General features: G+C 57.0%; 51 protein-coding genes (2 of these 51 cut by a window edge). 19 read left to right on the top strand and 32 right to left on the bottom strand.

Annotated elements, in window-relative coordinates:
* The 5 genes in view from xylB to IEV00_RS09995 are tightly spaced (at most 45 nt apart) and all read right to left on the bottom strand, a layout consistent with a single transcriptional unit that may run on beyond the window.
* On the bottom strand, positions 1-1365 hold the 5' portion of the coding sequence (xylB, locus tag IEV00_RS09975) for a xylulokinase (RefSeq protein ID WP_188360217.1). The gene continues 24 nt to the left of window position 1, outside the view; only the first 1365 of its 1389 coding nucleotides appear in the window; the start codon lies at positions 1363-1365; the stop codon falls past the left edge of the window.
* Between the two features lies 1 nt (position 1366).
* Entirely contained in the window at positions 1367-2869 is a 1503-nt protein-coding gene (locus tag IEV00_RS09980; protein WP_188360218.1) for a mannitol dehydrogenase family protein, read from the bottom strand.
* A 45-nt stretch (positions 2870-2914) separates the two neighbouring features.
* Complete coding sequence (locus IEV00_RS09985; protein ID WP_188360219.1) at positions 2915-3376, bottom strand: ribose-5-phosphate isomerase; 462 nt, start codon at positions 3374-3376, stop codon at positions 2915-2917.
* A 29-nt stretch (positions 3377-3405) separates the two neighbouring features.
* A complete protein-coding gene (locus IEV00_RS09990; RefSeq protein ID WP_188360220.1) occupies positions 3406-5100 on the bottom strand; it encodes a dihydroxyacetone kinase family protein in 1695 nt (564 codons plus the stop codon).
* Positions 5101-5135: 35 nt separating this feature from the next.
* Positions 5136-6272 (bottom strand): zinc-binding dehydrogenase, encoded by a 1137-nt coding sequence (locus IEV00_RS09995; RefSeq protein ID WP_188360221.1) that lies wholly within the window; start codon positions 6270-6272, stop codon positions 5136-5138.
* Positions 6273-6416: 144 nt separating this feature from the next.
* Between IEV00_RS09995 and IEV00_RS10000 the strand changes: the two genes are divergently transcribed.
* On the top strand, positions 6417-7373 hold the full coding sequence (locus IEV00_RS10000) for a sugar-binding transcriptional regulator (protein ID WP_188360222.1): 957 nt from the start codon (positions 6417-6419) through the stop codon (positions 7371-7373).
* A gap of 84 nt (positions 7374-7457) precedes the next feature.
* Here IEV00_RS10000 and IEV00_RS10005 read toward each other — a convergent pair whose 3' ends face one another.
* A complete protein-coding gene (locus tag IEV00_RS10005; RefSeq protein ID WP_188360223.1) occupies positions 7458-8858 on the bottom strand; it encodes an RbtT/DalT/CsbX family MFS transporter in 1401 nt (466 codons plus the stop codon).
* A 260-nt stretch (positions 8859-9118) separates the two neighbouring features.
* On the opposite strand from IEV00_RS10005, the gene IEV00_RS10010 reads away from it, so the two are divergent.
* Positions 9119-9592: a GyrI-like domain-containing protein gene (locus IEV00_RS10010; RefSeq protein WP_188360224.1), complete on the top strand. Its 474-nt coding sequence runs from the start codon at positions 9119-9121 to the stop codon at positions 9590-9592.
* A 75-nt stretch (positions 9593-9667) separates the two neighbouring features.
* On the opposite strand, the gene IEV00_RS10015 is transcribed toward IEV00_RS10010, so the two are convergent.
* The 4 genes from IEV00_RS10015 to IEV00_RS10030 form a co-directional block, all read right to left on the bottom strand.
* Positions 9668-14563 (bottom strand): NAD-glutamate dehydrogenase, encoded by a 4896-nt coding sequence (locus IEV00_RS10015; protein ID WP_188360225.1) that lies wholly within the window; start codon positions 14561-14563, stop codon positions 9668-9670.
* 177 nt (positions 14564-14740) lie between these two features.
* Positions 14741-16069: an MFS transporter gene (locus tag IEV00_RS10020; protein ID WP_188360226.1), complete on the bottom strand. Its 1329-nt coding sequence runs from the start codon at positions 16067-16069 to the stop codon at positions 14741-14743.
* Positions 16070-16193: 124 nt separating this feature from the next.
* Positions 16194-17174: a glycosyltransferase family 2 protein gene (locus tag IEV00_RS10025; protein ID WP_188360227.1), complete on the bottom strand. Its 981-nt coding sequence runs from the start codon at positions 17172-17174 to the stop codon at positions 16194-16196.
* 22 nt (positions 17175-17196) lie between these two features.
* Complete coding sequence (locus IEV00_RS10030; RefSeq protein ID WP_188360228.1) at positions 17197-18180, bottom strand: Abi family protein; 984 nt, start codon at positions 18178-18180, stop codon at positions 17197-17199.
* Positions 18181-18312: 132 nt separating this feature from the next.
* Between IEV00_RS10030 and IEV00_RS10035 the strand changes: the two genes are divergently transcribed.
* Positions 18313-19302 (top strand): glycosyltransferase family 2 protein, encoded by a 990-nt coding sequence (locus tag IEV00_RS10035; RefSeq protein ID WP_188360229.1) that lies wholly within the window; start codon positions 18313-18315, stop codon positions 19300-19302.
* On the opposite strand, the gene IEV00_RS10040 is transcribed toward IEV00_RS10035, so the two are convergent.
* The 5 genes from IEV00_RS10040 to IEV00_RS10060 all read right to left on the bottom strand — a co-directional run bounded on the left by IEV00_RS10040 (position 19299) and on the right by IEV00_RS10060 (position 24761).
* Positions 19299-20609: a hypothetical protein gene (locus IEV00_RS10040; RefSeq protein ID WP_188360230.1), complete on the bottom strand. Its 1311-nt coding sequence runs from the start codon at positions 20607-20609 to the stop codon at positions 19299-19301. The genes IEV00_RS10035 and IEV00_RS10040 overlap by 4 nt on opposite strands.
* A gap of 2 nt (positions 20610-20611) precedes the next feature.
* Positions 20612-21487: a glycosyltransferase family 2 protein gene (locus IEV00_RS10045; protein WP_188360231.1), complete on the bottom strand. Its 876-nt coding sequence runs from the start codon at positions 21485-21487 to the stop codon at positions 20612-20614.
* A complete protein-coding gene (locus IEV00_RS10050) occupies positions 21477-21902 on the bottom strand; it encodes a DUF2304 domain-containing protein (RefSeq protein ID WP_188360232.1) in 426 nt (141 codons plus the stop codon). Before IEV00_RS10050 ends, IEV00_RS10045 begins: the two co-directional genes overlap by 11 nt.
* Positions 21902-22642: a glycosyltransferase family 2 protein gene (locus tag IEV00_RS10055; RefSeq protein ID WP_188360233.1), complete on the bottom strand. Its 741-nt coding sequence runs from the start codon at positions 22640-22642 to the stop codon at positions 21902-21904. Before IEV00_RS10055 ends, IEV00_RS10050 begins: the two co-directional genes overlap by 1 nt.
* Positions 22643-22736: 94 nt before the next feature.
* The gene (locus tag IEV00_RS10060) at positions 22737-24761 is read right to left on the bottom strand and encodes a DUF6541 family protein (protein WP_188360234.1); all 2025 of its coding nucleotides are present in this window, start codon (positions 24759-24761) and stop codon (positions 22737-22739) included.
* 237 nt (positions 24762-24998) lie between these two features.
* Between IEV00_RS10060 and IEV00_RS10065 the strand changes: the two genes are divergently transcribed.
* The gene (locus tag IEV00_RS10065; protein WP_188360235.1) at positions 24999-25532 is read left to right on the top strand and encodes a flavin reductase family protein; all 534 of its coding nucleotides are present in this window, start codon (positions 24999-25001) and stop codon (positions 25530-25532) included.
* Between the two features lie 84 nt (positions 25533-25616).
* Positions 25617-26846 (top strand): acetylornithine deacetylase, encoded by a 1230-nt coding sequence (argE, locus tag IEV00_RS10070; protein ID WP_188360236.1) that lies wholly within the window; start codon positions 25617-25619, stop codon positions 26844-26846.
* A 388-nt stretch (positions 26847-27234) separates the two neighbouring features.
* Here the strand turns inward: argE and IEV00_RS10075 are convergent, their stop codons facing one another.
* Genes IEV00_RS10075 through IEV00_RS10085 form a run of 3 tightly spaced genes read right to left on the bottom strand, consistent with a single transcriptional unit; the run spans position 27235 to position 29078 of the window.
* On the bottom strand, positions 27235-27849 hold the full coding sequence (locus tag IEV00_RS10075) for a VanZ family protein (protein ID WP_188360237.1): 615 nt from the start codon (positions 27847-27849) through the stop codon (positions 27235-27237).
* Positions 27850-27909: 60 nt separating this feature from the next.
* Complete coding sequence (locus IEV00_RS10080; protein ID WP_188360238.1) at positions 27910-28716, bottom strand: hypothetical protein; 807 nt, start codon at positions 28714-28716, stop codon at positions 27910-27912.
* Between the two features lie 2 nt (positions 28717-28718).
* Positions 28719-29078, bottom strand: a complete 360-nt coding sequence (locus IEV00_RS10085) for a hypothetical protein (protein ID WP_188360239.1) — start codon at positions 29076-29078, stop codon at positions 28719-28721.
* 15 nt (positions 29079-29093) lie between these two features.
* Here IEV00_RS10085 and IEV00_RS10090 point away from each other — a divergent pair, with 15 nt between their 5' ends.
* The gene (locus IEV00_RS10090; RefSeq protein ID WP_188360240.1) at positions 29094-29501 is read left to right on the top strand and encodes a hypothetical protein; all 408 of its coding nucleotides are present in this window, start codon (positions 29094-29096) and stop codon (positions 29499-29501) included.
* 180 nt (positions 29502-29681) lie between these two features.
* The gene (gene alsS, locus IEV00_RS10095) at positions 29682-31358 is read left to right on the top strand and encodes an acetolactate synthase AlsS (RefSeq protein WP_188360241.1); all 1677 of its coding nucleotides are present in this window, start codon (positions 29682-29684) and stop codon (positions 31356-31358) included.
* Between the two features lie 95 nt (positions 31359-31453).
* On the opposite strand, the gene IEV00_RS10100 is transcribed toward alsS, so the two are convergent.
* Both IEV00_RS10100 and ocd read right to left on the bottom strand, forming a co-directional pair.
* Positions 31454-31852, bottom strand: coding sequence for an arsenate-mycothiol transferase ArsC (locus tag IEV00_RS10100; protein WP_188360242.1), 399 nt, complete (start codon positions 31850-31852; stop codon positions 31454-31456).
* 277 nt (positions 31853-32129) lie between these two features.
* A complete protein-coding gene (ocd, locus tag IEV00_RS10105; protein ID WP_188360243.1) occupies positions 32130-33155 on the bottom strand; it encodes an ornithine cyclodeaminase in 1026 nt (341 codons plus the stop codon).
* Between the two features lie 143 nt (positions 33156-33298).
* Between ocd and IEV00_RS10110 the strand changes: the two genes are divergently transcribed.
* Positions 33299-33730 carry an Lrp/AsnC family transcriptional regulator gene (locus IEV00_RS10110; RefSeq protein ID WP_188360244.1) on the top strand — a complete coding sequence of 144 codons (432 nt, stop codon included), beginning with the start codon at positions 33299-33301 and terminating at the stop codon, positions 33728-33730.
* Between the two features lie 114 nt (positions 33731-33844).
* Here IEV00_RS10110 and IEV00_RS10115 read toward each other — a convergent pair whose 3' ends face one another.
* From IEV00_RS10115 to IEV00_RS10135, 5 genes are all read right to left on the bottom strand, one after another.
* The gene (locus tag IEV00_RS10115; RefSeq protein ID WP_188360245.1) at positions 33845-35362 is read right to left on the bottom strand and encodes an amino acid permease; all 1518 of its coding nucleotides are present in this window, start codon (positions 35360-35362) and stop codon (positions 33845-33847) included.
* A gap of 210 nt (positions 35363-35572) precedes the next feature.
* Positions 35573-35947, bottom strand: coding sequence for a hypothetical protein (locus tag IEV00_RS10120; protein WP_188360246.1), 375 nt, complete (start codon positions 35945-35947; stop codon positions 35573-35575).
* Between the two features lie 25 nt (positions 35948-35972).
* A complete protein-coding gene (gene arcA, locus IEV00_RS10125; RefSeq protein ID WP_229723189.1) occupies positions 35973-37226 on the bottom strand; it encodes an arginine deiminase in 1254 nt (417 codons plus the stop codon).
* Between the two features lie 113 nt (positions 37227-37339).
* Positions 37340-37774: a fluoride efflux transporter FluC gene (locus tag IEV00_RS10130; RefSeq protein WP_188360248.1), complete on the bottom strand. Its 435-nt coding sequence runs from the start codon at positions 37772-37774 to the stop codon at positions 37340-37342.
* Entirely contained in the window at positions 37771-38220 is a 450-nt protein-coding gene (locus tag IEV00_RS10135) for a fluoride efflux transporter FluC (RefSeq protein WP_229723190.1), read from the bottom strand. Before IEV00_RS10135 ends, IEV00_RS10130 begins: the two co-directional genes overlap by 4 nt.
* 158 nt (positions 38221-38378) lie before the next feature.
* Between IEV00_RS10135 and IEV00_RS10140 the strand changes: the two genes are divergently transcribed.
* On the top strand, positions 38379-39359 hold the full coding sequence (locus IEV00_RS10140) for a sugar-binding transcriptional regulator (RefSeq protein WP_188360250.1): 981 nt from the start codon (positions 38379-38381) through the stop codon (positions 39357-39359).
* A gap of 118 nt (positions 39360-39477) precedes the next feature.
* Here IEV00_RS10140 and IEV00_RS11180 read toward each other — a convergent pair whose 3' ends face one another.
* The 4 genes from IEV00_RS11180 to IEV00_RS10160 all read right to left on the bottom strand — a co-directional run bounded on the left by IEV00_RS11180 (position 39478) and on the right by IEV00_RS10160 (position 43919).
* Positions 39478-40122 carry a hypothetical protein gene (locus tag IEV00_RS11180; protein ID WP_229723191.1) on the bottom strand — a complete coding sequence of 215 codons (645 nt, stop codon included), beginning with the start codon at positions 40120-40122 and terminating at the stop codon, positions 39478-39480.
* 224 nt (positions 40123-40346) lie between these two features.
* Positions 40347-41669 (bottom strand): carboxylesterase family protein, encoded by a 1323-nt coding sequence (locus IEV00_RS10150; RefSeq protein WP_188360251.1) that lies wholly within the window; start codon positions 41667-41669, stop codon positions 40347-40349.
* A gap of 25 nt (positions 41670-41694) precedes the next feature.
* The gene (locus tag IEV00_RS10155; protein WP_188360252.1) at positions 41695-43176 is read right to left on the bottom strand and encodes a sensor histidine kinase; all 1482 of its coding nucleotides are present in this window, start codon (positions 43174-43176) and stop codon (positions 41695-41697) included.
* Positions 43173-43919 (bottom strand): response regulator transcription factor, encoded by a 747-nt coding sequence (locus IEV00_RS10160; RefSeq protein ID WP_188360253.1) that lies wholly within the window; start codon positions 43917-43919, stop codon positions 43173-43175. The genes IEV00_RS10155 and IEV00_RS10160 overlap by 4 nt, the downstream gene beginning before the upstream one ends.
* 1485 nt (positions 43920-45404) lie before the next feature.
* Here IEV00_RS10160 and IEV00_RS10165 point away from each other — a divergent pair.
* From IEV00_RS10165 to IEV00_RS10175, 3 genes are all read left to right on the top strand, one after another.
* Positions 45405-45959 carry a Pathogenicity island protein gene (locus IEV00_RS10165; RefSeq protein WP_188360254.1) on the top strand — a complete coding sequence of 185 codons (555 nt, stop codon included), beginning with the start codon at positions 45405-45407 and terminating at the stop codon, positions 45957-45959.
* A gap of 536 nt (positions 45960-46495) precedes the next feature.
* The gene (locus IEV00_RS10170; protein WP_188360255.1) at positions 46496-46870 is read left to right on the top strand and encodes a YidH family protein; all 375 of its coding nucleotides are present in this window, start codon (positions 46496-46498) and stop codon (positions 46868-46870) included.
* Position 46871: 1 nt separating this feature from the next.
* Entirely contained in the window at positions 46872-47255 is a 384-nt protein-coding gene (locus tag IEV00_RS10175) for a DUF202 domain-containing protein (RefSeq protein WP_188360256.1), read from the top strand.
* 163 nt (positions 47256-47418) lie between these two features.
* Here the strand turns inward: IEV00_RS10175 and IEV00_RS10180 are convergent, their stop codons facing one another.
* Positions 47419-48891, bottom strand: a complete 1473-nt coding sequence (locus IEV00_RS10180; RefSeq protein WP_188360257.1) for a GntP family permease — start codon at positions 48889-48891, stop codon at positions 47419-47421.
* 318 nt (positions 48892-49209) lie between these two features.
* Positions 49210-49719, bottom strand: a complete 510-nt coding sequence (locus IEV00_RS10185; protein WP_188360258.1) for a MarR family winged helix-turn-helix transcriptional regulator — start codon at positions 49717-49719, stop codon at positions 49210-49212.
* A gap of 59 nt (positions 49720-49778) precedes the next feature.
* Between IEV00_RS10185 and IEV00_RS10190 the strand changes: the two genes are divergently transcribed.
* The 6 genes from IEV00_RS10190 (at position 49779) to IEV00_RS10215 (ending at position 55777) form a co-directional block, all read left to right on the top strand.
* Complete coding sequence (locus IEV00_RS10190) at positions 49779-50990, top strand: homogentisate 1,2-dioxygenase (protein WP_188360259.1); 1212 nt, start codon at positions 49779-49781, stop codon at positions 50988-50990.
* On the top strand, positions 50990-51832 hold the full coding sequence (locus IEV00_RS10195; RefSeq protein ID WP_188360260.1) for a hypothetical protein: 843 nt from the start codon (positions 50990-50992) through the stop codon (positions 51830-51832). Before IEV00_RS10190 ends, IEV00_RS10195 begins: the two co-directional genes overlap by 1 nt.
* Before the next feature lie 7 nt (positions 51833-51839).
* A complete protein-coding gene (fahA, locus tag IEV00_RS10200; RefSeq protein WP_188360261.1) occupies positions 51840-53063 on the top strand; it encodes a fumarylacetoacetase in 1224 nt (407 codons plus the stop codon).
* A 126-nt stretch (positions 53064-53189) separates the two neighbouring features.
* Complete coding sequence (locus IEV00_RS10205; RefSeq protein ID WP_188360262.1) at positions 53190-53906, top strand: CoA transferase subunit A; 717 nt, start codon at positions 53190-53192, stop codon at positions 53904-53906.
* Between the two features lie 30 nt (positions 53907-53936).
* Complete coding sequence (locus IEV00_RS10210; protein ID WP_188360263.1) at positions 53937-54584, top strand: 3-oxoacid CoA-transferase subunit B; 648 nt, start codon at positions 53937-53939, stop codon at positions 54582-54584.
* Positions 54581-55777, top strand: a complete 1197-nt coding sequence (locus tag IEV00_RS10215; protein ID WP_188360264.1) for an acetyl-CoA C-acyltransferase — start codon at positions 54581-54583, stop codon at positions 55775-55777. Before IEV00_RS10210 ends, IEV00_RS10215 begins: the two co-directional genes overlap by 4 nt.
* A 52-nt stretch (positions 55778-55829) precedes the next feature.
* Here the strand turns inward: IEV00_RS10215 and IEV00_RS10220 are convergent, their stop codons facing one another.
* Complete coding sequence (locus IEV00_RS10220; protein ID WP_188360265.1) at positions 55830-56750, bottom strand: LysR family transcriptional regulator; 921 nt, start codon at positions 56748-56750, stop codon at positions 55830-55832.
* A gap of 97 nt (positions 56751-56847) precedes the next feature.
* On the opposite strand from IEV00_RS10220, the gene IEV00_RS10225 reads away from it, so the two are divergent.
* Positions 56848-57269: the 5' end (the start) of an MBL fold metallo-hydrolase gene (locus IEV00_RS10225; RefSeq protein ID WP_188360266.1), read on the top strand. Its footprint extends 583 nt past the window's final position; only the first 422 of its 1005 coding nucleotides appear in the window; the start codon lies at positions 56848-56850; its stop codon lies off the right edge, out of view.

A 57269-nucleotide genomic window follows, 5' to 3' on the forward strand; every position in this document is an offset into this window, starting at 1 on the left:
GTTACGGTAATTAATGTAATTACGATAAATTGAAGGCCGCTTTTCAGCAGAAACCTTAATCATTTCGGGTTGTTTCCATACCGGAGGTGTAACCTCGCCGGAAAGCGCCCAGGCTGCTTGACGGGCCGCACCAATAGCCACGAACTCTGCGGGTTCCGGCACGTAAATATCGATACCGAGTACCTGCGCCAGCACCTCACGGAATGCCTTGGACTTAGCACCGCCCCCAATCAGAATAATGCGATCAGGCTCAGCACCGCGCTGGGCAACAATGTTTTCTAGACCTTCACGCACAGAGCATGCCAGCCCCTCAACCATGGCACGCGCCAGGTCTTTACGCTCAAAACCAGCACCTATATTGCCCAGGTGAGCCTTAGCGTGGGGCAGGTTAGGGGTACGCTCCCCCGCTAGGTAGGGAAGGAACACTGCCCCCTTGGCGCCGGGCTCTGCAGAGAGAACCATCTCCGCCAGCTCATCGTGGTCAACGCCCAGAGTAGCTGCGGCGAAATCCATGACGGGCGCACCGTTGAGGGTACAGGCCAGGGGCAGGTACTTGCCAGTGGCATCGGCAAAACCAGAAACATTGTTCTTGTAGTCGGCCGCAGCAACGTCGGAAAGCATCATCGCAACAGCGGAGGTACCCATGGAAACTACCGCATCGCCGTCCTGCAAATCGAGACCGAGAGCGGCACCCATGTTATCACCGGTACCGGGAGCAATCAGCGCACCGGATTCGGTCTTGCCAACCACTTCGTTGGGCTCAGCCAACTTTGGCAGCTCAATCTTGTGGCCGATTGCCCACGCAGCAATGGAGGTTTCCCACTGACGCTTGGCGGTGTTGTAGTAGGAGGTGCCCGATGCTTCACCGTGGTCGGTGTAGAGCTCGTCTGAAGCGTTGAGCTGCATGGTCAGGTAATCGTGGGGGAGGGCAACCTTGGCCGCCCGCGCCGCATTCTGAGGCTCGTTCTTGCGAACCCACAGCATCTTGGTGGCGGTGTAGGCGGCAAGGGGCACGCTGCCCACATGCTCAGCGGCTCGCTGAGGACCGCCGAGAAAGGCGGTCAGCTCGTCAGCTTCAGGAGCTGAACGGGTGTCATTCCACAGCAGAGCATCACGAACTACTTCGTTGTTTTCATCGAGCAGAACCATGCCGTGCTGCTGGCCGGCAATCGCCACAGCGTCTGCCTTCTCTAGCAGTCCCTCGGTAACCTCATTGAGAGCCTTGACCCAGTGGGCAGGGTCAACCTCGGTGCCACCGGGATGGGAGGCACGCTTTTCCTCAACGATTTCGCCGGTTTCAGCGTTAACCAGCAGGGCTTTACACGACTGGGTGGAGGAATCGATACCCAGAACAAACTGTGCCATTTTACTTACCCAGAATCTTCTCGAGGGTCTTGATGCTACCTATTTCGTGCAGGGAGCGCAGTACCTCAAGGTAGGGGGTGGTGAAGCGTTCGTCATTGACGACGTCGCCAAAGAAGTCCTTATCGCGCAGGAAGGCGAGTTCGTCGTCACCAAGCTGAGCCTGGGCTGCGGCACGAACCTTTTTTTCTGTATTATCGACGATGTTGATAGGCTCACCCTTTTCGTCGGTGCCCTCCGCGTAGCGTGCCCAGGAGGCAACAATCGCTGCAGAGAGCTCTACCTTGCCGCCGTCTTTGAGGTTGTCGAAGACAACGGGCATGAGCCACTTGGGGATGCGGTCTGATGACTCTGCACAGAGGCGGGGCACGGTGTCCTTGATAGCTTCGTTGGTGAAGCGCTCGATTAGGGTCTTGGCGTAGGCGTCTACGTCAGTGTCTGGTAGAGCATCGAGGGTGGGCATTGCTTCTTCACGCATGTAGCGTAGCAGCAGTTCTTCGATGAGGGGGTTGTTTACGGCGTCATCTACGTAGTGGTAGCCTGCCAAGTGGCCGAAGTAGCACAGGCCCTGGTGGGAGGAGTTGAGCATACGCAGCTTAAGCTTTTCGTAAGGCTCAACGTCGGAAACTACCTGCACGCCAACCTTTTCGTAGGCGGGGCGTACACCATCTACGAAGTTGTCTTCCAAAACCCACTGAATGAAGTCTTCGGTAACCACGGGCCAACCGTCCTCGTAGCCGAACTTTTCAGCAACGTAGGCACGGTCATCATCGGTGGTTGCCGGGGTAATGCGGTCAACCATGGAATTGGGGAAGGGAACGTTCTCTTCAATCCAGCTTGCAAGTTCGGGGTCAAGCGCACGGGCATGGGCGGTGAACATCTTTGAGGCCAGGTGGCCGTTTGCCTGAATGTTGTCACAGCTCATCACGGTGAAGGGCTTGATGCCGCGATCACGACGCAGTTTCAGTGCGGCAACCACCAGGCCGAAGGTGGTGCGGGGGTTCTCAGGATCCTTGAGATCCTCAGCAACGGCGGGGGTGGACAGGTCGTATTCGTGGGTGACCTGATTGAAGTTGTAGCCGCCTTCGGTTACGGTCAGGGAAACAATCTTGATGTTTTCCTGGGCTAGGTATTCCACGGCGCCTGCGGGATCTTCGGGGGTCCATACGTAGTCCACAATAGAGCCGATAACTCGCACGTCCTCATTGCCCTGGGGGTCGCGGGCGGTGAGGGTGTAGAGGTAGTCCTGTTCTTTCAGGATGTCGCGCATACGCTGATCGCCTGGTAGCACACCCATACCCGCGATAGCGAAGTCGGTTTCGCCCTTGTTTAGCAGTTCATCCAGGTACATGGCCTGGTGAGCGCGGTGGAAGCCACCCACACCAAAGTGCACGATGGAGGGCTTGAGGTTGGAGCGATCGTAGGTCGGAATAGAGAAGGTGGAGCCTTCGGGAAGCTTGACCGAAGCCTTGATGTCCTCAAGGTTTACCTGGCTGAGCTTAGTCATGGTGGGTTCCTTTCAGGAAAAAATTTCGTGAGAAATAGAGTGTGCTTAGCAGCCTTCGTAGTCGGTCAGAACTTTGACCTTGTCTGCTGAAGCGCTGGCTTCGTCGAAGGTGTAGCCAATCCATTCCTTGGCCAGGCGCAGTGCAAGGTGCTTGCCAATCACACGTTCACCCATACAGAGAATCTGGGCGTTGTTGGAGAGAACGGAACGCTCTACGGAGAAGGAATCGTGGGCGGTCACAGCGCGGATTCCCTTGACCTTGTTGGCGGAGATTGCCACACCCAGGCCGGTGCCACAGATGAGGATGGCGCGGTCTGCCTCGCCTGCCGCAATCTTCTCAGCGGCCGCGATAGCAACCGAGGGGTAGGGAGTATGCTCTTCTGCACCAACACCTACATCAAGTACCGATGCCACGCGCTCGTCAGCTTCAAGCTGTTCCTTGATAGCGGTCTTGTAAGTCAGGCCGGCATCGTCACAGCCAACAATCAAACGAAGTCCTTCTGCCACGGTGAATCCTTTCGTGAATTTTCTAAAACTTAGGAAAAGTAGGTGCCCAGCTGGGTCAGAATCATGCCCATGGAGGTTGCACCAGGGTCGGGGTGGCCCACTGACTTCTCAGCGAGCGGGCGAGCACGACCCTTCTTGGGGCTCAGCACCGCGGTATCTTCTGCCTTTTGGACGGCAATCTGTGCGGCTTCCTGCCAAGCAGTGGGGAGATTAGAGTTTGAGTTGCCCAGGGCTTCAGTGAAGGGAAGCAGAGAGTCAAGCAGAGTCTTGTCACCGATTTGAGCTCCGCCCAGGGTCACCATGGAGTCAGCGAACGCCGCCACAGCCTCAGCCGCCTTTTCGGGAGCAAAGCTCTCAGCGGCGTCGTCTAGAGTATTAGCCGCCGTTTCGAGAGAAGCGCCCCAGAGCACGCCAGAGGTACCACCTGCCATCATGGCCCAGGCGCGTCCACCGAGCTTGAGCAGCTGGGAGGGACCGGCGGTTTCGGGAGCATTATCAATGGCTTCCTGCGCTGCCTCTGTACCGCGCACCATGCCGCGGCCATGGTCGCCATCACCAGCAAAGGCATCGATCTCGCCCAGGTACTGCTCTTTCTCACGCATGAGCTCAGCAATATCTGCAGCAGCCTTGCGTACCTGAGTAGCAAGCGCTGTTGCGGCGGCAGATGCCTCAACCTGGTCATCTTCAGAAATGGTTGCAACCTTAGCGGTGTAGGTCTTTTCGATGGAGTCTAAAGGCTTGGGATCCTTGCGGTAGGCGCAAGCGTAAGCGGGAGCTGTCCAGGCTTCTTCGAGCTCGTCGTCCAGCCAGAGAACGGTCAGCGAAACGCCGCCCATGTCCAGGGATGTCACCAGCTCGCCCACCTCGGGGTCTACGATTTCGTAACCGGCCTCGCGTAGCTTGGGAGCAATGGTTCGATAAAGCAAGAAGAGTTCTTCGTATTTGGTGGTACCCAAACCGTTCACAATCACACCAATACGGGAGCCAGGGTTCTCGGGAACATCGGCCAGCACTGCTTTGGTCAGCATGGTGCCCAGCTCTTCTGCTGAAGTGCGTTTCTCATCGCGGATACCGGGCTCACCGTGGATACCCAGGCCTACACCCATCTGACCTTCAGCCACGGTAAACAGTGGCACGTCAGCACCGGGCATGGTACAACCGGAGAAAGCCACACCTAGAGTGCGGGTGCGCTCGTTGGCCAGGTTACCGATGCGCTCTACCTCGTCAATGGACTTACCAGCAGCAGCCGCTGCACCCATTGCCTTGAACACAGTGAAGTCACCGGCAATACCGCGGCGCTTCTCAAACTCGGGAGCTGAGGCAATATCGTCTTTGACCACCACAATGCGGGTATCAATACCCTCATTGTTGAGCATCTTGGCCGCGATACCAAAGTTGATGATGTCACCCTGGTAGTTACCAAAAGTCAGAATTACGCCCTTACCCTGGTCTGCCGCCTTAGCTACCGAGTACACGTGGGCAGCAGAGGGTGAGGTAAAGATATTGCCCACCACAGCACCGGCTGCAAAACCGGGGCCCACCAGGCCGGCGAAAGCCGGGTAGTGGCCAGAACCGCCACCCACAATCACAGCAACCTGAGGCTCCTTAGGCGGCAGTGAAATAACGCCGCCGGGCACACCCACCAATCGATCCGAATAGAGATCCAAGAAACCTTCCAGCTGGTCATCTGAAAATTCTGCCGGATCGTTGAAAATCTTAGTCATGGTGGATGTGCCCTTTCTGCGGTGGTTTTCTTTGACTATTTAGCCAGCTGGTTGACTGCCTCGGTCAGTCCGGGAACAATGCTGCACTTGATGGAATCGCCCTGGGAGTCAGCCACGGTATCCAGGCCATTCTGGAACTGATCCAGCGGGAACTGGTGGGTGCAGATTTCGTCCAGAGGCAGAATGCCAGACTCAATAATCTTGACGGCGGTGGGCCAGGTGTGGGGGCCCAGGTGAGCACCGAAAACGTTCAGTTCTTTATCGTCAGAGATTATCGACCAGTCAACGGTTACATCGGAGCCAAAGACAGAGTACTCAACGTAGGTGCCGAGCTTACGCAGCAGGTTCAAGCCCTGGGGAACCGCCGAGGGGTGGCCGGTGCACTCAATGTAAACATCTGCGCCGTAGCCATCGGTCATATCCTTGATCTTCTGAACTGCATCTTCGCTCTTGATGTTGATAACCTCATCGGCGCCCAGCTTCTTAGCCAGAGCCAGCTTGTCATCAGACATATCCAAGGTAATAACCTTCAGGGGGTTCTTCTGGCGAACACCAATCAGCGCGGAGAGGCCGATGGGGCCGGCACCCGCGATCACCACGACGTCCTCAAACTTAATGTTGGCGCGCTCAACAGCGTGCAGTGCGCAGGAAAGGGGCTCTGCGAATGCGGCGTGCTGGGGAGCAACATCCTTAGAAATTTTGTGCACTCGAGCCAGAGAGGGAACCAGCATGTACTCTGCCATGCCGCCATCCCAAGCCTTAAAGCCGAACATATCGTGGGGGCCGCACATCCAGTACTCACCGCGAATGCAGTAACGGCACTTACCGCAGGGAGCAATCTGCTCAATCACAATGCGATCGCCAACAGCCAGCTGGTAGGGCTTGCCCTCGCTGTGAGCGGCCAGAGTCTCATCACTTGCAGTCACAATGGTGCCCGCAATTTCGTGACCGGCAATGCGATCATTCTCAGCCCACTGGGGGCGGTTCTCATCGCCCCAGAACTTAGGAGCACCGTGGTAGCACTTCAGGTCAGAAGCACAGATGCCCACAGCATCAATCTTGATAATCATGTCAGTCTCGCCGGGAGTGGGAACAGGCACGGTTTCAAGAACATAGTTCTCGGGACCCTTCACAACAACGGCTTTCATTTCAGTGGGCAATGAGGTAGTCATGGACACTCCTATGTATCAATGTCTGATGTCCCTATAATTCTCAGCCACCTTAGAACATATGTCAAGCACAAATGTTCACATATGATTTTCCGGATAGGATTATCCTTAAATAAAAGACTCATACGCTAGAAAAGTATTTACTCAATGCCCTCAACGAAAGACCTCTACGATCCCGAGTATCTCTATGCCGCCGCTCGTCTCTACTACGAGGAAAATCAGGGTCAGTCCGAAATAGCCACCCAGCTCAAAGTTTCCCGCCCCACCGTCTCACGAATGCTCTCACAGGCTCGTGAAGCCGGAATTGTGCAGATTAAAGTTATTCATCCCAGCGCAGGCGCCTCAAGCAAACTAGCTTCCCGACTTGCCGAGGCCCTGGGGCTAGATCGATGCTATATCGCCCCAGGCCTTCAAACCGCCAACAGCGATGGCAAGCTCGGAGCAGGACTTGAACCCGTAGTATCTCAAGCTATTACCGACATGAATCTCGAAGTCGGTGATGGGCTTGTCATTTCTTCTGGTCTTGCCATGTATAACGTTTCTCGTATGAAGCTCCCCCAGCTACGCGGCGTAGTAGTTTCTCCTGCCGTAGGCGGTCTTGCCGAACCCGAAGCCTGGTTCCAGACCTCCGAAATCGCCAGGGCTTTGGCACAAAATACCGGAAGCACCTACGTTCCCCTATTTGCCGGCGTAATGCCCTCAGGACCTCTCTTTGATGCGCTACAGGACGACATCTCCTACCAACAAATCAAACACCTCTGGGCTACCGCTACCGGCATACTTGTAGGAATTGGCTCTCGAACCTCCGGGCGAACTTCCATTGCCTCGGCAATTCCCAAACAGTCTCTACACAGCGCAGAGTGCGATATCTGTCTGCATTTCTTTAATGAGGACGGCTCAGAGATTAGCTTCCCAGGTGATGATCGCACCATCCGCATCCCCATGGAATATCTACATCAGGCTCCACACGTTATTGCTGTTGCCGTAGGTAATGAGAAAGTGAAACCAATCATCACCGCAGCCAAAACCGGTGTACTCAACGGACTCGTTACCGACGAACGCACCGCTACTGCAGTTTTGGCTCGGTTAGAGAATCAGCTCTAAGAGCTGAGGGTCCACTTTCAACCGTTTTTACCTCAAGCGGTTGAAAGTGAACCCTCAGCATAGAGAGAAGTTACAGACTTTAGATTACTGTTCCTTGATATTTACTCGACGCTCATTTGCAGCCTGGATAGCCAGAGCAGCAGTATCAGCATCGCGAACCTGCTGACGTTTAACCGGGTCATCCTGATCGGTACGCAAATTACCCACCATTACAAACGCACAACCGTAGAGAGCCACGAAGGTCCAGATCACTGCAGACTTCTGGGCGAAAGGCTCCCAGCCCATAGCACCGGTAATGGAAAGAACAATAGACACTACCGAAGTACCCAGGAAGGCGGCACCACCAGCAGCAGTGGTGTACATAGCCATTGCCGCGCCGCGATGGTCAGGAGCATTAGCCGGCATAATCGCCCCCATCGGCACGAACCCTGCCAGACAAATACCGAAGGTAACACCTGCAATAACAGAGACAATATAGCCCCAGGTGGAGCCAGCAGGAACCATATGGGGAACATACCACCACAGCAGCAGACCACAAGCCGAAGCAAAAACACCGAACCAGCGAACGGTGTTGACCCAACCAATGCGGTCGCCCACGTTCCCGAAGAAAGCATTGAAGAGAATGTTGCCCGCGAAGATAAAGGTGGTCATCAGCAACCAGCGGGACTGACCCCAACCCAGCTCATCAGCAATAACAACAGGCAGAATCACGAACATACCGAACTGAGGCGCAGTGTTAATCAGGCGAATCAAGAAGCCCTGCATTACTTTGCGGTTTGAGAAAAGTAGACGAACACCAGAGAAAAGAACCTGAGAGGTTGACTCATGGGCAGGAGCAATACGCTTAGTACCATTCTCAGCATGGCAACCAAGGAACACCATTAGCGCACCAACAATAACCAAAGCCAGGGCAACCCACATGGCACCGTGCTCACCGGCAGTTCCACCACCAAAAGCACCAATCGATGCAATAGCAACTAGTGAACCGATAGTAGGCAAACCACCGGTGAACATAACGTAGAACCAGCCTACAGAGGTACCCTGCATAGACTTCAGAGCAGTGATATTAACCCATACCAGGAAAGAGAAGGAGAAAAGTGGGTAAGCAAAACCACGCAAGAAGTAGGTAACACCCACCAACCAGAAGTTACCCGTACCCAGCGAAAGCAAGAAGGCAAGCTGGAAAATAACCCAAAGGGCAAAGCCAATCATCATGACTTTTTTGGGGCCCATCAAATCAGAGAGAACACCAGAAAGGTAGCTGGCAATCAGTGCTGCGAGCGAGTAAGAAGTGATGATGAAGGAAACAGATGCTTCAGTACTTCCCAAGACCTCTACCAGATGCGGGGTAATGAAGTTTGCTTCAACACCCAGGCCAATCTGAAAAATAAGAAGCCCCAAGAAGCCCCACTTAAGGACTCCGGGAATACCAATACGGTCGAGGAACTTGCCCTCGATTTTAGGCTGAGACGCTGAATTGCTCATTGCGCGCTCCTTTGACTGTGCGTGGCCCACCCTGCAACGACGGGCTAAGAATATAAGGGGCACTCAGCTTCACCGTTGAGGTAGATTTGCCCCTAAGTTCATACATTAGAATAAAAGGAAATTATGTTCTGCACAAGTGTTCTGAGCATTTGTTTATGAACATCGGTTCATCAATCTCTTCAAGGTGTACTTTTCGGCCAATAAAACCGCTCCCCCTATTGCCCCAAGCGCACCTCACCCCGCCAGGTAGAGTTAACCCCATGTCTGAATCTGAAGAAATTGCCCGCATAGAGCACCAGCCCGCGCTGGTGGTGGCTGGGCTTCGCGAGACCGTTGATTCTGCCGCCGGAACCTCTGAGCTGTGGAAGAAGGTGGTTGATTCCATCAAGCTCGCCGGTGCTAGCCCCGAGCACGCCCAGCAGATAGCGATTGTTTTTGGCGCTAACGCTGAAAACAAGTTCGATTTTATGGCCGGCGTGGTGGTCGATTCCCGCGAGAGCGCTGAGAAGCTCAGCCTCAATGCGGCTGAGGTACCCGCGGGAGAGTACGCCATTGTGGACGTCGCCGGCCCTGCTCCTCTAGCTGCGGCAACCGGCATGGACTATCTGCTGGGTACCTTCTTGCCCCAGCGCGGACTACGCGCCGCCGGCCCCACCCTAGAGGTCTTTGGCCCCGGGAACACCAATGCTGAGGACTACATGATGCAGGTGTGGATTCCGGTGCGTTCTCTTTAAAGGCCGAACGGTGGATTTTAGGCTTAAAATCGCCAGATTTAAGCCTAAAATCCACCGTTCGACGCCGTATAGAACCTAGCTCACCGCTCCGCGCAGAGCGCGCAGGGCTACCGAGAGCACGGCCAGGCGGGGGCGGCCGTCTGCGCCGGGGGCGGCGTCCTCAATATCCGCCAGGGTGGTATCAACCCGGTTCACGCGCACCGGGTGCTCCTGAACCCAGGAGCGCAGAATGCTATCTGCTTCTTCTCCCGATGCCGGTACTTCGCTCACCGACTCGTCTCGGATTACCGCCCAGGTAAGCGCTGCGGCTACCTCGTAGAGGTCATCGCGCAGGGCTGAGCGGGCCAGGGTCTCCCAGCGGTCGGTGCGAGGCAGGTGAGATACCTGGGTGAGCAGCGTATTAATGCCGAAGCGGTCATAGACCGAGAAGTAGATATGGGCCAGAACCGGCACATCTACCTCGTGGGCCCGGGCAGTGCGCACCACGTCCATCAGCGCAAAGGCTTCAAAGCTACGAATCCAGGCCACCAGCAGATCTTCGGGTAGACCCCATGCTTCGGCGCGGTCGCGCTGGGCACGCACACGGGCCCGGGATCCCTCGGAGAGGTACTGGGGCAGGTTGGCCCGCAGTTCACGCACCTGAATGTAGCGGTTGATATTCTCCTCGATGGGGGTTCCCACCACCACCTGGCGCTCGGCAATAAACCAGCGCACCAGACGGTCGAGCACGCGCTGCCAGTCGCGAATAACCGCCTGCCAGCCCTCCAGCGGAATGGAGGCGGGCAGGTTGCGGTGAGCTTCGGCTGACTTATCAATCTCGAAGAGGTCGCGGGAGACCATGAAGGCGCGGGCAATCGCGTCTACCGAGGCACCGGTTTCTTCCTGAACCCGGAAGACGTGGGTGATACCGGCGGTATCGACAATCTGGTTAGCCACCCTGGTGCAGATGATTTCCTTGCGCAGCGGGTGGGAGTCCAGGTATTCCCCGAATCGCTCCACCAGCGCCGGCGGGAAGTAGTCGCGCAGCACCTGGCCCAGGTAGGGGTCATCGGCAAAGTCGGTCTTTTCCAGCTCCTCGGTCAGGTGAATCTTCACGTAGGCAGCCAGAACGGAGAGCTCGGGCCCGGTGAGGGTAATGCCGTGCTTCTCAAAGCGCTCCTGAATCTGCTCGTCGGTGGGAATGAACTCCACCTCTCGCACCAGGCCCGCGTTTTCTTCCAGGTCGCGAATCAGGCGGGTGTAGGCAGAGACGCCGGGAATTACACCGTGGCGCTCGGCCTGCAAGAGCACGTTCTGTTCGCGGTTGGTTTCCAGCACCTGCTGGCCCACATCTTCGCGGTGGGACTCGATGAAGGAGGCACGTTCCTCCGCGGAGAGCAGCCCCCGGGCCACCAGGCGGTCCACCAGAATCTTGATGTTCACCTCGCGGTCAGAGGTCTCCACGCCCGCCGAGTTGTCGATGGCGTCGGTATTGAGAATGACGCCCGCTTCGGCGGCTTCAATACGGCCCAGCTGGGTCATGCCCAGGTTGCCGCCCTCGCCGATAATGCGGGCGCGCACGTCGCGACCGTCGATACGCAGGGAGTCATTTGCCTTGTCGCCCACCGCCGCGTGGGTTTCGGTCGATGCCTTGATGTAGGTACCGATACCACCGTTGTAAATCAGGTCAACGGGGGCCTTCAGAATGGCGGAGAGCAGCTCCGAGGGCGCCAGGGAGGTCACGGCGTCGTCCAGCCCCAGCACCTCGCGCACCTGCTCGGTGATGTCAATCGACTTGGCGCCACGCGAGTAGACGCCGCCGCCCTCGGAAATCAGCGAGCGGTCGTAATCCTGCCAGGAGGAGCGCGGTAGGTTGTAGAGGCGCACGCGTTCATCGAAGGACGCCGCGGGGTCAGGGTTGGGGTCGAGGAAGATATCGCGGTGGTCGAAGGCCGCCACGAGCTTGGCGGTGCGGGTGCGCATGAGGCCGTTGCCGAAGACGTCGCCGCTCATGTCGCCGATACCCACTACGGTGAATTCTTCGCTCTGGCAGTCGCGGCCCAGTTCGGCAAAGTGGCGCTTGACTGATTCCCAGGCGCCGCGGGCGGTAATGCCCATTGCCTTGTGGTCGTAGCCCACCGAGCCGCCGGAGGCAAAGGCGTCGCCCAGCCAGAAGCCCAGTTCCTCAGAAATCGCGTTGGCGGTGTCGGAGAAAGCCGCGGTTCCCTTATCGGCGGCTACCACCAGGTAGTAGTCATCGGAATCGCGGGCAATAATGCCCTCGCGGCGGATTACGGTTTCTTCTCCCTCGGGAGAGACCGAGAGGTTATCGGTAACAGAGAGCAGGGAGCGGATAAAGATCTTGTAGGCTTCGCGACCCTCGGTCAGCCAGGCATCGCGGTCTACCGCGGGGTCGGGCAGCTGCTTGGGGAAGAAACCGCCCTTAGCACCGGTAGGAATAATCACGGCGTTCTTGACCATCTGCGCTTTGACCAGGCCCAGCACCTCGGTGCGGAAATCCTCACGGCGGTCAGACCAGCGCAGGCCGCCGCGGGCCACTGAGCCAAAGCGCAGGTGCACGCCCTCTACCCGGGGAGAGTAGACAAAAATCTCGAACTTGGGGCGCGGCAGGGGCGCGAAATCGATCTTTTCCGGTGCCACCTTCAGCGCCAGACCATAGTCGGGTAGGAAAGCGTTGGTGCGCAGGGTTGCCGCCATAACGGTTGCCATGGAGCGCATAAAGCGGTCGGCATCCAGGGTGGGAATCTCCCCCAGCCCCTCCTCGATCTTAGCGGCGATATCGGCGCGCGCTACCTCACGGGCGGCGTCGTCGGCGAAACCTGCCGCCGGATCAAAGCTCACGCGGAAGAACTCGGTGAGCAGGGCGGTGAGCTCCGGGTAGGCCAGCAGAGTATCAGACATGAACTCGGGGGTGAATCCGCGGCCCAGCTGACCCAGGTAGTGGGTGAAGGCGCGCAACACCGCTACGTTCTTCCAGCTCAGGTTGTGCGCCAGAATCAGCCGGTCCAGTGAGTCAGACTCGCGGCGGCCCTGCAGGTAAGAAGAAATTGCCTCCTCATAGACACCCGCTACAGACTCGGGGTCAATTCCCTCGGGGAAACGCACGCCGAAGTCATAGAGCAGGAAGGAGCGACCGTCTGCCGGGCGAATCTCGTAGGGGCGCTGGTCAATCACGGTCAGACCCATGTTCTGCATCACCGGCAGCAACTCGGTGAGCGTGTGGGGCTGGGCCAGGTAGGTCTTTACGCGGGTCTGGCCGGCATCTACCTTCACGCGGATAGCCGCCGGGGCGTCGTCCACCGACAGGGACTCGAAAATGTCGATGTCCTCAACCGCCTCTTCGACCGAGTAGTCTGCGCGGTAGGTGAAGGGGACTGCCTCTGCCCAGATGGAGGACGTCGCGCGGCCGGCGTCTCCGGGCTGGGCCGCCTCAATCGCGCTGGAGGTCGCCTCTCCCCAGGAGCGCACTGCCTGCTGTAGCTTCTTCTCCACAGCGGGGGTATCAACCTGGGGAATCTCGTTAGGGTTCGCCAGGCGCAGGCGGAAGAAGATGCGCGCCAGGGATGAGGTAGACAGGCGCACCTCAAAGTCAAGATCCTTCAGCTCAAACTCGCTGTAGAAAACATTCTCAATACGGTGGCGCACCGCGGTGTTATAGCGGTCGCGGGGCAGGTAGACCACGGCGGAAACAAAACGGCCAAAGTCATCGGGGCGCAGGAAGAGGCGGGTGGTACGGCGCTCTTCCAGACCCATGATGCCGCGGAAAATCTCGGTCAGGGTGTCGACGTCGGTGTGCAGCAGCTCAGAACGGGGGTAGCCCTCAATCACACCGGCCAGGGTCTTATCGGAGTGGCTGCCGGGCTGGAAGCCCAGGCGGCGGCGCACAATCGCCACGCGTTCGCGCACCAGCGGGGTCTCACTGGCGGGCAGAGAGTAGGCCTGCATAGAGAAGAGGCCCAGAATCACGTACTCGCCCACGATCTTGCCGGTCGAATCAAAATCTCGAATACCGATGTAATCCAGGTATTCGTGGCGGTGCACGGTGGAACGGGAATTTGCCTTGGTAATGTAAATCGGCTTGGGGTCGCGGGCGTTGTCAACCGAGAGACCGTTGAGCTTGAGAGAGTTGGTGTCGCCACCGGCTAGAACGCCTAGGCCGGTACCGGCGCGATCGCTCAGGGTCAGCTCATCACCGCTGCCGGTGAGGTCGCGCTCCTTGAAGCCCATAAAGAGGAAGTTACCGCGGGTTAGCCAGCGCAAAAACTCCTGAACGCTCGCCACCCGGCTTGCCGGGTCTGATTCAGAGTTATAGGCCCCGGTGTAGTGCTCGGAACCGCCCAGGGTAATATCCTGAAGCGAGTCCATGCCCTGGGCAACCTCAAGCACGCGCGCGGCCATAGCCTCATTGTCGGCATCAGCCAGGCGCACGTCGTCCAGAATCTCCTGCACGTCAGCAATCAGACGCACCCGCTCCGCACCGGCAATGTGGCTTGCCAGGCGAATCGAAATCCACGACTCAATGGCCGCGTTCGAGCCCTTCTCCACGCTGAGAATGGGCAGGGCGGCAGTAGCGGTATCGCCCGAAGCCACCGGATGATCCAGGCCGGGGCTCTTGAGGCTGGTCAGCTTTCCCTCATCATCGCGGTTGACGATGAAGGTCGGGTGATTCAGCGAAGAAATACCACCGTACTGGGCGGCGATCTCTGCGGTCAGAGAGCTCACCAAAAAGCTCATGTCGTCGGTAGCCACCAGCAGGGTGCTCTGGTTTTCGCCGGTGAGAACATCCACCAGTGCCTGCCCCGGCTTACGCTGAGCAGCCAGATCGCGGTGGGCGCGCGCCAGCTCCTCTAACTCTTCTTTGTTATTTCCAGCCAATTCCTCCTCAGAAATATGCTGGAAATAGGTGTTAATCCAAGCATCGTCGCCAGACCAAAAGTCTGCGCCGTTTCCGGTTGATCCATTCGTGTTCATGCCGTGCTTCACGGACAAAACTGCCTCCGAATTAGTTGTAGCCACGCCATTGTGGCCGTAAAAATGGCGCGCGGATTCTTTCCACTCCCACCATGGTATAACGCCGGGGCGTTTCGTCTAAACCGGATTTTCCTGCGAGCTTAGCAGGGGCAGCCGGCGGGTGCCCGCCTCTTCAGGCTAGCTCTGCTGCACCCTGTCAATCTCTGCCAGCGAGAGCTGGGAGGTTTCCCGGGCGGTCAGCGCCGCAATCACAACCACCAGGCACATGGCTGCGGTAAAGACGGCGGGGCCGAACCAGCCGGTCAGATCGTCGCCGGCCAGAGCGGTGGCCGCAACGGGGGCTACGCCACCGGAGACAGCAAAGCCAATCTGGGTGCCCAGAGCCATGCCGGTGACCCGCACGCGGGTGGGGAACATTTCAGCGTAGAAGCTGGGCCAGATTCCGTTGGCCATCGAGTAGAAGCCACCGTGCATAAGCACGCCCACCACAAAGATTCCCACGATATTCTGCTCGTGAATCATGAAGAGGTAGGGGAACATCGAGGCTCCCGCCAAAACCGCACCGGCAATAAAAACCGGCTTGCGACCAATGCGGTCTGAGAGGCGGGCCATGAGCGGAATAGCCAGCAGGCCCAAAGTATTCGATGCCACCGGCACCCAGAGCATAATGCCGCGGTCAATTCCCATGCCGGTGGTGGCATATGAGAGGGCAAAGGTAGTAAAGACCATGTTGACGGTGTTAACCATGGCGCAGGCGGCAACGCGCACAACCGCCGGGGTATGGTGCATAAAGGTATCGCGCAGCGGAGTTGCCCGCTTCTGCACCTGGATTGCTTCGGTAAAGGCAGGCGGTTCTTCAAGACGGCGCCGAATCAGGTAGGCGGTGACCACCACTACCGCTGAGAGCAGGAAAGGCACCCGCCAGCCCCAGCTCATCAGCTGCTCTTCGGGCAGGGCGGCAAAGGGAATAAAGACGGCGGTGGCCAGCAGGGAACCGAACTGGGTGCCCTGAAGAGTCCAGGAGGTAGTGAAACCGCGGGAACGATCTTCAGAGTGTTCCAGGGACATAGAGATAGCGCTTGCCTGCTCACCCGAGGCGGAGAGGCCCTGGATAACCCGGCAGATGACCAGCAGGATAGTGCCGAGCACGCCCGCCTGCTCATAGGTGGGTAGCAGGCCGATAGCGAAGGTTGCCCCGCCCATCATGAAGAGGGTTAGCATGAGCACAAATTTGCGACCAAAGCGATCTCCCAGAGGGCCCATGAGCATAGCGCCAAAGGGGCGCACCACGTAGGCAACACCCACAGCCAGCATGGACTTGAGCGTTCCCATAGCGGCGGAGTCTTCGGGGAAGAAAATCTGATTGAGCACCAGCGCTGCCGCTGTACCGTAGACCGCAAAGTCATAGTATTCCAGGGCAGAGCCAATCCAGGAGGCAAAGGCGGCTCGCTTGGGAGACTTCTGAGGAAGCTGCGGGCTCTGGTGAGAGACAGCCTGAGGAGTCATAGAGGGGACCCTTCCGCAATCAGTGCGCAATATTATTGCTCAAAGGTGTGATTAGCTAGAAGAAAAGCCTACAGGTTCCTATCCAGGGGGCAAAATTATGACCGTTTTACGCGCCAAAGAATTATTAGAGGCCGTACATCTTCTTCACATAGGCACCGTAGAGAAGCTTATAGAGAGAAGGAGAAAGCCGAAGCAGCACACCGGCGGCGCCAAAGAAAGGGCGAACCTGCAAAGTTTTCACCAGCAAAGGCCAACGTAGGGCATCTCGGCATTCCAGAAGGTAGGAGTCAAGATTTTCAGGGTTTAACCGCAGGGCGCTCTGGGCACCGTTGAGAAAGGCCAGCACCCAGTAGGTAGCCAGAGCCTTCTGCTCGGCAGCGTTTCCCTGGTGGGCCCCGGTCGCTTCTTTCAGAAGCTCCACAAACCGGTACATTTCCCCCACCGGCGGCACCGATCCCCAGGTAATAGACTGCGGGTTCACCGAGTAGAGCACCAGCGAATCATCGATGAATCGCACCGCGCGCACCTGCCGGTAGGCAGTTACCGTATAGACGGCGTCCTCGGCCCTATTGACCTCGATGAACTCCAGCCCCTCCACCACATCCCGGCGGAAAATCTTATCCCAGACATAGGGGGTGGTCTCATCTCGCAGCAGCCTCAGCATTGCCTCGTGGCCGCTGAGCTCCCCAGTCTCACCGCGCAGTCGAAAGCGCCGCTCGCCGTCGGGGTAGACCACGTCATGAGCGCAGGTCACCACGTCTATGCCCTCTGTGGCATATGCGTGCATGGTTTCGAGGAAGTTTGGCTGGAAAGCATCGTCTGAGTCGAGGTAGGCAAGCCACTGCCCCCGAGCCTCAGCAATACCGCGGTTGCGGGTGGCAGCCAGGCCCAGGTTCTCCTCGTTGAGGATATAGCGGACGCGCGGATCCGACTTCTGCGCGAGGTGGCGGCTAATCACCGAGTCAGCGTTATCAGGTGAACGGTCGTTGATAACGATTAGCTCAAAGTCCGGGTCGGTCTGGGCCAGCACGGAATCGATGGCACGAGTCACGTCCTGGGCCGTGTTATAGACCGGCATGATAATCGAGGTGCGGGGAGTAGTCATAAATCCTCAGTCTAGTACTATTCTAATTTTCCAGATTAAGTACCTGCGCCCAAAAAGAATCAGAGGCCCACTCTTGCGGCATTCCCATTCCAGATAAGGCAATCGAAGGGGCGTGGGCTAATAAGTCGTTCAATCGTCTAGCCCAGAGACTCCTCGGTGAAATCGTATACATCATTGTCTGCACAGAGATAAGCACCGGATACAAACGCTCAGTGGCAAGCACAGGAGTCTCTACCCATCTGATGGCACTGGACTTTGGAATTTTTGGATATACCCCTAGACCCACATTCCAAAGTCTGCCGTGATGGGCGCATATGTTCCGTACCCGCACATATGTTTCTAACCAAGACTCAAGCACTGGGGCTGTCACGCCAAGCTTCTTCGCTATCGCCGTTTTATCTGACCTTTGTCGCAGGTTTGAAAATAGTCTACTGAGCTGCCCAATAGTCAGCATCTCCATGGTCAGCCACGAAGGAGGAAGCTTAGGCTGAGCATAAGTTGTAAGGTAGTGCTCCAAGGCAGAAGGATAAAGAATATTCCCCGATTTTCGCTCTGGCTTCTGTCTGAGCTGCTCTTCACAGCGTGTCTCAATCATTGACAGCAAGCGATGGTGACCTTGCAGATTCTTGAAGTGGACATCACGCGTATACCAGTGTGAATCCTGATATGTAGTTGACATGTAATCAGTGATTGTAGCTCTGACCGCAACCTCAATCCGCTCCAGGGCATCAGTCATGAGTAGTCTCAATGACTTATCAAAAAGATAAAGTTTAAGGATTTCTTCAAAAGACGTTTGGGGCTGAAATTTATGGTCTGAGCCGGGCACTTGAAAAGGAATCATATAAGGGGAGAGACGATAATACCCAATCTGCCCCAAATAGCGCACTGCACGCTCATAAGAGTTCACAGTGAGCCCACGACTAACTAACCGCTGTACTAGTTCGTCTAGAGTGAGCGGTGGCTTTTTATAGTAAAGCAAACCTCGGGCTCTCAGCTCACGTGCCATTTCGGTCTCCAGCTATAGAAAAATCCCTCAAGTGCGCATCGTTGAGAGGCGTGAGGGATATGATGCCTTCAATCTACCATATTGGGTAGTATCAAGGGAATCATAACCTCTCAGAAGGGCTAGTCTAAAACTATGGATTCTCCTCGCACCTCAATCATTATGCCCGTCTACAAGACCGCCCACCGGGTGATCAGCTCAATTGAGTCTGTACTGGCCCAGACCGACCCGGACTTTGAGCTTCTGGTGATCAATGACGGCTCCCCCGATGATTCGGCCCAGGTTATCAATAGGTTTTTAGAAGAGAACCCTGACCCCCGCGTGCGCTTTTTCAACCGCACGGAGAACCGCGGGGTTTCGGCCACCCGCAACCAGGGGCTCGATGAGGCCCGCGGTGAATGGATTGCCTTTCTCGATTCTGACGATAAGTATCGACCCCAGTTTCTCGAGAAGCTGCACGGCTACGCCCAGCGGCACAGCGCGCAGATTGTCACCAGCGTGCTCTCTATTGTGAAGCCCGATGGGTCGGTTACCGACCGCCCCGTCTCTGCACTGGAGGAGATGAGCGGGGACGACGCCGCCCTGCGCCTGCTCAAAGGGCAGGGCGTGACCCCCTATGTGGCGGATAAGCTGGTGCGGGCAGACCTCTTTGAGGGGGTTCGTTTTCCCTCAGATATTCACCGCGGTGAAGACGCTCTGACCACCCTGGCCCTGTGTCTGAAAGCGGAGAAGCTGGTGAGTGCTCCCGAGGTTCAGTACGAGTACCTCATGGATACCGGCGGGCTCACCTGGGGGCAGGTGACCTCTGTTGATGAGAGCCTGCGCCTGATGGAGGCTCAGAAGCAACTGCTGGGCGAGAAAATGCAGACCCTCAAGGGGCGACGCGCCTTTGATACCTCCTGGATCATCACCTTTCTCAACAGCTCCCAGCAGGCGCTCTTCAATAACACCGCCGAGGGTAAGCAGACCCTACAGCGCAATCGCGAGCTCATTACCTGGAAGCAGATTTTCAATATCCGCTCGGTCAACCTGATGTTCTTTGGTGCCGCAACCCTGTTGAAGGTTTCCCCCACCCTCTACCGCCGGGTTTACGGCCTCTATATCAAGCGAACCTACGGACTCTAAGCTCTCGATCTCGCGTTGAGCACCAGCCCCGCCATGTGGGTGGTAAAGCCCAGCAGGGGGCCAACAAACAGGGCCACGATAGAGCGGGGAATCAGGGGCAGGGGTAGGAAGAGGAGCAGTAGGGCAACCACGGCTGCCACCATCCAGCCAAGAATGTAGGCTTTGTGCAGGTTCATGGCCAGCACGGCGGTGCCCGAGAGCACCAGAAGCGCCATGATAGCCGAGGCAAAGGTCAGCAACCCCAGAACCCAGCCCTGGGCAACCTCACCGTAGGCTGAAGCCTCCTCGGGCTTGGGGGCGTAGAGCAGCAAAAAGAGCCAGGGGCCAACCAAAAAGGCGGCAATACCGCCAATCACGCCCACCCCCAGCAGGGCACCCACCGGCTTAGCCATAGCAGCCACGGGCCGGTGGCTCTGCTTGAGAAAGAGCGAGATAGCAACGCCTTGAAAAGCCTGGAGCGGAATCATAATGGGTGAGCGGGTAATAGAAATAGCCAGCACCAGGGCTCCCAGCACCATATCGGCCCGGCTGCCCTTTGCAACGTTCTCGGTTGCCGCCATCATGAGCGGAAAGCCGGTGGTCAGGGCGGCTGAGGCGGCAGCTGAGCCCATAGCAATCAGGGTATTGACCACCAGTTTCTTAGCCCCCACATCACCCCGGGCCGCAAAAGCCTGCCGGGCATGGCGGGAGCTGGCAACCAGCACCACCCAGAGCAGGGCGGGAGATACAGCAGCAGCCTGCAAACCCCAGAGGGAGCCAGCGAGCAGGCCCACCACCAACATGGCAACAAAACGCCAGATTGCCTCACCACCGTTGATGGTTGCCACCAGGTACCACTTGTGGAGTCCGGCAGCGCTACCGCTCATTGCCACCTGCACCGAATAGAGCACAACGGCCACAGCCACCGAAACCATGGTGAGCTCAATGTGCTGGTTCAAAAATCGCGCAGCCCAGAAAGGCGCGGTTGCTAGAAGTAGCAGGGCAACCACAGCGCCAATACCCAGCGCCACCAGGGCGGGGCGGGCACCCGCCGCAGCGGCGTCGTCCTGCCCCCTACCTCTACCCAGGGCAGCAGCGCCGACGGCGCGGGTGGTCTCCGAGGCGATACCGCCGATTACCCCGTAGACGCCGAAGAGCAGGGACCAAAAGATCATGAACTCTGTGACGTCGGCGCTGGGCAGCAGACGTTTAGCGACCAAGGTCGCTACAAAAGCAGAGGCGGCAGAAAGCACCGAAGCGCCGAGAATACCCATAGATTCCCCACGGGTAATACTCCGCGCTTCAGCAGAAGATTCCACTTCAGACATATTTACTTAACCAGGTGGTTAGCCAGGTTCTTCACGCCGGTCCACTTCTTCGCCAGGGCAGCCTTGGGCAGCAGGGTTGCAGCGTGCATTCGTGAGGAGAAGTGCAGGCGGGCAACCTTAGCGGCCTTATTCCAGCCCTTGGCCTGCATCTCTGCGGCGATGGTTTCAAAATAGGTGCGCTCCTCGTCAAAGCGGGTGCCCTCAAGGGCGCGCCAGGAGGAATCAGATGCCTTATGACGGCGGTACATGAAAGCAACCGCCTCATCGTAGTAGAGGGAGCCGCCGGTCATAGCGACGTCCAGCACCAGAGCCATATCCTGCACCACGTTCAGGCCCTCGCGGAAGCCCAGACCCACGATGGTCTCGGCACGCCAGCCCAGGGAGGGGAAGTAGAGCCAGTCACCGCGCAGGATGGAGACAGCCAGGTCCTCACCGGAAAGCTCGGTGCTGGTGTTGGGGCGGTAGAAAGCCTTGGTCTTCTCCACCAGGGTGTTGGAAAGCGCGTTGTTCTCGTCAATCACCACGCAGCCAGGCTGGAAAATCTTGGCCTCGGGGTGCTCCTCAGCTGCCTTGATGAACCAGTCGATGTAGTTGGGTAGCATCACGTCGTCTGCACCCATCACAGTTACCAGCTCATTCTCCACAAAGGTCAGAGCCTTGGTGTAGTTGCCGTTGGCACCCAGGTTCTTCTCGTTGCGCATGTAGGTAATACGCTCGTCATTCAGCGACTCAAACCAGCCGGGAATCGAATCGTCGGGGTAGCCGTCGTCCACCACAATCAGGCGCCAGTCCGGGTTAGTCTGACCCAGAACGGAGCGCACCGCCTGCTTCATGAAATCGACGTCGCCGTAGTACGGGAACAACACATCAACGGTCATTTTTACTCCTGTGTTCAGGGTTGAGGTGATCAGAATCTGTTGCTTTCACAGACCCGCCCGAGGGGCGGCGGTCAGCGGGGCTGCCCTGTTCCAGGCTCGCCCGCAGAATGGAGACTTCTTCGGCCAGAGTTCGGGCCTCATCGGAAATCTTAGAAACTTCCAGGGTCAGGTGCAGGCACACCCCAATAAGCATCAGAATGGCCAGCATAAAGAGCAGGTTGACCGGCACAATCACACCGGTAATATCGGCCAGCCACCACAGCAGGCTGGGAAAGAGCGCCAGCACAATAATAATGGCGGAGACCCCCAGCCACAGGGCTGCGTATTTCTCTTTCATCTTCTGGTTGCGCACCTGCGCAAAGACCATTACGAAAATAATCAGAGAGAGAATCAGAAACAGAATATTTGAGGGCATTAGTTCTCTTCCACCGATGCTTTCTTGCGGGTCATCGAAATACCAAAGGCAAAGAAAGAGCGCACCAGGTAGACCGCGGACTTCAGCGGACCAGAGGACGGCGTGCCCCCCTGTCGTTCGCGCATCTGCACGGGCACCTGAATTACCCTGCACCCAGCGCGGATTGCCATGACGGTTGAATCGATGGTGTCGCCCAGATACTCTGCGGGGAAGAACTCGCAGTACTGGTTAATGCCCCTGCGGTTGACGGCACGAAAGCCCGAGGTGACGTCGGTAAACTTTTCACCAGAGATTCTGGTGAACATCACCGACAGCAGCCCCATAGCCCATTTGCGGGGGCCTTTGACCTCGTAGTTATCTGCTTCGGCAAAGCGGGAACCAATCACAATATCGGCTTTCTCAAGCCCGCGCAGAAGAACCTCGATGTATTCCGGCGGGTGCTGACCGTCGGAGTCCATCTGCATAGCGACGTCATAGTCCATCCGCTGGGCATACTTGTAGCCGGTGCGCATGGCCGCACCCACGCCCATGTTGTAGGGCAGGTCAATCACAAAGGCACCGGCGGCTTTAGCCACCGCCGAGGTGTTATCTGTGGAACCGTCGTTAATCACCACGAGGTCTACCCAGGGTACCTTGGCGCGCAGATCGGCGATTGAGGCGCCGATAGCTTCTTCCTCGTTCCAGGCAGGCATGATAACGAGAACTCGTGGCTTGCCCACGGGCTGCGAAGATTCGTTCATCAAGTGCTCTGCTCCAAGGTGGCGGTTAGGTGCAGGTAAACCTGCGGGTAAAGTCGGTTTTCAGTTTATCAGCTCACTACCCACCAGTAGCGCTCTACTCGCAGGCGGTGATTTCGTAGAGTTTAGCGCCGCCAGCCCTGTACACCTCTTGAACAACACCGTTTTCCACGAGTTCCTCAAAACCGGGGTACCAGGTTCGATGATCGGCATCGTTGACCTCTACATGGCCGAACTCCAGGTAGTAGCCCAGGTTCTCATCATTCACAATTTGGCAAACCTTAGGGTCAACATTTGCCTGGTTCAGGTGCTGATAGATATAGGATTCATCTGCCGTTGGATCATCGGCCCCCATCACGTGGTAGCTGGTCACCTCACGGTTTGCATAAGCGTAGGCCAGGGAGCCGCCGTTGAAGGCCTGCACCACAATGGTTTTGTCTTCTGGCACAAAATCATCTAGGTGCTGAAGAATGTTCTCTTCGTCAGGGCTCAGAAGTTCAGATTCGCTGTTGGGTGCGTACTTCCAAAAAGACTGCGCGATGTAGTTCTGTAAGGGGGCGGCTGTCTGAAGTAGATAAGCGAGGACGACCGCGGCCACGGTTCCCGAGACCAGAGCGGCTTCTGCCGGCTCAAGTTTGCCCCGAAAAAGCCGAGCGGGTTCTAGTGCAGAGGTTTTCTCTGCTAGCTTCTGGCAACCATAGGCAACGAAAATGAGGGTGACCGTGGGAATCAGCGCCGCCACGCGGAAAGCGTCGTTGTACCAGACGCCCACCACGTCGTAGCGGCCGTCTGCCCAGTCCAGGGAGTTGACCGCAGCGTAGAAGTAAGCCAGTACAGCCCAGGTACCGAAGATCCAGTAAAGGCGGTTCTTGGCAAGAACCAGAAAGAAAGCGCCAACAACAAATAGAGCAGTAACCACCCACAGGGGTTTCGAGGTGGCAAGAGACTGGTTGAAGAACATTTCTCCCAGCGCCTGGGCCTGGGTTTTCTCGGGGTTCCACATTGCGCCAGCTTCTTCGGGGGGTCGAATCACACCCCAGAGGTAGCTAACAAAGAAGTAGAGTCCCACTAGGGCAATCGACTGAAGAACAGCCACCCAAACAGGTATTTCTCTCCGAACAGCGGCCACAACCTGCAACACCAAGCGTGCAGCGAAAATTGGCACCACCAAAGCGAGCATAGACATGATGGCATTGGGGTGGGCCAGGCTCACGCCCAATGCCACGAAAATACCCAGAAAGACTGACTGCGCAGTTGCCAGGTAGCGTACCAGCCCCACTTGGAAGAGCTGGGCCATCATACCTATGCCGACGGGCACCAGCGCGTACCCCAGCAGGTTGGGGTAAAGCACACCGTGGTAGGTCAGCAGAAAAGGAAAGGCCGGCATAGCGGAGGCAGCAATACCGGTAACCGCCAGGGCAAAACGACCGGCAGGAAAGATGCTGCGCACCATATAAATCAGGGCAAGCGGCCAAACCACTGTGGAAACTACCAACACAAAAGCGTTGGTAGCAACGGGAATTGTTGACCCCGTATTCATAAAAATCAGTGAGACAAAATCATGCCAAGCGGTGGGGTAAAAGCCTGCCTCACCACCGCGGGCAGTCATCGTGCCCACAAACAGCGCTGACCCATTGCCCTCATCGGCAATGTACCGCACCGCATTCAAGTGAAAAATATTGTCCCAGGTCTGAGAAATCCAGTCGGGCTGCCCCAGAGCATTGGTCATATTGCGCAGAAGGAATATAAAGCTGAGGGCGACGGCAACATAGTGCCAGGCCTGCACTCTCACCGACCAGGTCATGGGGGTCAGCGCAATCGAGCCGCTCAAGCGGCGTCCTGCAGGAGCATCCAGCAGACCCGCTTTCTGCAACCCGTATACCACCGCGAACCCCAGGGCGGCCACTACCAGCGCAAGCGCAAAAGGCACCCACAGGGCCCAGCGCACACCCACCATAGGGGCAGCGATTGCGCTGACTGCCATCAGTGCCGTTGAGATAGCGGGGGCAATGGCCAGGGCATCAAATCCCCGCAAACGGGTAGCGCATGTTACGAGAAGACCCGGCACAAACACCAGCAAAATTCCCACCACAAAAGGAAGCAGGGCAGGCAACCAGCTCATAGATCTCCTCCAACAAATAGCGCTAACTACACAAGTTTATAAGCACGGAAGCTCCCCGGCGTACAGCTGGAGCAAATACCCAAGTTTCTGAGGGGAAACACACGGGTTTCAAAGAGCCCCGGGCATGGCGTAATAAAGCCTGTTCACATTACATAAAACGCAACATCATGGCTTAAATCCCGGGCGAGTTCTAGTCTGAATGAATATAAGACCGGAACCCGAGGGAGTGCTGAGAACATGACCCATCAAACCATTGAAACCACCCATCTCGATAAGACAGATGCCGACCGTTTTAAAGAAGCCTTTGGCGCTCAGGCTGCCGGCGTAGCGATTATTACCGCTATCGGTAGCGATGGTAAGCCCGCCGGTATCACCCTCTCTTCCCTCTCATCTGTTTCGGCTGACCCCGCGATGGTTGCCTTCTCTTTCCAGGCGCGCAAGGGCACCCCCGAACGTATTGCCGACTCGGCATCTTTTCTCATTCACCTGGTAGATGCCGAGAACGTGCTCATTGCCAAGAACTTTGCCAACACCAACTACCCCAAGTTTGAAGACGAATCCACCTACGAATTTCTAGAAACCGGCGAGCCCATGCTCAAGGGCTTTGGCCGAGTTTTCCGCGTGGAGCCGGTTTCGGTGGTTGAGGCCAACCCGGCAATTGTCTTTCTGGCCAAGGTTACCGACTTTGTGAAACACGAACCGCAGGGCGCCACCCCGGTGGTCTACCACGCGCGCAAGTTCCACCAGCTGGGTGAGCACTACGAAATCTAACGCGAGCGGTGGATTTTAGGCTTAAATTTGCAAGAATTAAGCCTAAAATCCACCGTTCGGCCACAGAAGCAGAAAGGCACCCTCATGACTGATCTCCCCGCCTCCTACCCCTGGATTGAAAAGCTTGTTTCTCTGCCGACCATCGCAGAAACCTCTAACCTCGAGCTGATTCAGCTGGTAGCTGCCGAGTTTGAGAAGTACGGGTTTGAGCCGCACCTGACCTACAGTGACGACGCTCAGCGGGCCAATCTGTTCGTGACCGTTCCTGCCGCCGATGGGTCGCAGCAGGGCGGGCTAGTGATTTCCGGCCACACCGATGTGGTGCCGGTTGAGGGTCAGCCCTGGGACACCGACCCCTTCACCCCCACCGTCAAAGACGGCAAAATTTTTGGCCGCGGCGTAGCGGACATGAAGTCTTACCTGGCAGTGGCGCTGTGGCTCCTACCCGAGATTGCTCGAGCCCAGCTCACAAAGCCTCTGCACTTTGCCTTTACCTACGACGAAGAGATTGCCTGCGTGGGCGCTCCCCGCATGCTAGAAGACCTCAAAAAGCGCGGTATCAAGCCTGACTTTGCGATTATTGGCGAGCCCTCTAGCATGTATCCGATTGCCGCCCACAAGGGCGCCCATCGAGGCCGGGCGACCTTCACCGGCGTCGTCAAGCACGGTTCCCTCGCCCCGCACGGCGTCAACGCTGTGGCAGCTGCCGGAAAGTTCATTGCCTTTATTGAGGATCTTGCAGATTCCTGGCTTGAGAAGGGCCCCTTTGACGAGGGATTTGTTACCCCCACTTCCACCGCCGGCGCCAACTTTGTGCGCGGCGGCCTACAGTACAACATCGTGGGCGAGACCGCCGTGGTGGAGTACGACTTCCGCACGATTCCCGCCACCACCACTGACGAGGTGGTGAAGCTGGTGGAGCAGAAGCTCTTTGAAAACCTGCTACCCGAGCTGCGCGCCAAGGCAGAACGCGCCGAGCGCCTCTCGGGGGCTGAGCCGGGCAGCCTGCAAGAGAAGGTGGGCATCACCCACGAGCTGCTGGCGGCTGTTCCCGCGCTAGATACCGCCAAGGACGACGCGGTGCTGGCTCTCGGCGCGCAGCTGGTTGACCGCCCTGAGGTTCTTTCTTCTGACCTGGTGAAGGTCACCTACGGCACCGAGGCGGGCCAGTTTCAGAGGGCCGGTATTAATGCCATTGTGTGCGGCCCCGGCGATATTGCCCAGGCCCACGGGGCAAATGAGTGGGTTGAGATTTCTCAGATTGAAGAGTGCGAGCGGTTTATGCAGCGTGTGCTCGACTGGGCGCAGAGCTAAGTCCGTCTAGGGATTTGAGTCCCAGGGTTCCCGCGAGAGGCGATTTTTCTGCCCATAAAAAAGAGAAGCGGTGGCTGTACACTTCGCAAAAACAGCCACCGCTTCTTATAAAGTCCCATGTAAAAAGTTCTTGGCCCACCATGGGGGAATCTAGGCCAAGCCGTGTTGTCGAAAAAAGAGGCGATACCCTCGGGGTTGCCAGCAGGTTCGGAACTAGGGGGAAACCTTACCTGCACTCCTGCAACCACTTCAAAAAATTATCACAGCGAAAATTAGATTGCACTGGCAATCAGGTAAAAACTTTCTCCGTCATTAAAACTACTAGTCAGAACCACCTTTTAAGGGAAAATTTTTAGAGGTTCGGGCGAGTCGTTTAAGCGACAAATCGTCACAAGAGAGTGGTCATTCCTGACTTTCTGCCCCGCCAACAATCCCAAGCCATTACTAAGGCCCAACCCAGCACCGCTCCCAGGGTATTGAAGATCATGTCATCGACATCGAAGGTGCGGTAGCGGCAGTTGAAGTAGCCCCAGATTCCGGTCAGCTGGGTTAGCTCGATCAGCAAGGTTGTGGCGAAACCCGCCAGAAGTACCGAACGAAAACCTGCTCCCAAGAGCCAGCGCGCAAAAATACCAAAGGGAACAAAGAGCAAAATATTCATGTAGATCTGTACAAAGGGCCAGGTAAAGAACCTCAGCATTCCCAGCCCCTCGGTGGCATTCCAGGCCGACCGCAGGCTCCAACCGGCAAAAAAGCGAGGGTAATAGACGCTAGAGCCACACTTGAGAATGTTCGAATCGGGCAGGGGTAAAAAGGTAAAAGATATGACTCCTACGGCATACATGGTAACGAGAGGGGTAATCCAAAGCCATGAGCCGCCGGCCCTACCAGTCTTACGCCAGTGAATAAACCCCACCAGGGGAATTACCACCAGGCAGGCAAAAACACCCAGAACCACCGCCTGTTGAAGAATGGGGCCGCCCCAGCGAACGAGTGTATTCATACTGCCTGACTATAGAAAACGCCTACTAGCTTCCCATTCTACGGGCTAGAACCAATTCCTCTAAGAGATTTTGTTGTTCCCAAGCTGGCGCAGGGAAACTGTGAGATTATCAGCCGATCTCATTTTCGCAATGCAATACTCAGGATTCTCTTCCGGGTACTCAACTATATCCAGTTTTCCCGACCACTCGTGTTTGGAACTTGTCAGATACTCTTCAGCTCGAGTCTCACAGTTCATTGCCTCTGCTGAACCGGGGGAACGATGATAAACCACTTCCCCCACATGTTCTTCTGCACACGAGATTATTGCTGGATTCTCTTGCTGCCCGGCAAAACAAGCCCGGAGAGGGTCTGGGGTAGAGCTATATTCTCCCCAATGATTCTCTAGCGGGTAGTCGATTTTCTGCCCTACAGAAACCCTGCAGCTTCCTCCGGCCGGCTCAATCCTGACAGCTGGACTTAGGGAATCATAGAGAGGATTTCCACCGAGATAGCTAATAAGACCAGCCCCATCGCAGGGGTCTAGTGAGTTTATGATTTCACTTTGATGGGCCGAGTCGCAGGGGACAACAGAATCATTGTTGTAACACCCTACTGTATGAAATTTCTGTTGCGGTTCCACGTCAGAATTCATTGCTTCCGCAGAAGTCGCATGATTTCCAGGTGCTACCTCCGAGGTCTTCTCACTCTCACCAATATTTAAATTTACAGCAAGCAAAGTCGCAGAAACTATGGAAAACGATGGCACAAAAAGCTGTAGCGATACCCCACCACTCACCAAGAGAATGATGACTCCCCATATATAACCTCCCTTGCTGATTTTACACTGAGACCCTTTCTTCACAGATATAGATCTCTTTTTAGACATGCTTAATCCAGCTCAATGTCATAGATAACGGGAATGGAGCTGTCGCCTGAGGAGCAAGAGGAGTCATCAGAAGTTGTTGCGTAGAACTGCAAGAACACCGCGTTACGATCTTTAACAGGAACCTCAACCGAAGCCTCTTCATCGAAGCTAACCGTGGTTATATTTCCAAACTGCTTTGAACCATCAGTGACCCTTACATTGAGCGTACGATCGACCGCTGAATTATTCTCTAGAGCCACTTTAAACTTAAGGGATTCATATTTATGCCCAAGATTGAGCCTCAGCGTTTGAACAGATGAATCGTACTTATCTAGACCTGCTGTCTTAGGGGCCTCAACACACTGTCTAAGCTGTGTTCCCACCCCGGTGACATCCTCATGGGCTACGACATCATAGCTTCCATCCTGCCAAGAATCAGAAGCATCACTAAAATCCCCGAGGGTCAAAATTCACCCGCAGGCTTTTTCTCAACATTTCCTCCGGCAAAATCAGATGCACCGTCGCTGGTGGAAGAACTCATTGGTTCTTCAGCCAATGCAGAGCTTGATACAGAAGAGCTAGAACTTGAGAAAGCAGGCTCGGTAGTAGCTGCAATACTTGACTCCGAAACCTGCTCTGTAGGTTGCTGGTCAGATGAAGAATCTGGTGAAGATTGCCCAGCACAACCAGCTGTAAAAACAATCATCAGAGCAAAAGTAAAGAAGCTTGTGGTTCTACGCATTGGAAGACTCCAAATGTGTTGCAGTTTACATTCTATAGGAGCAAGTGTACGCCATTTACCCTAAATATCTGAGCGCTTCCCCTAGTAGGTACATAAATATACCCGCAGTTAAAAACCCACCCCGGCGGCGTCCTTCATCTCAACCTTACGTGCCCAACGTCTCCGGAAATAAAACCACCTAAAACCACATAAAGGCGTACTGTGAGAAGAAGAACCCCTAGCAAGCGATCCAAGGAGAAATCCGGTGGCAGAAGCAGAATCAGTACGCAGCGCAAAGCGAGTGGTGGAAACGCTGAAGAACCAGGGCGTGAAGTACGTGTTTGGTATTCCCGGCGCAAAGATTGACTCGGTCTACGATGAGCTGGCAGATGAGAAAGACATTGAGCTTGTTGTCTGCCGCCACGAACAAAACGCTATGTTCCTTGCCCAGGGCTGGGCGCGCGTGACCGGCGAGACCGGCGTGGCACTGGTGACTTCCGGCCCCGGTACCACCAACCTGGCCACCGGTCTGCTGACCGCCAACACCGAGCAGGATCCCGTGGTTGCCCTGGCCGGTACCGTGGGTCTGCCCGACCGCCTCAAGCGCACCCACCAGTCCATGGACGCCGTCAACTTCCTGGCACCCGTTACCAAGTCGTCGGTGGAGTCTACCTCCGCAGCCGACGTCACCGAGGCTGTAGCTAACGCTTTCCGCATTTCCCAGACCGAACCGCGCGGGGCCGCCGCCGTGATGCTGCCCGCCTCCGTGACCCGAGCAGAAACCACCGAGCAGGCCTTCCCCAAGCTGCCCGTTCCTAAGCTGGGCCACGCCGATACCGCGGCTATTGACGAAGCCGCCGAGCTCATCAAGCAGGCAGAGTGCCCGGTGATTCTGCTGGGTCTGCGCGGTGCAAACCCCGAGTCTACCGAGGCGGTGCGCCGCCTGCTGGCCAACACCGAGCTGCCCGTGGTGGAAACTTTCCAGGCATCGGGTGCGGTCTCTCGCGAGCTCGAAGATCACTTCCTGGGCCGCGTGGGCCTCTTCCGCAACCAGCCCGGCGACATCGCGCTGAACAAGTCAGACCTGGTCATCGCCGTGGGCTACGACACCGTGGAATACGATCCCTTCATCTGGAACGAGAAGCACGATCGCAAGATTATCCACATCGATACCGTGCCCGCCGAGCTCGATAACGCCTACGCTCCGGCGCTCGAGTTGCGCGGCAAGATTGCCACCACCGTTGATATGCTGACCGACCGCATTGCCGGCCGCAAGTGCAGCCCCAAGGGTAAGGAAATCATCAACGAGCAGCGCGCGGCTCTGGCCGAGATGGAATCCACCGCCCGCGCCCAGGAGGATTCCGAGAAGGGTGTGAACCCCGCCCGCCTGACCTTCGAAATCCGAGACATGCTCACCGACGACACCACCGTGGCCGCCGACATCGGATCCCATTCCATCTACCTGGCGCGCTACTTCCGCTGCTACGAGCCCCGCCACCTGCTCTTCTCCAATGGCCAGCAGACTCTCGGCGTTGCTCTGCCCTGGGCTATGGCGGCCTGCCTGGCGCGCCCGAATACTCCGGTGGTTTCTATTTCCGGTGACGGCGGTTTCCTCTTCTCTGCCGTGGAGTTAGAGACTGCCACCCGCCTGGGCCTGAAGATGGTTCACGTGATTATGCGCGATAACAAGTACGACATGGTCAAGTTCCAGCAGGAGCTACGCTACGGCCGCGATTCCGGCGTTGACCTGGGCGATTACGACTCGGTAAAGTTCGCTGAGTCTTTCGGCGCTAAGGGCTACCGCGTGCACACCCTCGAGGATTTCAAGACCGCCTTTGCCCAGGCCCTGGAGGAGGACGGCGTCTCCATCGTGGATGTAACCGTAGACTACACCGACAACGTAGACCTGGCGGCCCACCTGGATCAGAGCGCGCTGAACTAGGACGACGGCGCGCGATGGTTTATGCGCGATTGACCGCGAACTGGCCCTAGGTAGTGCCCATAAGCACTACCTAGGGCCAGTTCGCGGTCATTTCCTTAAGAAATTCTCTGCACCAGGTCGTTCACTCGAGCCTCGATATCATCGAGAATCAGGTTCATGCGTTCCTCGCCCTCGATTCCGTTCAGAGAGGGCTCCACGGTGCTCCACCGCTCTGACGGGGTTCCCTCGGGTAGGTCGAGGTGGGCCTCGTTACCCAGAAATACCACCAGGTCGCTCTGCTCAACCAGCTCGCCTTCGGCGGCTTTGGGGTACTCGCCTTCAACCGAATAGCCTCGAGCCTCTAGGGTTTGAACCGAAAGGCCGTTGAGGCTCTCGCCCGGCTGGGCTCCAGCAGAAAATACGCGAATATTTTCGGGCGCCCGGGCGCGCATTATCGAGGCAGCCATCTGAGATTTACCGCCATTTTTCTTGCATACAAACAAAACAGTTTTCATAAAGCCTTATATACACGAAAAATGACCGGCAAGTGGCCCTGGGCGGTACCAGTTGGTACTACCCAGGGCCACTTGCCGGTCAAACACAGAGACTCTCGCCACATCCAGGCTAGGCTCAGCGCGGCAGCGACGTATGGACTGAGCCCCGCCTACGATCGCTGAGCGATCGCGGGCGGGGCGAGGGAATCAGTTGCAGAGCGCTGAGTCTAGCCTTGCTAGCGTCTTGCAGAACGCTGAACTAAGCCCTACTAGCGTTCGTGCCGAATCGCGGTCAGGCTTAGACCGGCGCTCCCACCTTGACCAAAGAGAAGAGATCCTTGGGATCGTCAGGCTCTGCTACCAGGTCGATGAACTGCTGTAGGTCAGAATCCTTGGTGGCGTCGCGGCAGTAGCGCAGGCCCGAGAAGTCTGCGATGGCGAAGCCCACGGAATCGAAGAGAGTGATTTCCTCGTCTGAGGTGCGGCCGGGAGCGTCCCCGGTGAGTACCTTCCAGAACTCGACCACAGGGAAGTCGTCGTCCTTCTGCTGAATTTCGCCCTCAATGCGGGTCTGCGGGGGGAACTCAACGAAGACGGTGGAGCGGTCAAGAATAGCGCTGTCTAGCTCGGTCTTGCCGGGGCAGTCGCCGCCCACAGCGTTGAGGTGTACGCCGGGCTTTACCTGGGCGTCGGAGAGAATGGTGTTCTGGGCCTTGTCGGCGGTGCAGGTGGTGATGATGTCTGCATCAGCCACTGCCTCATCCACCGAAGACGCCAGGTGAATGCGGAAGCCCAGGGGCTCCATGTTGCGGCGGAACTTCTCCATGGCATCGGGGTCAGTGTCATAGATAGAGAGGTCTTCAATACCGAGCACCGCGCGCATGCCCAGCGCCTGGAATTCAGACTGGGAGCCGGCGCCAATCATTGCCATACGCTTGGAGTCGGGGCGTGCGAGCTTCTTTGCCACCATCGCCGAAACACCGGCGGTGCGCAGGGCCGTTAGCAGGGTCATTTCGGCCAGGAATACGGGGTAGCCGTTATCCACGTCTGCCAGCAGACCGAAGGCGGTCACGGTCTGGAAACCGCGGGCGGGGTTGGAGGGGTGACCGTTGACGTACTTGAAGGAGTAGGTCTCGTTATCCGAGGTGGGCATTAGCTCAATCACGCCAAAGGGGGTGTGGCTTGCTACTCGGGGAATCTTGTCAAAGCGCTCCCACTTTTTGAAGTCTTCTTCAATGTAGGGCACCATGCCGGAGATGATGTTTTCCACGCCGTCGCGCTGGATCCAGGCGGCCATGGATTTAACATCTACAAACTGGGTCATCAGGGGTTTCCTTTCGAACTAAAGCACCGGGAAAGGATATAGGTCACAGAATATAGAAATTTCTTTACGCCCGCGTCGCGCGAAGTGAACATATTTATCTATACAACTGCTCACTTTGCGCACCTACCTGTAACATTTTGCCTATGAGCCAGTTGAGTCAGCTTGAGCAGAAAGTTCTCGGCATTCTACGCAGGAATAGCCGCACCCCCGTCTCCGCAATGGCACAGGAGCTCGGGGTTACTCGAACCACGATTTCGCGCACTATCGCGCGCTTAGAGAACAGCGGTGTGGTGGTTGCGTATACGGTACGCACGCAGGACGACGACGCCCCGGCGGCGGTGCGCGCAATCGCCTGCGTGGAGCTGGAGAACACCACCACCAAGCAGGCGATTGCCGAGCTACGCGGCATTCCCGAGATTCAAACGATTTCCACCACCAACGGGGCCTGGGACCTAGTGCTGGAGCTTGAATGTGAAGACTTGGCGCACTTTGATGAGGCGCTACGGGCAATCCGCCAGACCCGCGGAATAGTCAATTCTCAGACCAACATTTTGCTCTCGAGCATCCGTGTATAAGCACCGCGCCTTGCGGGCGAGCGGCGGTAAGCCGGGCGGGCGGCGTCCTTGCACATCAAAAGAGGGGGTGCTGCCAGCGCAGCACCCCCTCTATTTGGCTTGGGCGATACGGAACTACTCCTCGAAGTGGTTCTTGATGTTTCCGCTACCGTGGTTGTAGTCGTCGTTCCTGAAGCGGTCGGTACCGTGGGTACGGGCGATGACCGGGAACTGGCCGGTGTAGCCGTCGCGCAGGGCGGCGTATTCGTAGACGCGCTTGCGCACCACGAACCAGCCGCCAATCAGCAGCGGAATCACCACGAGCAGGGAGATGAGGGTCCAGGTGCCTACGGGGTAGTCGAAGGCAATCAGAACCATCACACCGGCAATGAATACAATCACTGCCCAGTCTGCGAAGCGGCCGCCGGGAGCGCGGTAGCCGGGGCGGGTGTACTGGCCCTGCTTCACCAGAGAGAGGAACTTCTGGTGGGAGAGCGCAATGGCAGCCCAGCTTGCCATGGTGCCGATTGCCGCGATGTTGAGCACGATTTCAAAGGCTTCTTCGGGCACCCAGTAGTTGAGGGCAACACCGAAGAGCGCCACCACAGCGGTGAGCAGAATACCCGCCACAGGCACACCACCCTTAGAGATCTTTGCGGCGATCTTGGGCGCGGAGCCAGCCACTGCCATGGAGTGCAGAATACGGCCGGTAGAGTACATACCTGCGTTCATGGACGACGCCGCTGCGGTGATAACCACCAGCTGCATGATGGGTGCCGCGTAGTCTACACCCACTGACTCGAAGAAGGTTACGAAGGGAGACTCGTTATCGGAGTACTGGGTGTAGGGGAGCAGCAGGCAGAGCAAGACAACCGAGCCCACGTAGAAAACCGCAATGCGCAGAACCACGGTGTTGATAGCGCGGGGAATAATGCGCTCAACGTCCTTGGTCTCACCGGAGGTGGTGCCCACCAGCTCAATACCTGCGTAGGCAAACACAACACCCTGAACCACGATCAGCGCCGGGAGCATACCGTTGGGCAGCATACCGCCGGAGTCAGCAATCAGGTGGAAACCGGTGGGCTGGCCCGAAGGGCTACCGAAGATGAGGAAGCAGATACCCACCACCATAAAGGTCAGCAGGGCAACGATCTTAATCAGCGCGAACCAGAATTCCATCTCGCCAAAGACCTTGACGGAAACCAGGTTCAGGGCAACCACAATCACCACAACAATGAGTGCTAACACCCACTGGGGAATGGCGGAAACAGCATCGCTGTACTGGCCAAACCAGGCGATATAAATAGCGATTGCGGTGGCATCTGCAACGGCAGTCATGGCCCAGTTCAACCAGTAAAGCCAGCCGGCTACATAGGCTGACTTTTCGCCGTAGAACTCGCGAGTGTAGGAGACGAAGGAGCCCGAGGAAGGGCGGTGGACGATAAGCTCACCCAGGGCCCGCAGAATCAGGTAGCCGAAGAAGCCACAGACCGCGTAGATAATTGCCAGCGAGGGGCCGGCTGCCTGAAGACGGCCACCGGTGCCCAAAAATAGGCCGGTACCGATGGCCGAACCGATGGCAATCATCTGGAGCTGGCGAGCGCCAAGGCCCTTGTGAAAGCCCTCTTGCTCGTGGGCGAAAGGATCTTCCATGGGCTGCTGAGGTGGTTGATCAGAGGTATTAGGTTTTACAGAAGGCAAGGGAACCTCACTCGTTAAATGCGCAGTATCACGCATGATGAGATAGGGGCATTCCGGCTACGAGATTCCCGGTGCAAATGGTCATGTAGCCGAATGTGTTAAGTACGACATAACCATAACCCAAGCAAGTGTCTTATGTCACAATCGGAATATGTAGTTTTCCTAAAGTTTACAAATTACCTCTTCTACAAATTCCACCAGGTCTGAGGCTGTGGTGATGTAGTACTTTTCTGCCAGCACCCTGCCCTGGGCGGGCAAGTCCAGGGTGATACCGCCAATGTCTGCCAGCCCAAAGCTAGAACCCGCCAGAGCTGCGGCGGGCCCGGCAGCGGAGTCCTCCTCGGTCAGAGTAAAACCGTAGGCGGTGGTGTCTGCCCAGCTGATATTGAGCACCAGGGTCTTGCCCTTGTGTAGCCAGGTGAGGTCGGCGTCGTCCACGTATTCACCATCGAGCTCTAGCCCGCCGGCGTATTCGAGGTGCCAGCCGTGTTTTTTAGCCAGAGAGTAGGCGGTTTCTTTGATACCGGTATTTTGCATACCCCCACCTTAACCGCGAGGGGGTCTAGTAATCCACCGGATCCCGCACGATGGGGCAGGTCATGCAGTGTCCGCCGCCGCGACCGCGCCCCAACTCACCGGAGGCAATAGTAATCACCTCAACCCCCGCCTTCTCTAACAGGGCGTTGGTGTGGATATTGCGGTCGTAACCCACCACCACACCGGGAGCCAGGGCAACCAGGTTATTGCCGTCGTCCCACTGCTCACGCTCCGCCTGAAAAACCGAGCCGCCAGTGGGGATTACCCGCAGCCGATCCAACCCCAGGGCCCGCGCCACCACATCCACAAAGGGCTCGGTTTCAAACTCGATAGAGAAGCCCGCAGCATTATCTTCGGGCCGCAGGGAGATGGGCTTAATAGAATCGACCACCTCGCTGAAGACCGTCACAATATCGCGGTCGCAGAAGGTAAAGACAGTGTCGAGGTGCATGGAGGCACGGTCGGGCTTCATACCCGCCACCACAATGTGCTCGGCGGCGCCAGCAGCAAAAAGACGACGCGCCAGTTGCGAGATTGCCTGCCAGCTAGACCGCTCCCCCATGCCAATGAGCACCACGCCTGCCCCCACCGGCATAATGTCGCCGCCCTCAAGGGTGGCAAGGCCCTGGTCTTGGTCAACATCGCCGTACCAAATCTCAAAGTCCCGCCCCGCGAATCTGGGGTGGAAGGTATAGATTGCGGTGGTCAGCAGAGTTTCCTCCCGCCGTACCCGCCAGTGCATGGGGTTCAGGGTAACACCCCCATAAATCCAGGCAGTGGTGTCGCGGGTGAACTGGGTATTGGGCAGGGGCGGCAGCAGAAAGTTGGTGGGAACCTTGGTCTGCGCCAGGGTGGAAACCACCGAGCTGGACTTTCTCAAATCACCCGGCAGGTCATCAAAAACAATGCCCCCAATGAGGTGCTCCGCCAGATAGTGGGAGGGGAGCTCTTCAAGCCAGCCCTTCAACTCTTCAGAAACGCCCAGACCCACCATGTTGGGCGAGAGCGAGCGCGAAAGCAGCCACTCCCGGGCCTCTTTGATTTCCAGGGTTTCCGCTAGCAACTGATGGAGTTCGAGCACCTCCACCCCGCGCTCCCTCATTTTCTGGGTGAAGTCGCGGTGGTCCTGCTGAGCTTTGGCCACCCAGATTACGTCATCAAAGAGGAGGTCTTTGCAGTTGCTGGGGGTGAGTCGTTGGTGGGCCAGGCCCGGCTCGCAGACCAGCACCTCGCGCAGGGTTCCCACTTCTGACCACACCCCCAACTCGCGAGGGGTCACATATCGTTCAGAAATGGTGGGTTGTGGGCTATTTTTTGATTGATATGTGACCCCTCGCGGAGTGGTGGGGGTTTCGTGAGCCTGCATGAGACCTCCTTCACACGGGTTTGGCTCTAGCTTACCGCGCCGCCCAGCGCCAGCCCCAGCCCGGCAACCACAAAGCAGAGCACCGCCTGGCCGAAGAGCAAGAAGAGCGCCCCCAGAACCCCTCGCTCACCTGAGCTTTTCACACCGGGGGAAGTCGCAACTTTCACCCGACTCACCGTCTCCACCATAGCGGTGGAGAAGGTGGTGAAGCCCCCGAGAAAGCCGGTGCCGATGATTAAGGACGCCGCCCGCGCGGCTTCACTGCCCCAGGTCAAGGAGAGCGCGCCGGCAGTTAGCGCCGTCAACCAGCCGAGTGCAAAGGAACCCAGCAGGTTGATGGTCAGGGTTCCCACCGACAGGGGGTGGGACCAGTGTTTTTTAATCAGAGAATCGAGAGAAAAACGGCAGAAGGCGCCAGCGCCGCCGCCCAGAAAGATACCGAGGAAAATCAGAAAATTCACCGGATACCACCCTTTTCCGGTTGGCGTTTCACGTGAAACGCCTGCCGGGAAGCGGTTTTCTCAGCACCCCAGACCCCCAGAAAACAGGCCACAAAACCCAGGCACAGACTCGCCAGAGCGTAGAGAAAAAACCCGCCCCAAGCGTCGTCCTGAATCAGCTCAATCGACCCCACCGCAAAGGAGGAATAGGTGGTGAAGCCGCCCATAAACCCTGTACCCACCGCCAGCCGCACGGTGCGGCGGCGAGCACCGGAAGGCGAGGAGTCTTCGGGGCCACTTAGGGCAAGAAAGGTCAGCAGAAAGCCCAGGGCAAAAGCACCCAGCACATTGATCACCAGGGTCACCGGCAGGGCAGGGAAAAGAAGCCCCAAGATCCAGCGAAGAGAGGCGCCGACACCACCGCCACAGAAGACCAGCAAGCCGGCGGGAATTTTTTGTTCTTTCACGTCTCTACGGTACACCCGTGCCTTGCAGAGGGTGAGCCCCGGAGTGCCCAGAGGGCGGCCGCAGGGCAGGCAAGAGCTGGAACCCGGCGCCACCGGCGGGGCATAATAGAGACTCCATTCCATCTGCCGCACCCAGGTGCCCCAGAGAAAGTTCCGCCATGGTTTTACCCGCTCCGCGCATCCACCGTTCCCACACCTCAGATGAACGTGAACACGTGCAGCTGCTTCTACAGGTAGCCCGGCTCTACTACGAACAGGGTGCCACCCAGGCCCAGATTGCTAAAAAGGTGGGCTACTCCCGGCCTACCGTCTCGCGCCTGCTGACCGAGGCGCGCGAGCAGGGGGTGGTGCACATTCGCATCAACCATCCGCTGGAACGTGCCATGTCGATGGAGGTGGAGCTGGCAGAGAAGTTCGGCCTGCACGATGCCCGCATTGCCGAATCCAGCGACCTTGCCGGGCTCACCCAGAAGATTGCCCGTTGCGCCGCCGACTATCTGGTGGAAACCTCCTACGAGGACTCGGTGATTACCGTCTCCAACGGTTTTGCCGTGAACGCCACGATCGAGGCGATGCCGCAGATGAACTGGGCGCAAACACGGGTGGTGCAGGCGATTGGCTCAGTCAATGATTCCGAGGTGATGGTCGATTCCTCAGAAACCTGCCGCCGCCTGGCCAGCCGCCTGGGCGGCCGCCACTACGCCCTGCCCGCTCCCCTGCTGGTGGATTCGCCAGAGGTAGCAACCTCGCTCACCCATTCCCGCCAGGTTGCCTCAATTCTTGAGCTGGGCGCCCGCGCCGATTTTGCCCTGGTGGGTATTGGCACGATTGACCGCGGCCGCGAGGGGCACGTATTCAATGGACTCACGGACGCCGCCGTGAGTGAGGTTCTCGACCGTGAGGGCGCGGTGGGGCATGTGTGCGGCCACCACTTCAACGCCGCCGGTGAGCACGTGAGAACACCCCTGTGCAACCGAACCATTGGCATCACCCTAGAACAGCTACGCGAGCTCCCGCGGGTGATTGGGGTTTCCTGGGGCGAGCAGAAGGTTCCGGCTATCCGCGCCGCACTGCTGGGCGGCTTTATCTCGGCACTGGTGACCGATAGGACGACGGCGCAGGCGCTGCTGGACTCCTAGGGCTTAAATAAAAAGAAAGCAAACAGAGTAAATAACAAGCATGCCTGCTATTCACTCTGCTTACTTCCTATTAAACATTTCACCCCAAAAGCTTTTAGGGGAAACCATCATAAAGCTTCTAATATCTCGGTTGAACGGTATTGGACAACCACTGAGAAGTAAATGATTCAGAGTATCCGTTGGCGGTCATAAACGACTCGGAGAACTGCACATAATAGGTGCGCATAATCCGATAGCAGGAGTAGCGGTCAATGGTCACCCGGGTGCGCAGAATGCTATCGGGCCAGGAGGGCTCAGTGGCGCCCTTGGGAATGGTCTGAGCGGTGCGCACGCCCGTATAGGTAAAGGTATAAACATCGGTGAGCACTCCATTGACCGTTTGGCGCACCGGACCCGAGACCGTGTAGGCGCCGCCGGTCACGGCAATGGACTTGATCGGGCCCACCGGAAAGGCCGCCTTGAGCTCAAAACGCCCAAGTGTTGCGGTGGTAATCGGAGAGTCGTAATCCCAGGCCTGAACAGCAAAGCCTGCCGGTCGCCCATCCACGCTCATAGCTGTATCGAAGGTGAAATAGTCGTAGTGGACAGTCCCGCTATAGCAACCGTTAGAGGCATACCAGTCAGTGGCCAACCACGAGAGTGATAGCTCGTATTCAGGCTTGGACGACGCCGCGTAGGCGGGAACACTGGCAGAGGCAACAACTGCGGGTGTAGCCCAGGCAAGCCCCTTGGCCAGGGTTCTGCGCGATACTTCTGAAGTCATATAATTTCCCCAAGTTAATGTGCATAGTGTGAGGATTTCAAAAACGTGTGGAGGTTTTTAAAATCCGTGCAGCTCTGGTGGCTGAAGAATTAATAGTACTATTAACGGGTGAAATTTATTATGTGATATAGCATACAAAAATAAGAAGCAAACGAATTTTTAGCGCCCATTTCTGCAGGGAAAATGCAGGAAATACGCCTTCCGTACAGAAGTTACCCCTGGGTTTACCCGAAAGAAATACGCCCGGCCTCAGCCAGGTCTTCGCGCACAGCGCCGCTACGGGCAAACTCGGCCCAGATTCCCCGCAGGGCAGACCCCTGCACAGCTCGCTCATAGGTACTTGAGCCCGCCAAGAGCTTGGAACCCTCCCAGGCGGGGTTGTCAAAGAGTAGCGCCAGCTCGGTGCAGTGGGCTGAATAAAGGTAGTGCAGCGAGTGCCCCACCGCCAGCGAATAGCTAGTACCCACCCCGCCAGCACTCCGGTGCCGGGCAATCAAATCTCGGGCAGGCTGTTGATAAAGATCGCGGGTTCCCTTACGAATCAAACTCTCTCTAGCACCCCGTAAGAAAGGTAACCGCGGCAGAAAATAGGCAGCCTCCCTTAAATTGGCCCCCACCAGAAGATCAACCGAACCGGCAACAAACCGCCAGGCAGAGTCCGCCTCTTCTAAAGACGGAAGCGGATAGTGCCCATACTGGGTTCCAAAGGGCATCATGGCAGGGTAAAAACCGCCCACCAGCGGATTGCCAAAAACATTCTTCCAGGAGGCTACTCCAAAGTCAGAGGCGGGAGCATCATCGGCAAGAGAGGCGGTCTTTTTCAGCAGGTGCTTAGCCAGGGATTCCTTGTGGTTCACCAGATCCAGCGGTGCCGACTGCGAAATCACCCGCCGCACCAGCCCCTCTGACACCACTCCCTCGGTCAGCAGAAGCTGGGTTGCCAAATCGCCACCCGCCGACTGCCCAAAGACCGTCACATTAGCGGGGTCGCCGCCAAAAGAAGAGATATGGGTGGCTACCCAGCGTAGCGCCTCGCGCACATCGAGCAGGCCCAGATTTGCAGGCCGCTGCGGTGAGCCACCCAGAAAGCCCAGCAGTCCCAGCCGAAAAGTCACCCGAACCACCGCCACGCGCTCGTCCAGCACCAGGCGCGCGGGAATGTAGCGAGCGCCGTCCCCCGATCCCGCCACATAGGAGCCGCCGTGGAGGTAGACCATCACCGGTAGCTTCTCCCCCGCGGAATAGTCAGCGGGAAAAGAAACGGTGAGGTTTTGGCAGTCCTCGCTCATGAGCACCGACTGGCGAATATCGCCGTCCTTACCGCGCAGGAACTGCGGGGCGGCGGGGGCGGGAGTATCGGCAACAAAAGGATTTCCGAAGTCGGTGAAATTCACCGGGTAGGGACGGCCGAAGCGGCGCGCCCGCGCGTAGGGCACACCGCGGGCTTCAAGGTAGGTGCCGCGGCTTTTAGCAGAGGACGACGCCGCGCCCGGGTCTTCGAGCTCCAGCGCCAAAAGTTCGCCGCTGGGCGTTGAGATGGCTTGCATGGGTTCCTTCCAGAGTGAAGAGGGCCTACTCCGCGGCCAGGGGTAGGCGGCAGGTAAATTCGGTGTAGCCCGGCCTGGATGAGACCGAAATGGAGCCCCCGTGAGCCTCCAAAATCGCTTTCACGATGGGCAGGCCCAGGCCGGTGGTGCCGTCAGAACCCGACCGAGCCCTATCTGCCCGGCTAAAGCGGTCAAAGATTTTATCGATAAAGTCGGGAGAAATTCCCGCCCCGTTATCGGAGACCCGCAGCAGGGCTTCGCGGCTCTCAGGGGAGATGTCCAGGCTGGCGGTCACCACGGTTCCGGGGTCGGTATGCTTTCGGGCATTGGAGAGCAGGTTGACCAGAACCTGCTGGAGCTGGGCGGGGTCTGCCCACACCTCTACCGGCTGCTCGGGCAAATCCATCTTCCAGGTGTGGTCCCCGGCCGCTACCTGAAAGTCCGAGACGTTTTCAATGAGCAGTTCGGTGAGGTCAACGGTGGCTTTTTCGGGCTCCCGCCCCTCGTCCAGGCGCGCCAGCAACAGCAAATCTTCTACCAGGCGGCTCATGCGGTGGGTCTGCGACTCAATCCGGTCTACCGACTGCTCACCAGATTCACTGAGGTTCTCTGTCCAGCGGATGAGATCTGAGTAGCCCCTAATAGCCGCCAAGGGGGTTCGCAACTCGTGGGAGGCATCGGCGATGAAATCGCGCATCTGATCTTCGGTTCGCTGCCGGTCTTTCAGGGCTGTCTCCACGTTATCCAACAACTGGTTCAGGGCAAAGCCCACCGCGCCCACCTCAGAGTCGGGGTGAGAGTCTTCTACACTCACCCGGCCGTGGGGAAGCATCTCGGTGGAAAGGTTGGTGTGGGCCACCGCGGTGGCAACGGAAGAAACCCTCTCCAGAGGCTTCATGGTGCGGCGAATAATCCAGGAGCCGAGCCAGCCCGCCAAGACGATAACCGCCGCAGAGCCCAAGGCCATCACCAACGCCAGCACGGCCAGGGTGGTGTGCACATCGTGCAGAGGAATTCCTGTAATTACAAAAACTTCAGACTCTCCGGGAACCGCATTCGACTCCACCAGATAGTCACCCCGGTCGAGATCCACCTCCACCGGATTGCTGGTAGTAGGAACCTCCGCCAGCACGGCCCGGTCAGCCTCGCTCAAGGTCTGAAACTGCCCGCCGCTATCTAAAATGCCAGAGAAAATAACCTCCCCCTGCTTCAGGCAGGCGCTGACGGTACCGGCCCCCTGCCCTGGCGCATCCAGCGGCCCCCTCCCCCTCTCGGCGGAGCAGACCTGCTGCGAAGCGGAGGACGCCGCGGCGTCGTCCTCATCCCCCGGACTAAAGGTCACCGCGCGGTGGGCGGCTTCAGAAAGCCGCCCGGCAGCCTGCCCCATCAGGGAGTTCTGAAGGGTCAGATAGCTCGAAACGCCGATAATCAAGCAGGCGATACCCAGCATTACCACCAGAATGGCGGTGAGCTTGGTGCGCAAGCGGGGCATGCGGTGAAGGTTCATGCGGTCGCGGGCTTAATCACGTAGCCGGCACCGCGCACGGTATGAATCATAGGCTCCCTCCCCGCATCAATCTTCTTCCGCAGGTAGGAGATATAGAGCTCCACGATATTCGCCTGGCCACCAAAGTCATAGTTCCACACGTTGTCGAGAATCTGAGCTTTAGACACCACCCTCTTAGCGTTCTCCATCAGGTAGCGCAGCAGCTCAAACTGGGTGGCGGTCAGCGCAATATCCTCACCTGCCCGTCGCACCTCTCGGGTATCAATATTCAGCACCAGGTCACCGACCACCAGCTCAGCACTATCAGCCGTTGCCACCCCCGAACGCTGCACCAGCCGGTGCAGGCGAATCATGACTTCTTCCATAGAGAAAGGCTTGGTCACGTAATCATCAGCGCCAGCAGCAAGGCCAACAACGCGGTCATCCACCGAATCCTTGGCAGTGAGAAAGAGGCAGGGAACGTGGGGGTACCACTTTCGAACCCGGGAAAGCAGCTCCACGCCGTCAAAACCGGGCAGCATAATATCTAGCACCAGCACATCGGGGCGCCAGCCCTTCACCAGCTCTAGCGCCTCGGGGCCGCTTGAGGCAGAGCGAACCTCCCAGCCAATCATGCGAAGCCCAACGCTAATGAGCTCCTCCAGCATCACCTCATCATCAACCACCAGGGCTTGAATGGGTGAACCATCGGGATGCTCTAGCTTGGGTAGACTCTTTGCGATCTCAGTTGCTTTGCTGCTCATACTGTATAGACTAGCCGGGCGGCTAGTTGACCGGCACTCTCAGAGTGGCTGTTTTGCGGCTTTTGAACCAGCCTCTCAGGAACTTTTGCGCACATCTTACAGCGTTGAAAATATTTACTTAGGGCAACCTAAGAATGTCGAAAAATAGACAGAACACCATGATGAAAGTAAGCCGCATTTACTTTAAGACCTATCGCAACCATGCTCTGACTAGGGGGAACTCTCAACCTGGTGGAAAACTGGGTAAAAAATAATGAGACCCAAGTTACCCTCAAGTAGGACAAAAATTTTTTCTAAAATTACTTGCACCCGAAAGCTATCTGTGAATATACTTTAACCGTTGTCAACTATTACACCCGCAAGGGTGTGTGCGAGACTGAACCGCTGAGCACGGCTCGCGGTTCCTTTAGACTGGTTCGCACCGGTGGTTGTGGTTCCCCCCGGTGCGAACCTTTCTAACCACGGCCCGCGGGTTTCAGGTTCCTGAGACCCGCGGGTTTTTCTATACCACCGGGGCTCGGTCACTATCCCCTCCCTGCGTTAAAGAGCTAGCCTCTGGGGTTATTAGGCAGAAAAGTGTGTCCCGCCCCGGGCTTCGCTTATACCTTTGGCACTTCAGTGGAAATCTACAAAACCACAAAGTTGCAGTTTTGGTTCTTAAAACCTCTGAATAAGAACCAAAACTGCAACTTTTGGGTTATGGGTGCCGACTCAATGAGACAGAGCGGTCGTATAGGCTGCCATGATCGTCGAGTGGCCAATTTATGACCGTTTTTCTCCGATTTTCGGTTTAAAAATGGCCTCTCGCGGAAGCTCGGTAGGTAAAGTACAAGCTTCTTCTTTGTCGGGCTGGCGTCGGTACACCTGTGTTCCCTGGGTACACGTCTAGACGTGTACCCAGGGAACACAGGTGTACCTTTGTCCTTTCAAACGGGTTTTGCTTGTACCTTAGGTCTACCCACAGGAATCTACGTGTACCGAGATCCTGTTTCAGCGCAAAATCCAGGAATACCCCATATCGCAGGTGCTGGAATTTTGGGTGGTAGTGGGTTGAGGTTAGTTTCTGGGACTAAGTTGTGGGGTTGGTTGTTTTCTGGCTGTGAGGGCGTTGGGGATACACTTTTACCCCATACCCCTATCCAACCCCGCCCCAGCATGATTCAACGCCTCAAACCAAACAATAATAGCAATCGACAGAGTCGTCACTAGGTCAGGAGTCAACTCACAAGCTATCGCTAATAGGTGATTGCATTAGATCGCATGCTATTGAATGTTTTGTTTACAGCACTGCGGGATATGTGTTTTTATAAGTGTCATATACTGACTGAAGGTATGTCGTAGACTTTTTCCTTCGTTTGACTAGGTGTTTTGGTAGCTCTGTTATCAAACTGTTATATAGTAAGTTGACTTACTTATATTGTGTGTGTGAGGTTTAAGTGTTGCCAATCACCAGAGCAAAGATACTCTGGGACGAAAGGAAGAACAATGACTCCTGGAAAGAAAATCTCCACTAATTTTGCTATCGGACTCCTTGCTGTGGGCACAATATGTGCCGTTGCTCCGAGTGCCCATGCGACGACTCCTACTAGCACTGTTTCAAGTACGAACGCTACTGAAGGTTCACTCAAGTATCTCGCTGTTAACGATAGTCAAGCCATCATCGGCTCCAACGAGTTCGATCTTTCCTTTAACGATGAGGGCAAAGCTATCGCCACCGATACAGAAGGTAACTCAGAGGTGCTTCCCGAGGAATCAGTTGACCAGAACGGCAATCAAATCTTCTTGAAGTATGAAGATAACGGAAATAACGAGTTACTTGTTTCCGCAATCGCAACTACAGAAATGCGTAGTGTAGGTCAATGCCTGACCGGTATCGGAGGTGGAGCCGTAACTGGCGCAGGAACTCTAGGCCTAGCTGGCGCGGCAGTTGGAACTGTCACTCTCCCTGTTATCGGAACCGTAGGAGCCGGGGGAGTAGGCACCGTAGTTGGTGGAGTAGGCGGTGGCCTAACTGGCGCAGCTGCATCATGTTTTGGATAGAATTTCAACATCTGTCCCATCAAGGATATTTGAGCGATATTTATGTTAGAAAGAATTCAAAATAATATTGGTCTTCCAGCAATTCTTCTGTATTGGGGTTTAGGCATAGTTAGCTACCTGCTGTTTCGTAGTATAGAAGCAGATTTGGTGCTCATTGGGTGGCTCCTTGGAGTCCCATTTGTAGCAGTAGGTACGTTGTTAACCCTAGGGTGGTTCCTGGGAAGGGAGTCTTAGTGCGCTTGATAAAGCCAAGATATTTTCCTAATAAGTCCACCACCATTTGATTAAGGATGCTCTCAGCTCCTTTTCCTAGGTTTAGCCCAAAGCTACTAGCGATTGAGATTGAGCAGAATAATATTTCTGCCCACCGCAGAGCTTAAAGCCCCACTAAGGAGCCGGCTTCTGAACAAAGAGCCGTCTTTCTAGCGGCCTTTTGTTCAGAAGCCGGCTCTTTAACAGCGCCGAAGCCAGAAAATTCTGGTATTGCTAGAGGTAGCCCAGGTTGACAGCCCAGCAGACCGAGAGCAAGGAGACACATGAGCAAGGACGATCGAGACTGGCTCTCCCGCAAGCTTTTCCGCGAGGGAACCGAACCTGACCCGCGTTTCACCCTGGCAAACGAGCGCACCTTTCTAGCCTGGATTAGAACCTCCCTCGCCTTTCTCGCGGGCGGCATCGCCGCCTACGCCTTTGAGGGAATGCCCGGCATTGACGGCGAACGTTGGCACATCATCGCCTTTCTCATGCCCATCCTTGCCTGCATCCTCACCGTTTTTGCGGTCTTTCGCTGGATTCGGGTAGAGCGCTCCATGCGGGTGGGAAAGCCCCTGCCCTCCCCTGCCGGACTCCCCCTTATTGTTCTAATCGTTGCGGTTTCTTCGGCAATCGTGGTTAGCCTGTCTGTGGTCTAGCATGTCTGATTTTTCTCAGGAGCGGAGGCGCAGCAAAACCAGAAGGCTCCGTTTTCGCCGTAGCAACACCAATCCCCGTTTTCTTGAGCCGATTCATTCCGATGTTGGCCTACAGCCCGAGCGCTCCTCCCTCTCCTGGGTACGCACCTGTTTCTCTCTCTTTATTCTGCTTCTTGTTCAACTGAGACTGGGGCATTTTACCCTCTTCCCCACCCTGATCATCATCGGAGCAACGGTCTGGGTCTTCTTCACAGCAACCACCCGCTATGAGAACCAGGCACGCGGGGTTGCCAATGAAAAGTACCACCCCAACACCGCCCAGGTTCTTGGGCTGGCCGCACTGGTACTTGCCATGTGTATCGCGATAATTCTGACCCTCTTCTAGGGAGTAAGCCCCGTTGTACAGGGTTATCTCTGATGTACAGAGATACCGCTGTACATCAGAGACAAGCCTGTACAAAATAAGTGGGTTGCGGTCTTCTAACACAGTGGCCCCTGTACCCAGGAGAATTCCTGTGCACAGGGGCCACGCCTATATCTCAGAGCTCCTAGGAAAGAGCCGGGAAAGCCAGGCCGGCGGCAACCACTGCCACCAGGCCAATGAAGGGCACCAGCACGGTAACCACACCAATGTCTTTGTAACCCTGGCGGTGGGTCATGCCACACACCAGCAGCAGGGTCACAATAGCGCCATTATGCGGCAGAGAGTCGAAGCTAACCGATGCCATAGCAATAGCGCGGTGCATCAGTTCAGCACTAATTCCCTGGTCAGCCGCCATCTGAGAGAGCTGCTCACCAAAAGACTGCAGGGTAATGGAAAGACCGCCAGAGGATGAACCGGTAATACCCGAAATCACCGCGGTAGCCACCACGCCCACAATCAGCGGGTTATCACTGACCCCAAAGAGGCCATCGCGCAGAACGGCAAAGACAGCCAGTGAAGCAATCACGGCACCGTAACCCACCTCAGAGGCGGTGGTGAAAACGGGCAGAACCGCCGTCTTCGCGCCGTCATTAAGCGACTCGACGTACTCTTTAAACTTCTTGGGCTGCATCAGGAAGATCAGAATTCCCGCAACCACCAGCGCCACGGTCACCGACCACACGCCCAGTACCGCCTGCAGGGTGGTGGCGCCGAACTTCTCTTCGGCGAGGTAGGAGGTATCGAGGCGCGGAGAAATTACGTAAACGTAGAGGGCGTTGACAGCCACAACCACCAGAATCGGCAGCAGACCGATCAGGCCGCGCTTGGCAGTGCCCACCGGCGGCATCACGATGGCGGCGGTTTCGGGGGCGGGGCGGTCGCCGATACTTTCGGAGACGCCGTCGGTGCTGGGGGACGACGGCAGTAGGGTGTTCTCTGACTTAACGGCGAAATCGATGAAGCCCTCACCGGCCTTTCTCATGCTGCGCTCCCGCCACATCAGCCAGCCCATACCGCACACAAAGGTAACCGCTGCACCAAAGAGGCCCAGAATCGGGGCGGCGAAGGTGGTGGTACCGAAGAAGCGGGTGGGAATCGCGTTGTGAATCTGGGGAGAACCGGGTAGCGCCGCGGTAGCAAAGGTAAAGATACCCAGAGCAATAGCGGCAGGAAGCAGACGCATTGAGACGTTAGCGTTCTTAAAGAGCGGCTTAGCAATGGGAACGATGGTAAAGGCAATCACCCAGGCGCTCACACCACCGTAGGTGAGAAGAGCGGTGATGATAGCGGTAACCAGCACAGCCCGCTTAGGGCCGAAAATCTGGGGAATCCAGCGGGCAATGTCTTCGGCATAGCCGCTGACAGTCATCAGGCGGCCAAAAATAGCACCCGCTAGGAAGAGCGGGAAGAAGCCGATGATGAAGTTACCCAGAGCAGGCATAAAGATCTGGGTGTAGGAGGCGAGCAAGGGTGCGCCAGAAAAAGCGATAGCAATCAGAGCTGCGAGTGGAGCAATAGCAACAACGGAGTGTCCTCGGTATGCGAGACCGATCAGGAACACCAGCGAAAGAACTATGCCTATCAAACCCCAAAGCATAGAGACTCCTTGAAGGACTAAGTAAGGAAAGATTGAGCGGCAAACGGGCCGCGATTTAGTTCACCTATGAACTAAATTTTTGAGCATGACCCATATATTACATACCAAAAACGTGTTCTACGCCATGAAGTTTCGCTGTGTGAAACCGAATTTTCAGGGGTTGATCGAGCAAAATCCGCGAGATGTCAAGGGAAAAGTGCACTCTGACACTAAGTAAAAATTTTTAAAAATAGTTCACTTGTTGACAAGTTTTAGATCCGATATATAGAGTGATAGCCATCATAACGGAAAGGGGATTAGCGCAGTTTGCGCGGCTACTTACGCACCGCTTTCCCGCTCAATCGAACGAGAGAGACTCAGCTTGTTGAGCAAGATACTCAGTATCTCTTGTTCGGAGTCGGTGAAGTCGGCAAGTAGCTTACGCTGCAGGCGCTCCTGCTGTTCGACAGCAGCCTTGACCAGGCGGCGTCCCTCATCGGTGAGGGAGAGGACGATCGATCGTCCGTCGTCAGGCGAGGGGCTCCGAGTCAGCAGCCCCCTCTTTTCAAAGGAGGAAGACAGACTTGAGACAGATGCTCGACTAGTGTTGGTGAACTCTGCGGCACGAACCGGCTCAATATCGCCCATAACCCACAGAACAAACAGCAGGCGGTAGCCAGACCAGGTGAGGTTCAAAGACTTATGAACCTTGCTTTCGAACTCAGAGATGAGGTTCGAAGAGGTGCGGTTTAGCTGAACCAAAACCGTGTTGAGCCGGGGATCGATAGAGGGAATTTCTTCCCGTAGCCGCCGCTCAGAAAGTTCACCGAAGGTACGAGCATCAATCATCTTTAGTCTTCTTTTCTTTGATTAGTTCTTCCACCGACAAACTGAAGGGATAGGTAGACATGCCTTTCTACACGAAAGTTGGTCTTCTTCCAAAGCATCGCCACACGCAGATGCGTGATGAAGATGGCAACCTCTACTACGAGGAGCTTCTCGGAGAAGAAGGCTTCTCGCTCGATTCATCACTTGCTTACCACAAGCATATTCCATCGGCCCTGGTTGATGTGCGCTCCTGGGAGCTACCCGACCAGACCCTAACCCCCAACGACCCGTTGCTTCCCCTGCATCTGAAGCTGCACGATCTGACCTTCGAGGGTGAAGGTGGCAAGGTCGATGCTGTGCGTCACCGCCGCCTGGTGCTGGGCAACAGCGACGTCCGTATCTCCTACGCCCTGGTCAACGAAACCAGCCCCCTTTACAAGAACGGCATTGGCGATGAACTCGTCTATGTCGAGCGCGGTTCGGCCCTGGTAGAGACCATGTTCGGTGCCCTGGAAGTTTCTCAGGGTGACTACATCATCATTCCCCGCGCTGTTATTCATCGCTGGGTTCTGCGCGATGGGGAAGAGGCCCGCCTCTACTTCATCGAGGCTAACTCCCACGTGGCTCCGCCCCACCGCTACCTCTCCCGCTACGGTCAGCTGCTGGAGCACGCTCCCTTCTTCGAGCGCAACTACCGCATTCCGACCGATCCGCTGCTGGCTGACGGCCAGGATGTTGAGGTCTACATCAAGCACCGCGGCCACGGTCCCTCGGGTGTTTCAGGCTCCATCCACGTGATGCCCGAGCACCCCTTCGACATCGTCGGTTGGGACGGCTGCCTCTACCCCTTCGTATTCAGCGTCTACGACTACGCGCCTATTACCGGCAAGCTGCACCAGCCGCCGCCGTCACACCAGGTCTTTGAGGGTCACAACTTTGTTGTCTGCAACTTTGTGCCCCGCAAGGTGGATTACGCCGAAGGCGCAATCCCCGTGCCCTACTACCACTCCAACGTTGACTCCGATGAGGTCATGTTCTACGTAGAGGGTGACTACGAGGCTCGTAAGGGCTCCGGTATCAACCAAGGCTCTATCTCCCTGCACCCGGCGGCCCACTCTCACGGCCCCCAGCCCGGTGCTATGGAGGCCTCCATCGGCAAGGAGTTCTTCGATGAACTGGCCGTGATGGTTGATACCTTCCAGCCCCTGCTCCTTGGCGAAGCCGGCCTTGCAGCCAACGATCCGGCCTACAAGTCCTCCTGGACCGGCGGCCGCTGGATTGGTCAGAAGTAATGACTGAAGCGACGTTTGAGAAGTTCTTTGACGACGCCGCTGTCTTTCCCCCGGGGCTAGCGCCCCTTGAGCGCGCGGTGGATGAGCACATCCGCCGCGCTGCAGATCCGGTGGCCTCACGTTTTGTGGGGCCTCTGGTTCTGCCTGTGGGACAGGTAGAAAAGGCGATAGAGTTGGCTGGTTCCTCTGCCATTGATATCAATGTGGTGGGCCCCGCCGAGCAGATTGACGATCTTAAGAAGATAATGTCTGCCAACACCACCGATTCTCGGGTGGTCGGTGCCGAGTTTAAGCTGGGCTCCCTTGAGGCCCCCGAGGCTTTGAAGGCGGTTGCTGATTTCGCCTCGGAGAACAGCAGTATTGAGGTTTATCTGGAGCTGCCCTACGAGCAGGTAACCGACGAAAACCTCGATTTCCTGGCCCAGCACGGCATTAATCTGAAGTTCCGCACCGGCGGTGTGACCGCCGATCTCTTCCCCTCAGATACCGAGCTGGTGGATGTCATCGACAAGGCTCTGCGCCACGAACTGGCCTTCAAGTTCACGGCGGGTCTGCACCGGGCGATGCGCTACACCGATGAGGAGACCGGCTTTGACCACTTTGGTTTTGCCAACATCGGTGCGGCCATCGATACCCTACAGCGCGGGGGTAGTCGGGACGACGCTCTGGCGGCTCTCAACAGCACCGACAGCGATGCTGTGAGCGAGAAAATCACCGCCGGAGACACTGAATGGCGCGAGGCTTTCCGCTCCTTTGGTACCTGCTCGGTGCCAGAGCCCACGGGAACCCTCCGCGACCTGGGGCTAATGCGCCCCGAAACTGTTGAACGATTCGAGATGTAGGAGAGTCATGAGTTTTGCAGATACCTATTCAACCGCTGGTTTTGGTGTTCAGAACCTGCCTTACGGTTCCTTTTCTGCCGACGGCGGTAAGACTTTCCGTCTCGGTGCCCGCCTCGGCGAGCGCGTGATTGACCTGGGCGCCCTGGCAGCTGCCGTGGGCGGCCTGGATGAAAAGGCCACCCAGGCTGTCTCGGCATCTAACCTTGATGCTCTGCTGGCAGCGGGTGCCTCTGTGTGGTCGCAGGTGCGCACCTGGTTGCAGAAGGTAGTCACCGAAGAAGAGGTCAGCACCGTTGAGCCTCACACCCACGCGGTAGACGGTGTCACCTACCAGCTGGCTTTTAGCCCCGCTGACTACGTGGACTACTACGCTTCCGAGCACCACGCTACCAACCTGGGCAAGATGTTCCGCCCCAATGAGGATGCCCTGAAGCCCAACTGGAAGCACCTGCCGGTGGGCTACCACGGCCGCTCCGGCACCGTGGTTGTTTCCGGCACCGACGTGCCCCGCCCCAAGGGTCTGCGCCCCGAAGAAAGCGGTATTCCCAGCTTTGGCCCCAGCCGCCGTCTTGATATTGAGGCTGAGATTGGCTTTGTGCTGGGAGGCTCCGCCCCTAAGGGTGAGGTGAGTGTGCAGAAGGCAGCTGAGGAGCACATCTTTGGTGTCTTCCTCTTCAATGACTGGTCTGCCCGCGATATTCAGAATTACGAGTACGTTCCCCTGGGCCCCTACCTGGGTAAGTCTTTCGCTTCGACCGCAGGCACCTGGATTGTTCCCTGGGAGGCGCTGAAGGCCGCCCGTGTTGATGCGCCCGAGCGCACCTATCCTGTGGCCTCCTACCTTGAGGACGGCGCTGAGGTGGGCGGCGGTTACGGCCTGGACATCACCATGGGCGTGACCGTCAACGGCGAGACTGTCTCCCACCCGCCCTTCAAGTACCTTTACTGGACAGCGCCGCAGATGGTGGCTCACATGACCGTCAATAACGCTTCTCTGCGCCCCGGCGATATGTTTGCCTCCGGCACGGTTTCTGGCCCCGAGAAGAGCCAGCGCGGCTCCTTCATTGAGCTGAGCTGGGGAGGTAAAGAGCCGCTGACCTTGAAGGACGGCTCTGAGATGTTCTTCCTCGAAGACGGCCAGGAGATTGGTCTTACCGGCACCGCTCCCGCAGCTAATGGCGAGACCATTGACTTCGGTGAGTGCCTGGGAACCATCAAGCCGGCAACCTAATAACCCGCGATGAGGGCACCCTGGCATCTACAGATGCGGGGTGCCTTCCTTAATTTTTTATAGCGCACAGTAGGGTTTTGCTACCGCTGAGGAACTCTGCAGGTGGCAGACACAAAGAAGGTAATCATGACACAGGAAAGTACAAAGGTGTACGAGGGGGATCTCCCCAGCTTGCTCTCTGAGCTCATCTCAGACGGCGACACCCTAGCAGTCGGTGGTTTTGGTCTCTCAGGCAACCCCTTCGACCTCATTGAAGCCCTGGCTCAAACCGACCGTAAAGATCTCACCATTGTCTCCAACAACATGGGCATCGACAACGAGGGTCTGGGAGTTCTGCTCCAGGAACGCAAGGTTCGTAAAGTCCTGGCATCCTACGTTGGAGAAAACAAACTTTTCGCTGAACTCTACCTCTCGGGAGAACTGGAAGTAGAGTTCAACCCCCAGGGAACCCTGGCAGAACGCCTGCGTGCCGGCGGAGCCGGAATTCCCGCCTTCTACACCGCCACCGGTGTGGGCACCCTTGTAGCAGAGGGCAAGCCCACCGCGGAGTTTGACGGCCAAACCTATGTTCAAGAACGCGGTATCGTAGCCGATGTGGCCCTGGTTCACGCCGCCATTGCAGATGAAGACGGCAACCTGCGCTACCGGCGCACCTCCCGCAACTTCAACCCCCAGTGCGCAGAATCGGGAAAGATCACGGTGGCCGAGGTAGAAAAAATTGTTCCTCGCGGTGAACTCGACCCCGACGACGTGATGACGCCCGGCGTGCACGTGGACTACGTCGTCCTCGCAGCAGAGCGCACCAAGCCGATTGAGCAGCGCACCGTGCGCCCGCGCCCCTAACCTGCAGGCTGTGAAGAGAGGATTTAGACAATGCCTTGGACTCGTGACGATATGGCAGCTCGCGCGGCAGCGGAGCTGACCGACGGTTCATATGTAAATTTGGGAATCGGTATTCCCACCCTGGTTGCCAACCATATTCCCGAAGGAAAGCGCGTGATGCTTCAGTCGGAGAACGGAATTTTGGGTATGGGTAACTTTCCCTATGAGGGGGAGGAAGACGCCGACCTCATTAACGCCGGCAAGCAGACGGTGACCCTGGTGCCCGGTGCCGCTATTTTTGACTCAGCTACCAGCTTTGCCATGATTCGCGGCGGCAAGGTGGCCACCGCGATTCTGGGGGCTATGGAGGTCTCCCAGGCGGGAGATCTGGCCAACTGGATGATTCCGGGAAAGATGGTCAAGGGAATGGGCGGCGCCATGGATCTGGTAGCGGGCACCCCCAACGTGATTGTGCTGACCGACCACGTGACCAAAGACGGCTCCCCCAAGCTGAAAAAGGAGTGCGAGCTGCCCCTAACCGGTGTGGGCGTGGTCGATCGAGTGATTACCGACCTTGCCGACTTCACCATTCGCGACGGTTCAATGGAGCTCACCGCCCTGGCACCGGATGTCACCCTGGATGAGGTTCGCCAGAAGACCGCCGCCGAATTTAGTGTTGCCGAAGGAGTTGAATCATGAGCAAAGAAAACGATGTGGTGATTGTTGGTGCCGCCCGCACCCCCATCGGCAAGCTGCTGGGCGCTCTCTCGCCCCTGTCTGCCGTTGACCTGGGAGCTACCGCGCTGAAGGCGGCACTGGAGAAGTCCGGGGTTGCTGCTGACCAGCTGGACCAGGTGATTTTCGGTCAGGTGCTCCAGGCGGGAGCGGGCCAGAACCCCGCGCGTCAAACCGCTGTGGCGGCGGGTGTTCCGCTGAGCGTTCCCACCATGACCGTCAATTCTGTCTGCCTCTCGGGCCTGCGCTCGGTGATTGAGGCTAGCCGCCTGATTACCTCGGGTGAGGCCGATGTGGTGGCCGCCGGTGGCCAGGAATCGATGTCTCAGGCTCCCTTCGTGGTGCCCAACCTGCGAGCTGGCAAGGCGTTTGGGCAGGCTCCCCTGCTCGATACCCTAGAGCGCGATGCCCTCTCCGACGCCTTTGACCAGAACTCTATGGGCCTGAATACCGATCTCGGAAACGCAAAGTACGGTATTACCCGCGAGGAGCAGGATTCGATTGCCGCTGCCTCCCACCAGCGCGCCGCTGCCGCCTGGGAGTCCGAGGTCTTTGACGCCGAGATTGCCCCGGTATCGGTACCCGGCCGCAAGGGTGCGGTCAACGTGGTGGAAAAAGACGAGGGTATTCGCCCCGACACCACCGTAGAGACCCTGGCTAAGCTGCGCCCGGCTTTTAGGGAGGACGGCACGATTACCGCCGGTAACGCCTCGCAGATTTCGGACGGCGCTGCGGCGGTTATTCTCGCCCGCCGCTCCTGGGCCGAAGAGAAGGGGCTGAATATTCTGGCCACTGTGGTGGGCTGGGCTAACACTGCCGGCCCCGACGACACTTCCCTGCATACCCAGCCCGCCCACGCTATTACCGCGGCGGTGAAAAGGGCCGGGATCAGTGTTGAGGATTTGGACTTCGCAGAGATCAATGAGGCTTTTGCCTCTGTGACTGCGGTATCGATGGCCGAGCTGGGCCTAGATTCTGAGAAAGTGAACCTCCACGGCGGCGCCGTTGCGATGGGGCATCCTGTAGGTGCCTCGGGTGCCCGCCTGGTGGTTCATGCCGCCCACCTGCTCGCCACCGGTGAATACGGTAGCACCGCAGCCGTTGCCCTGTGCGGCGGCGGCGGCCAAGGAGACGGGGTGGTGCTGAAGGCAGGATAACCAGTATTTTCAAACATTATTTTTCCTGGAACCGGGGGCGGTGCTGTTGTGGTTACCGCTCCCGGTTCTTGTTATGTCCCGCAGCCTCTGCCTGCACAATCTTCTGGATATTTTTCTCAATCACCCCGGGGGACCGGTGCGGTGGGTAGCAAACCACCACCGAGTTCTCTATCTCGGGGTTTGCGATAGGAACAGAGACAACCTCCTGGCCGTGTAGCGAGTGGGTAATACGGCCGAAGCTGAAGATAAGAGAGAGGGCCAGTCCCTCTCCCACCAGCGACTTCAGTGTGTCGTTACTCTGCGCCGTCCACACCACCTGCTGCTCCATAGAGTGCCTTTCTAACAGGTTATAGATGGTGTCGTGGGCAGGCATATAGCCCGGTATAGCAAAATTTTCTTGCCTCAGCTCATCCAGGGCAACCGAGGTCCGCTGAGCCAGCTTATGGCTGGCTGGAACCAGGGCGTAGAGGGTCATCTGACCGGCATCTAACACAGCGGTGTTCTGGGGGTCGTGGCCCTTGTAGGTCAGGGCAACATCAACCGTGCCCAGGGTGAGCTTTTCTTTCATTTGAGCCGCGGTCAACTCAACAAAATCAACGCTTACCTCGGGGAAGTTCTGCGCGTACTCCCTCAAAATCGCCGGCATTACCCAAGGGGCAAGCGTGGGAAAGATTCCGATTTTAATGGAGCGCTCAACTCGCTGGTTAGCCGACTCGACAATCTGAGGAATCTGCTGGGTTTCCCGCAGGATTTTTCTCAGGTGGGCAACCACCGCCTCCCCCGCCTGCGTGAGCACAACCCCCTTAGAGCGGCGTCGTACCGTGAGCACGGTGTGCAAAGACTTCTCGATTTCATCAATAGCCTGCCCCACCGCTACCGGAGAGACCTTGCAGAGGTCGGCAGCACCGGCGATAGTGCCCGTGTCAGCAACGGCAACCAGGTATTCCATCTGGCGAAGTGTGAGACCGATCATAGGTAAATCTTATTTTATTACTTATAAAAAACAAGTTTACCTAAGTTTATGACCCACGTAACATCGAAGAATCGCTATCTCACGAAAGGAAAGAGCCTTGAGCCAGACGCCCCAGGTTATTACATTAGGCACCGCAGGCGGCCCCCGCGTATGGACCTTTGACGATAACTCCGAGCCCCGCTGCGGCATCGCCACCGCCGTGGTGGTCGGCGATAAGTGGTACCTGATTGACTGCGGCCAGTCGGTCTACCGCCAAATCCGCAAGTCTGGCCTGGACCTCAACCAGCTGGCGGGAATTTTCATTACCCACCTGCACTCCGACCACGTGGTTGACCTAGCGAATATTCTGACCCTGTCTTTCTACGACATGAAGATGAAAGACCGCATTATTCCCATCTACGGCCCCGGCAACCGCCAGGTGCTACCGCCGCTCTCCCCACGAGCCTCCGGCCCGGTAGAGCCGCTGAACCCCGAGAACCCGGTTCCGGGCATTGCAGAAATTGTTGACCTGCTCTTTAG

This window comes from Rothia aerolata (genome assembly GCF_014635585.1).
GTDB lineage: Bacteria > Actinomycetota > Actinomycetes > Actinomycetales > Micrococcaceae > Rothia > Rothia aerolata.

Coding starts and splice junctions, on each gene's coding strand:
- fahA (WP_188360261.1), top strand. CDS start 51,840: ATGAGTTTTGCAGATACCTATTCAACCGCTGGTTTTGGTGTTCAGAAC.
- IEV00_RS10190 (WP_188360259.1), top strand. CDS start 49,779: ATGCCTTTCTACACGAAAGTTGGTCTTCTTCCAAAGCATCGCCACACG.
- IEV00_RS10205 (WP_188360262.1), top strand. CDS start 53,190: ATGACACAGGAAAGTACAAAGGTGTACGAGGGGGATCTCCCCAGCTTG.
- IEV00_RS10110 (WP_188360244.1), top strand. CDS start 33,299: ATGAGCCAGTTGAGTCAGCTTGAGCAGAAAGTTCTCGGCATTCTACGC.
- IEV00_RS10160 (WP_188360253.1), bottom strand. CDS start 43,919: ATGAGCAGCAAAGCAACTGAGATCGCAAAGAGTCTACCCAAGCTAGAG.
- IEV00_RS10030 (WP_188360228.1), bottom strand. CDS start 18,180: ATGGCACGTGAGCTGAGAGCCCGAGGTTTGCTTTACTATAAAAAGCCA.
- IEV00_RS10035 (WP_188360229.1), top strand. CDS start 18,313: ATGGATTCTCCTCGCACCTCAATCATTATGCCCGTCTACAAGACCGCC.
- IEV00_RS10050 (WP_188360232.1), bottom strand. CDS start 21,902: ATGCCCTCAAATATTCTGTTTCTGATTCTCTCTCTGATTATTTTCGTA.
- IEV00_RS10140 (WP_188360250.1), top strand. CDS start 38,379: ATGGTTTTACCCGCTCCGCGCATCCACCGTTCCCACACCTCAGATGAA.
- IEV00_RS10210 (WP_188360263.1), top strand. CDS start 53,937: ATGCCTTGGACTCGTGACGATATGGCAGCTCGCGCGGCAGCGGAGCTG.
- IEV00_RS10120 (WP_188360246.1), bottom strand. CDS start 35,947: ATGCAAAATACCGGTATCAAAGAAACCGCCTACTCTCTGGCTAAAAAA.
- IEV00_RS10010 (WP_188360224.1), top strand. CDS start 9,119: ATGTCTGAATCTGAAGAAATTGCCCGCATAGAGCACCAGCCCGCGCTG.
- IEV00_RS10115 (WP_188360245.1), bottom strand. CDS start 35,362: ATGGAAGATCCTTTCGCCCACGAGCAAGAGGGCTTTCACAAGGGCCTT.
- IEV00_RS10220 (WP_188360265.1), bottom strand. CDS start 56,750: ATGATCGGTCTCACACTTCGCCAGATGGAATACCTGGTTGCCGTTGCT.
- IEV00_RS10195 (WP_188360260.1), top strand. CDS start 50,990: ATGACTGAAGCGACGTTTGAGAAGTTCTTTGACGACGCCGCTGTCTTT.
- IEV00_RS10015 (WP_188360225.1), bottom strand. CDS start 14,563: ATGAACACGAATGGATCAACCGGAAACGGCGCAGACTTTTGGTCTGGC.
- IEV00_RS10150 (WP_188360251.1), bottom strand. CDS start 41,669: ATGCAAGCCATCTCAACGCCCAGCGGCGAACTTTTGGCGCTGGAGCTC.
- IEV00_RS10185 (WP_188360258.1), bottom strand. CDS start 49,719: ATGATTGATGCTCGTACCTTCGGTGAACTTTCTGAGCGGCGGCTACGG.
- IEV00_RS10045 (WP_188360231.1), bottom strand. CDS start 21,487: ATGACCGTTGATGTGTTGTTCCCGTACTACGGCGACGTCGATTTCATG.
- IEV00_RS10000 (WP_188360222.1), top strand. CDS start 6,417: ATGCCCTCAACGAAAGACCTCTACGATCCCGAGTATCTCTATGCCGCC.
- ocd (WP_188360243.1), bottom strand. CDS start 33,155: ATGACCCAGTTTGTAGATGTTAAATCCATGGCCGCCTGGATCCAGCGC.
- IEV00_RS10155 (WP_188360252.1), bottom strand. CDS start 43,176: ATGAACCTTCACCGCATGCCCCGCTTGCGCACCAAGCTCACCGCCATT.
- IEV00_RS10090 (WP_188360240.1), top strand. CDS start 29,094: ATGGGCTACGACATCATAGCTTCCATCCTGCCAAGAATCAGAAGCATC.
- IEV00_RS10215 (WP_188360264.1), top strand. CDS start 54,581: ATGAGCAAAGAAAACGATGTGGTGATTGTTGGTGCCGCCCGCACCCCC.
- IEV00_RS10025 (WP_188360227.1), bottom strand. CDS start 17,174: ATGACTACTCCCCGCACCTCGATTATCATGCCGGTCTATAACACGGCC.
- IEV00_RS10020 (WP_188360226.1), bottom strand. CDS start 16,069: ATGACTCCTCAGGCTGTCTCTCACCAGAGCCCGCAGCTTCCTCAGAAG.
- IEV00_RS11180 (WP_229723191.1), bottom strand. CDS start 40,122: ATGACTTCAGAAGTATCGCGCAGAACCCTGGCCAAGGGGCTTGCCTGG.
- IEV00_RS10180 (WP_188360257.1), bottom strand. CDS start 48,891: ATGCTTTGGGGTTTGATAGGCATAGTTCTTTCGCTGGTGTTCCTGATC.
- IEV00_RS10060 (WP_188360234.1), bottom strand. CDS start 24,761: ATGAGCTGGTTGCCTGCCCTGCTTCCTTTTGTGGTGGGAATTTTGCTG.
- IEV00_RS10100 (WP_188360242.1), bottom strand. CDS start 31,852: ATGAAAACTGTTTTGTTTGTATGCAAGAAAAATGGCGGTAAATCTCAG.
- IEV00_RS10175 (WP_188360256.1), top strand. CDS start 46,872: ATGTCTGATTTTTCTCAGGAGCGGAGGCGCAGCAAAACCAGAAGGCTC.
- IEV00_RS09990 (WP_188360220.1), bottom strand. CDS start 5,100: ATGACTAAGATTTTCAACGATCCGGCAGAATTTTCAGATGACCAGCTG.
- IEV00_RS10065 (WP_188360235.1), top strand. CDS start 24,999: ATGACCCATCAAACCATTGAAACCACCCATCTCGATAAGACAGATGCC.
- IEV00_RS10040 (WP_188360230.1), bottom strand. CDS start 20,609: ATGTCTGAAGTGGAATCTTCTGCTGAAGCGCGGAGTATTACCCGTGGG.
- IEV00_RS09995 (WP_188360221.1), bottom strand. CDS start 6,272: ATGACTACCTCATTGCCCACTGAAATGAAAGCCGTTGTTGTGAAGGGT.
- IEV00_RS09980 (WP_188360218.1), bottom strand. CDS start 2,869: ATGACTAAGCTCAGCCAGGTAAACCTTGAGGACATCAAGGCTTCGGTC.
- IEV00_RS10170 (WP_188360255.1), top strand. CDS start 46,496: ATGAGCAAGGACGATCGAGACTGGCTCTCCCGCAAGCTTTTCCGCGAG.
- IEV00_RS10080 (WP_188360238.1), bottom strand. CDS start 28,716: ATGTCTAAAAAGAGATCTATATCTGTGAAGAAAGGGTCTCAGTGTAAA.
- argE (WP_188360236.1), top strand. CDS start 25,617: ATGACTGATCTCCCCGCCTCCTACCCCTGGATTGAAAAGCTTGTTTCT.
- IEV00_RS10005 (WP_188360223.1), bottom strand. CDS start 8,858: ATGAGCAATTCAGCGTCTCAGCCTAAAATCGAGGGCAAGTTCCTCGAC.
- IEV00_RS10165 (WP_188360254.1), top strand. CDS start 45,405: ATGACTCCTGGAAAGAAAATCTCCACTAATTTTGCTATCGGACTCCTT.
- IEV00_RS10075 (WP_188360237.1), bottom strand. CDS start 27,849: ATGAATACACTCGTTCGCTGGGGCGGCCCCATTCTTCAACAGGCGGTG.
- IEV00_RS10055 (WP_188360233.1), bottom strand. CDS start 22,642: ATGAACGAATCTTCGCAGCCCGTGGGCAAGCCACGAGTTCTCGTTATC.